58 protein-coding genes (2 of these 58 cut by a window edge) are annotated in these 57,671 nt (G+C 34.7%); 37 read left to right on the top strand and 21 right to left on the bottom strand.

Features of this window, described 5'->3' with window-relative positions; all coding sequences use genetic code 11:
* Positions 1 to 108, bottom strand: partial view of an NAD-dependent epimerase/dehydratase family protein gene (locus EZ428_RS06915; RefSeq protein WP_131552356.1) — the start only. Its footprint begins 837 nt before the window's first position; the window shows 108 of its 945 coding nt (coding positions 1-108); its start codon is at positions 106 to 108; its stop codon lies beyond the left edge, outside the window.
* 248 nt (positions 109 to 356) lie between these two features.
* Between EZ428_RS06915 and EZ428_RS06910 the strand changes: the two genes are divergently transcribed.
* From EZ428_RS06910 to EZ428_RS06870, 9 genes are all read left to right on the top strand, one after another.
* The gene (locus tag EZ428_RS06910; RefSeq protein ID WP_131552355.1) at positions 357 to 1,025 is read left to right on the top strand and encodes a gluconate 2-dehydrogenase subunit 3 family protein; all 669 of its coding nucleotides are present in this window, start codon (positions 357 to 359) and stop codon (positions 1,023 to 1,025) included.
* 18 nt (positions 1,026 to 1,043) lie between these two features.
* A complete protein-coding gene (locus EZ428_RS06905; RefSeq protein ID WP_205945622.1) occupies positions 1,044 to 2,744 on the top strand; it encodes a GMC oxidoreductase in 1,701 nt (566 codons plus the stop codon).
* A gap of 74 nt (positions 2,745 to 2,818) precedes the next feature.
* Positions 2,819 to 3,973, top strand: a complete 1,155-nt coding sequence (locus EZ428_RS06900) for a Gfo/Idh/MocA family protein (RefSeq protein WP_205945620.1) — start codon at positions 2,819 to 2,821, stop codon at positions 3,971 to 3,973.
* A 3-nt stretch (positions 3,974 to 3,976) separates the two neighbouring features.
* Complete coding sequence (locus EZ428_RS06895; protein WP_131552352.1) at positions 3,977 to 5,029, top strand: sugar phosphate isomerase/epimerase family protein; 1,053 nt, start codon at positions 3,977 to 3,979, stop codon at positions 5,027 to 5,029.
* 18 nt (positions 5,030 to 5,047) lie between these two features.
* A complete protein-coding gene (locus EZ428_RS06890) occupies positions 5,048 to 5,434 on the top strand; it encodes a c-type cytochrome (RefSeq protein ID WP_131552351.1) in 387 nt (128 codons plus the stop codon).
* A 24-nt stretch (positions 5,435 to 5,458) separates the two neighbouring features.
* Positions 5,459 to 6,919 carry a Gfo/Idh/MocA family protein gene (locus EZ428_RS06885; protein ID WP_131552350.1) on the top strand — a complete coding sequence of 487 codons (1,461 nt, stop codon included), beginning with the start codon at positions 5,459 to 5,461 and terminating at the stop codon, positions 6,917 to 6,919.
* Between the two features lie 20 nt (positions 6,920 to 6,939).
* Positions 6,940 to 7,629 carry a 3-keto-disaccharide hydrolase gene (locus EZ428_RS06880; RefSeq protein ID WP_131552349.1) on the top strand — a complete coding sequence of 230 codons (690 nt, stop codon included), beginning with the start codon at positions 6,940 to 6,942 and terminating at the stop codon, positions 7,627 to 7,629.
* A 78-nt stretch (positions 7,630 to 7,707) separates the two neighbouring features.
* Positions 7,708 to 8,940: a nucleoside permease gene (locus tag EZ428_RS06875; RefSeq protein WP_131552348.1), complete on the top strand. Its 1,233-nt coding sequence runs from the start codon at positions 7,708 to 7,710 to the stop codon at positions 8,938 to 8,940.
* Positions 8,941 to 8,960: 20 nt separating this feature from the next.
* Positions 8,961 to 9,836, top strand: a complete 876-nt coding sequence (locus EZ428_RS06870) for a TIM barrel protein (RefSeq protein ID WP_131552347.1) — start codon at positions 8,961 to 8,963, stop codon at positions 9,834 to 9,836.
* 252 nt (positions 9,837 to 10,088) lie between these two features.
* On the opposite strand, the gene EZ428_RS06865 is transcribed toward EZ428_RS06870, so the two are convergent.
* Both EZ428_RS06865 and EZ428_RS06860 read right to left on the bottom strand, forming a co-directional pair.
* A complete protein-coding gene (locus tag EZ428_RS06865; protein ID WP_131552346.1) occupies positions 10,089 to 10,454 on the bottom strand; it encodes a YtxH domain-containing protein in 366 nt (121 codons plus the stop codon).
* Between the two features lie 52 nt (positions 10,455 to 10,506).
* Entirely contained in the window at positions 10,507 to 12,306 is a 1,800-nt protein-coding gene (locus EZ428_RS06860; RefSeq protein ID WP_131552345.1) for a FlgD immunoglobulin-like domain containing protein, read from the bottom strand.
* 49 nt (positions 12,307 to 12,355) lie between these two features.
* Here EZ428_RS06860 and EZ428_RS06855 point away from each other — a divergent pair, with 49 nt between their 5' ends.
* From EZ428_RS06855 to EZ428_RS06815, 9 genes are all read left to right on the top strand, one after another.
* A complete protein-coding gene (locus EZ428_RS06855) occupies positions 12,356 to 13,348 on the top strand; it encodes an aspartate-semialdehyde dehydrogenase (RefSeq protein ID WP_131552344.1) in 993 nt (330 codons plus the stop codon).
* Between the two features lie 112 nt (positions 13,349 to 13,460).
* Positions 13,461 to 14,867 carry a D-alanyl-D-alanine carboxypeptidase/D-alanyl-D-alanine endopeptidase gene (dacB, locus tag EZ428_RS06850; protein WP_131552343.1) on the top strand — a complete coding sequence of 469 codons (1,407 nt, stop codon included), beginning with the start codon at positions 13,461 to 13,463 and terminating at the stop codon, positions 14,865 to 14,867.
* 89 nt (positions 14,868 to 14,956) lie between these two features.
* Positions 14,957 to 15,466 (top strand): GNAT family N-acetyltransferase, encoded by a 510-nt coding sequence (locus EZ428_RS06845; protein ID WP_131552342.1) that lies wholly within the window; start codon positions 14,957 to 14,959, stop codon positions 15,464 to 15,466.
* Between the two features lie 36 nt (positions 15,467 to 15,502).
* A complete protein-coding gene (locus tag EZ428_RS06840; protein WP_131552341.1) occupies positions 15,503 to 15,847 on the top strand; it encodes a DoxX-like family protein in 345 nt (114 codons plus the stop codon).
* A 35-nt stretch (positions 15,848 to 15,882) separates the two neighbouring features.
* Complete coding sequence (locus tag EZ428_RS06835; protein WP_131552340.1) at positions 15,883 to 16,335, top strand: hypothetical protein; 453 nt, start codon at positions 15,883 to 15,885, stop codon at positions 16,333 to 16,335.
* 50 nt (positions 16,336 to 16,385) lie between these two features.
* A complete protein-coding gene (locus EZ428_RS06830) occupies positions 16,386 to 18,344 on the top strand; it encodes a beta-N-acetylhexosaminidase (RefSeq protein ID WP_131552339.1) in 1,959 nt (652 codons plus the stop codon).
* Position 18,345: 1 nt separating this feature from the next.
* Positions 18,346 to 19,023 carry a DUF6498-containing protein gene (locus tag EZ428_RS06825; RefSeq protein WP_131552338.1) on the top strand — a complete coding sequence of 226 codons (678 nt, stop codon included), beginning with the start codon at positions 18,346 to 18,348 and terminating at the stop codon, positions 19,021 to 19,023.
* Complete coding sequence (locus EZ428_RS06820; RefSeq protein ID WP_131552337.1) at positions 19,023 to 20,540, top strand: glycosyltransferase family 39 protein; 1,518 nt, start codon at positions 19,023 to 19,025, stop codon at positions 20,538 to 20,540. Before EZ428_RS06825 ends, EZ428_RS06820 begins: the two co-directional genes overlap by 1 nt.
* Positions 20,541 to 20,629: 89 nt before the next feature.
* Positions 20,630 to 21,073, top strand: coding sequence for a DoxX family protein (locus tag EZ428_RS06815; protein WP_131552336.1), 444 nt, complete (start codon positions 20,630 to 20,632; stop codon positions 21,071 to 21,073).
* Positions 21,074 to 21,140: 67 nt separating this feature from the next.
* Here EZ428_RS06815 and EZ428_RS06810 read toward each other — a convergent pair whose 3' ends face one another.
* On the bottom strand, positions 21,141 to 23,720 hold the full coding sequence (locus tag EZ428_RS06810) for an AsmA-like C-terminal region-containing protein (protein WP_131552335.1): 2,580 nt from the start codon (positions 23,718 to 23,720) through the stop codon (positions 21,141 to 21,143).
* Between the two features lie 142 nt (positions 23,721 to 23,862).
* Here EZ428_RS06810 and EZ428_RS06805 point away from each other — a divergent pair, with 142 nt between their 5' ends.
* Positions 23,863 to 25,566, top strand: coding sequence for a M28 family peptidase (locus tag EZ428_RS06805; RefSeq protein ID WP_131552334.1), 1,704 nt, complete (start codon positions 23,863 to 23,865; stop codon positions 25,564 to 25,566).
* A gap of 181 nt (positions 25,567 to 25,747) precedes the next feature.
* Positions 25,748 to 26,146, top strand: a complete 399-nt coding sequence (locus EZ428_RS06800) for an acyl-CoA thioesterase (protein WP_131552333.1) — start codon at positions 25,748 to 25,750, stop codon at positions 26,144 to 26,146.
* Between the two features lie 58 nt (positions 26,147 to 26,204).
* On the opposite strand, the gene EZ428_RS06795 is transcribed toward EZ428_RS06800, so the two are convergent.
* The 4 genes from EZ428_RS06795 to EZ428_RS06780 form a co-directional block, all read right to left on the bottom strand.
* On the bottom strand, positions 26,205 to 26,699 hold the full coding sequence (locus tag EZ428_RS06795) for a shikimate kinase (protein ID WP_131552332.1): 495 nt from the start codon (positions 26,697 to 26,699) through the stop codon (positions 26,205 to 26,207).
* An 86-nt stretch (positions 26,700 to 26,785) separates the two neighbouring features.
* The gene (locus EZ428_RS06790) at positions 26,786 to 27,841 is read right to left on the bottom strand and encodes an ABC transporter permease (protein ID WP_131552331.1); all 1,056 of its coding nucleotides are present in this window, start codon (positions 27,839 to 27,841) and stop codon (positions 26,786 to 26,788) included.
* Entirely contained in the window at positions 27,842 to 28,996 is a 1,155-nt protein-coding gene (locus tag EZ428_RS06785) for a BT_3928 family protein (protein WP_165501723.1), read from the bottom strand. It abuts the gene before it with no gap.
* 48 nt (positions 28,997 to 29,044) lie between these two features.
* Positions 29,045 to 29,587, bottom strand: coding sequence for a DUF1599 domain-containing protein (locus EZ428_RS06780; protein WP_131552330.1), 543 nt, complete (start codon positions 29,585 to 29,587; stop codon positions 29,045 to 29,047).
* 55 nt (positions 29,588 to 29,642) lie between these two features.
* Here EZ428_RS06780 and folP point away from each other — a divergent pair, with 55 nt between their 5' ends.
* Positions 29,643 to 30,500, top strand: coding sequence for a dihydropteroate synthase (gene folP / locus EZ428_RS06775; RefSeq protein WP_131552481.1), 858 nt, complete (start codon positions 29,643 to 29,645; stop codon positions 30,498 to 30,500).
* 112 nt (positions 30,501 to 30,612) lie between these two features.
* Positions 30,613 to 31,404, top strand: coding sequence for a diadenylate cyclase CdaA (cdaA, locus tag EZ428_RS06770; RefSeq protein WP_131552329.1), 792 nt, complete (start codon positions 30,613 to 30,615; stop codon positions 31,402 to 31,404).
* Between the two features lie 464 nt (positions 31,405 to 31,868).
* Here cdaA and EZ428_RS06765 read toward each other — a convergent pair whose 3' ends face one another.
* From EZ428_RS06765 to EZ428_RS06745, 5 genes are all read right to left on the bottom strand, one after another.
* The gene (locus tag EZ428_RS06765) at positions 31,869 to 32,279 is read right to left on the bottom strand and encodes a BrxA/BrxB family bacilliredoxin (RefSeq protein ID WP_131552328.1); all 411 of its coding nucleotides are present in this window, start codon (positions 32,277 to 32,279) and stop codon (positions 31,869 to 31,871) included.
* A 150-nt stretch (positions 32,280 to 32,429) separates the two neighbouring features.
* Positions 32,430 to 32,861 (bottom strand): CCC motif membrane protein, encoded by a 432-nt coding sequence (locus tag EZ428_RS24070; RefSeq protein WP_205945618.1) that lies wholly within the window; start codon positions 32,859 to 32,861, stop codon positions 32,430 to 32,432.
* 4 nt (positions 32,862 to 32,865) lie between these two features.
* Positions 32,866 to 33,126 (bottom strand): DUF2752 domain-containing protein, encoded by a 261-nt coding sequence (locus EZ428_RS06755; RefSeq protein WP_165501722.1) that lies wholly within the window; start codon positions 33,124 to 33,126, stop codon positions 32,866 to 32,868.
* A gap of 130 nt (positions 33,127 to 33,256) precedes the next feature.
* The gene (locus tag EZ428_RS06750) at positions 33,257 to 33,910 is read right to left on the bottom strand and encodes a 1-acyl-sn-glycerol-3-phosphate acyltransferase (protein WP_131552326.1); all 654 of its coding nucleotides are present in this window, start codon (positions 33,908 to 33,910) and stop codon (positions 33,257 to 33,259) included.
* The gene (locus EZ428_RS06745) at positions 33,900 to 34,742 is read right to left on the bottom strand and encodes an alpha/beta fold hydrolase (protein ID WP_131552325.1); all 843 of its coding nucleotides are present in this window, start codon (positions 34,740 to 34,742) and stop codon (positions 33,900 to 33,902) included. The genes EZ428_RS06750 and EZ428_RS06745 overlap by 11 nt, the downstream gene beginning before the upstream one ends.
* 139 nt (positions 34,743 to 34,881) lie before the next feature.
* On the opposite strand from EZ428_RS06745, the gene ahcY reads away from it, so the two are divergent.
* Complete coding sequence (gene ahcY / locus EZ428_RS06740) at positions 34,882 to 36,198, top strand: adenosylhomocysteinase (protein ID WP_131552324.1); 1,317 nt, start codon at positions 34,882 to 34,884, stop codon at positions 36,196 to 36,198.
* Positions 36,199 to 36,725: 527 nt separating this feature from the next.
* On the opposite strand, the gene EZ428_RS06735 is transcribed toward ahcY, so the two are convergent.
* Complete coding sequence (locus EZ428_RS06735; protein ID WP_131552323.1) at positions 36,726 to 37,382, bottom strand: hypothetical protein; 657 nt, start codon at positions 37,380 to 37,382, stop codon at positions 36,726 to 36,728.
* A 104-nt stretch (positions 37,383 to 37,486) separates the two neighbouring features.
* Between EZ428_RS06735 and EZ428_RS06730 the strand changes: the two genes are divergently transcribed.
* Positions 37,487 to 38,371, top strand: a complete 885-nt coding sequence (locus EZ428_RS06730) for a hypothetical protein (protein ID WP_131552322.1) — start codon at positions 37,487 to 37,489, stop codon at positions 38,369 to 38,371.
* 67 nt (positions 38,372 to 38,438) lie between these two features.
* Positions 38,439 to 38,792: a DUF6370 family protein gene (locus EZ428_RS06725; protein WP_131552321.1), complete on the top strand. Its 354-nt coding sequence runs from the start codon at positions 38,439 to 38,441 to the stop codon at positions 38,790 to 38,792.
* Between the two features lie 65 nt (positions 38,793 to 38,857).
* Here the strand turns inward: EZ428_RS06725 and EZ428_RS06720 are convergent, their stop codons facing one another.
* Positions 38,858 to 39,826 (bottom strand): polysaccharide deacetylase family protein, encoded by a 969-nt coding sequence (locus EZ428_RS06720; RefSeq protein ID WP_225871009.1) that lies wholly within the window; start codon positions 39,824 to 39,826, stop codon positions 38,858 to 38,860.
* A gap of 111 nt (positions 39,827 to 39,937) precedes the next feature.
* Here EZ428_RS06720 and EZ428_RS06715 point away from each other — a divergent pair, with 111 nt between their 5' ends.
* From EZ428_RS06715 to EZ428_RS06705, 3 genes are all read left to right on the top strand, one after another.
* Positions 39,938 to 40,657 carry a pyridoxine 5'-phosphate synthase gene (locus EZ428_RS06715; protein WP_131552319.1) on the top strand — a complete coding sequence of 240 codons (720 nt, stop codon included), beginning with the start codon at positions 39,938 to 39,940 and terminating at the stop codon, positions 40,655 to 40,657.
* A 71-nt stretch (positions 40,658 to 40,728) separates the two neighbouring features.
* Positions 40,729 to 41,640 carry an EamA family transporter gene (locus EZ428_RS06710; protein WP_131552318.1) on the top strand — a complete coding sequence of 304 codons (912 nt, stop codon included), beginning with the start codon at positions 40,729 to 40,731 and terminating at the stop codon, positions 41,638 to 41,640.
* Complete coding sequence (locus EZ428_RS06705; RefSeq protein ID WP_131552317.1) at positions 41,637 to 42,200, top strand: hypothetical protein; 564 nt, start codon at positions 41,637 to 41,639, stop codon at positions 42,198 to 42,200. The genes EZ428_RS06710 and EZ428_RS06705 overlap by 4 nt, the downstream gene beginning before the upstream one ends.
* Before the next feature lie 103 nt (positions 42,201 to 42,303).
* Here EZ428_RS06705 and EZ428_RS06700 read toward each other — a convergent pair whose 3' ends face one another.
* Positions 42,304 to 43,002, bottom strand: a complete 699-nt coding sequence (locus EZ428_RS06700) for a hypothetical protein (protein WP_131552316.1) — start codon at positions 43,000 to 43,002, stop codon at positions 42,304 to 42,306.
* A gap of 159 nt (positions 43,003 to 43,161) precedes the next feature.
* Between EZ428_RS06700 and gcvP the strand changes: the two genes are divergently transcribed.
* The 4 genes from gcvP (at position 43,162) to EZ428_RS06680 (ending at position 48,841) form a co-directional block, all read left to right on the top strand.
* Positions 43,162 to 46,041 (top strand): aminomethyl-transferring glycine dehydrogenase, encoded by a 2,880-nt coding sequence (gene gcvP, locus EZ428_RS06695; RefSeq protein ID WP_131552315.1) that lies wholly within the window; start codon positions 43,162 to 43,164, stop codon positions 46,039 to 46,041.
* 785 nt (positions 46,042 to 46,826) lie between these two features.
* Complete coding sequence (locus EZ428_RS24065) at positions 46,827 to 47,363, top strand: carboxylesterase family protein (protein WP_205945616.1); 537 nt, start codon at positions 46,827 to 46,829, stop codon at positions 47,361 to 47,363.
* A 344-nt stretch (positions 47,364 to 47,707) separates the two neighbouring features.
* On the top strand, positions 47,708 to 48,301 hold the full coding sequence (locus tag EZ428_RS06685; RefSeq protein ID WP_131552313.1) for a YceI family protein: 594 nt from the start codon (positions 47,708 to 47,710) through the stop codon (positions 48,299 to 48,301).
* Between the two features lie 138 nt (positions 48,302 to 48,439).
* Positions 48,440 to 48,841 carry a response regulator gene (locus tag EZ428_RS06680; protein WP_131552312.1) on the top strand — a complete coding sequence of 134 codons (402 nt, stop codon included), beginning with the start codon at positions 48,440 to 48,442 and terminating at the stop codon, positions 48,839 to 48,841.
* A gap of 9 nt (positions 48,842 to 48,850) precedes the next feature.
* On the opposite strand, the gene EZ428_RS06675 is transcribed toward EZ428_RS06680, so the two are convergent.
* A complete protein-coding gene (locus EZ428_RS06675; RefSeq protein ID WP_131552480.1) occupies positions 48,851 to 49,615 on the bottom strand; it encodes an MBL fold metallo-hydrolase in 765 nt (254 codons plus the stop codon).
* 128 nt (positions 49,616 to 49,743) lie between these two features.
* Between EZ428_RS06675 and recJ the strand changes: the two genes are divergently transcribed.
* The 5 genes from recJ to EZ428_RS06650 all read left to right on the top strand — a co-directional run bounded on the left by recJ (position 49,744) and on the right by EZ428_RS06650 (position 54,702).
* Positions 49,744 to 51,444 carry a single-stranded-DNA-specific exonuclease RecJ gene (gene recJ / locus EZ428_RS06670; protein ID WP_131552311.1) on the top strand — a complete coding sequence of 567 codons (1,701 nt, stop codon included), beginning with the start codon at positions 49,744 to 49,746 and terminating at the stop codon, positions 51,442 to 51,444.
* 67 nt (positions 51,445 to 51,511) lie between these two features.
* Positions 51,512 to 52,246: an LPS export ABC transporter ATP-binding protein gene (lptB, locus tag EZ428_RS06665; RefSeq protein ID WP_131552310.1), complete on the top strand. Its 735-nt coding sequence runs from the start codon at positions 51,512 to 51,514 to the stop codon at positions 52,244 to 52,246.
* A gap of 7 nt (positions 52,247 to 52,253) precedes the next feature.
* Complete coding sequence (locus tag EZ428_RS06660; protein WP_131552309.1) at positions 52,254 to 53,762, top strand: GH3 auxin-responsive promoter family protein; 1,509 nt, start codon at positions 52,254 to 52,256, stop codon at positions 53,760 to 53,762.
* A 40-nt stretch (positions 53,763 to 53,802) separates the two neighbouring features.
* Entirely contained in the window at positions 53,803 to 54,210 is a 408-nt protein-coding gene (locus EZ428_RS06655) for a YkvA family protein (protein ID WP_165501721.1), read from the top strand.
* Positions 54,211 to 54,273: 63 nt separating this feature from the next.
* Complete coding sequence (locus tag EZ428_RS06650) at positions 54,274 to 54,702, top strand: CBS domain-containing protein (RefSeq protein WP_131552307.1); 429 nt, start codon at positions 54,274 to 54,276, stop codon at positions 54,700 to 54,702.
* 51 nt (positions 54,703 to 54,753) lie between these two features.
* Here the strand turns inward: EZ428_RS06650 and EZ428_RS06645 are convergent, their stop codons facing one another.
* The 4 genes from EZ428_RS06645 to EZ428_RS06630 form a co-directional block, all read right to left on the bottom strand.
* On the bottom strand, positions 54,754 to 55,152 hold the full coding sequence (locus tag EZ428_RS06645) for a bactofilin family protein (RefSeq protein WP_131552306.1): 399 nt from the start codon (positions 55,150 to 55,152) through the stop codon (positions 54,754 to 54,756).
* 1 nt (position 55,153) lies between these two features.
* Complete coding sequence (locus tag EZ428_RS06640) at positions 55,154 to 55,993, bottom strand: M23 family metallopeptidase (RefSeq protein WP_131552305.1); 840 nt, start codon at positions 55,991 to 55,993, stop codon at positions 55,154 to 55,156.
* Between the two features lie 152 nt (positions 55,994 to 56,145).
* Positions 56,146 to 57,600, bottom strand: coding sequence for a M28 family peptidase (locus EZ428_RS06635; protein ID WP_225871008.1), 1,455 nt, complete (start codon positions 57,598 to 57,600; stop codon positions 56,146 to 56,148).
* 61 nt (positions 57,601 to 57,661) lie between these two features.
* A protein-coding gene (locus EZ428_RS06630) for a TerC family protein (protein WP_131552304.1) crosses the window boundary here: on the bottom strand, positions 57,662 to 57,671 show its 3' end. The gene runs 1,064 nt beyond the window's last position; 10 of the gene's 1,074 nt are visible here — the last part of the coding sequence; the start codon falls outside the window, past its right edge; it ends in the stop codon at positions 57,662 to 57,664.

Here is a 57,671-nt window from a genome sequence, read left to right as displayed (position 1 = left end):
GATATCACAAGCTACAACGTTATCATTACCATAAGCTTTTCGCAAAGCTGTTACTAACTCAGTTCCTATTTGTCCATTAGAACCTAACACTAATATTTTTTCGTTCATACAATATGGGTAAGCAGCAAAGGTAAAAAAATCTATAAACCTGCTTATAGGTAAAACGTTTTATTAATGTAAACTAATTTTTACAAAAGACTTTATTAAGCTTTAAAATGGCTAGAAAGTGTAATTTGTACACTCAATTTAATACCGTTTCTATAAATTACTTTTTTAGTTTCGTTATGTTGGGATATTTTGTCTAATTTAATTGCTCCAAAGGAGTTCCTTTGGATTACCAAAAATAACCAAATCCCATGGACAGAAGAGAAGCCGTAAAAAGTGTTGCTTTTTTGATTGGCGGAGCATTATCGGCCACCACAATTGCTACATTATTTGATAGCTGTAACACACCTGGAAAAAACAGTAGTAATTTATTTACTGCAGACCAAGAGAAATTAGTTACAGAAATTGCAGACATCATTATTCCTACAACCAGTAAATCTCCAGGTGCTAAAGCAGCAAATGTAGGGCCTTTTATTACAATGATGATAAAAGATTGTTATCCTGAGGAAGCTCAAAATGCATTCGTAAAAGGTCTTGAAGATATTGAAGAAAGGTCTAAAAAAGACTTTGGAAAATCATTCTTAGAAATTTCAGTAAAAGAGCGTCAAGAATTAATCACTAAAGTTCGTGATGAAACTATAGCTGCTCAAAAGACTGAAAAAGATAAAATTGATCAAGCTGCCAAATTAGAACAAGATACTAAAGGTGCTAAATCTGAAAAAGAGCAGCCTGGCAATCCAATGGCTGTTAAAGATAAACCAAAAACAACCCCTCAATTTTTTGCAATAGCCAGAGATTTAACGATGCTTGGTTTCTTTACCTCAGAAATTGGAGCAACTCAAGCCTATGAATATATAGCAATACCAGGCAGATATGATGGCGATGTTAAAATGAAACCTGGTCAAAAAGTTTACGCATAAATCTTATCTCATTTTATAATGAATTTAAATACAAAAGCAACTGCACAAAACACTTATGATGCTATTGTTGTAGGATCAGGAATTAGTGGTGGATGGGCAGCAAAAGAATTAACCGAAAAGGGATTAAAGGTTCTATTACTTGAACGTGGTAGAAACATCGAACATATTAAGGATTATACTACGGCCATGAAAAAGCCTTGGGAATTTGAGCATCGTGGTAAGTTAACTGAAGAACAGAAAAAAACTCACCCTGTGCAAAAAAGAGATTATCCTTATTCTGAATTTAACGAAAGTTTTTGGGTTAATGACGAGGAATGTCCTTACACAGAAATTAAAAGATTCGATTGGTATCGTGGTTTTCACGTTGGTGGAAAATCTTTGATGTGGGGCCGCCAAAGTTATCGCTTAGGCGATTTGAATTTTGAAGAAAACGCAAAAGATGGACATGGCGCAGATTGGCCAATTCGCTATAAAGATATAGCTCCATGGTATGATTATGTAGAAAAATTTGCAGGCATTAGTGGAGAGGCTGAAAACTTCCCTCATTTCATGGACGGTCAATATTTACCTCCAATGCAAATGAACATCGTAGAAAAAACTGTTAAAAAACGAGTTGAAGAGCATTATAAAAGGTCAAGAATAATTACAATGGGCCGTGTAGCTAATTTAACTGTTGAGCATGGGGGAAGAGGTAGTTGCCAGTATAGAAATTTATGTAGCAGAGGGTGTCCTTTTGGCGCTTACTTTAGTACGCAATCTTCTACAATGCCCGCAGCTGTTGCAACTGGCAATTTAACTTTACGTCCTTATTCTTTGGTAAATGAGATTATTTATGATAAAGAATCACAAAAAGCTAAAGGTGTGAGGATCATAGATTCTGAAACAATGGAGCATCATGAATACTTCGCGAAAATTGTATTCGTAAATGGCTCTACATTGGGCTCTACCTTCTTATTATTAAACTCGACTTCTGCGGAACATCCAAACGGATTAGGAAATGGAAGTGGGGAGCTTGGTCATAATTTAATGGACCACCATTTCCGCTGTGGCGCTAATGGAAAAGCTGAAGGTTTTGAAGATAAATACACTTACGGAAAAAGAGCAAATGGAATTTACATTCCTCGTTACAGAAATATTGGCAATGATAAAAGAGATTACGTTCGTGGTTTTGGTTTCCAAGGTTCGGCAAGTAGAGGTAATTGGCACGATGAGATTGCCGAACTAGCTTTTGGCGGCGATTTTAAAGATTTAATCAGTACTCCTGGTAATTGGACCATGGGTTTAGGTGGATTTGGTGAAACTTTACCATTTCATAAAAACCATGTTTATATCGATAAATCTAAAAAAGATAAATGGGGTCAGCCGGTATTGGCAATTGATTGTGAATTCGGAGAAAACGAAGCAAAAATGCGAGTTGACATGATGAATGATGCTGCCGAAATGTTAGAGGCTGCTGGTTTAAAAGATGTTAAAACATTTGATAATGGCTCTGAACCAGGCATGGCAATTCACGAAATGGGCACAGCTAGAATGGGGCTTGACCCTAAAACCTCAGTTCTAAATAAATGGAACCAAATGCATGAGGTTAAAAATGTATTTGTAACTGATGGTTCATGCATGCCTTCTGCAGCTTGCCAAAACCCTTCATTAACTTATATGGCATTAACTGCTAGAGCTGCTGATTTTGCAGTTAGCGAATTAAAAAAAGGAAACTTATAAATGGTAAAGGTAGAAGGTGTAAGGTAAAAGGTGCAAACCCTAAGCCTTAAACCTTCTACCCTCAACCTTATATTATGAAAGAAAAAATAAGAATGGGTATGGTTGGTGGTGGTAAACAGGCCTTTATTGGTGCTGTTCATCGCATGGCTGCTAACCTAGATGGTTTAATTGAACTTTGCTGTGGAGCATTTAGTTCAAACGCAGAAAATTCGATTGCATCTGGTAAAGATTTATTCCTTCCCGAAGATAGAGTTTACACCAGTTTTACTGAGATGATTTTAACAGAAAGCAAACTTCCAGCAACGGAAAGAATGCATTTTGTAAGTATTGTAACTCCAAATCATTTGCACTTTGAACCTGCAATGTTGGCGCTTGAAAATGGCTTTCACGTATTAATAGACAAGCCAATCACTTTTAGTTTAGAAGAAGCTAAAGCCCTAAAACAAAAAGCAGAAGAAACTGGATTAATGATTTGCTTAACGCACACTTACTCTGGTTATCCAATGGTAAAGCAGGCTAAACAAATGGTTGCTAGTGGCGATTTAGGTAAAATAAGAAAAGTAGTTGTAGAATATCCGCAGGGATGGTTAAGCAATCCTGCACCAAGTGATAATAAACAAGCTGCTTGGCGAGCAGACCCGGCAAAAAGTGGAATTAGTGGTTGCATGGCTGATGTTGGAACTCACGCCGCTCATCTGGCTGAATATATTTCTGGCCTACAGATTACCAAAATTTGTGCAGATTTAAATATTCTAGTTGAAGGTAGATTATTAGATGACGATGGTAATGTGTTACTTAAATTTAATAATGGTGCCAATGGGGTTTTATTTGCATCGCAAATTGCTGCTGGAGAGGAAAATGCAATAAAGATTTATGTTTATGGCGAAAAGGGTGGCTTAGAATGGCATCAAATGGAACCAAATACATTAACTGTAAAATGGTTAGACCAACCTATGCAAGTTTACAGAACTGGCAATGGTTATAATTCTGATATTGCCAAATATAATACAAGAACACCTTCTGGTCATCCAGAGGGATACTTAGAAGCTTTTGCAAATATTTATAAAAACTTTGCACAAACCATATCAGCCCTACAAAGTGAAGAAAAACCAAGCCCAGAAATGTTAGATTTTCCTGGTGCTGAAGATGGTGTAAGAGGAATGGCATTTATAGAAAATGTAGTTGCTTCGAGCAAATCAGATCAAAAATGGTTCGATTTTAAAATTTAACAAATGACAACAATACAAGGACCAGCCGTATTTTTAGCCCAATTTATTGGAGACGAAGCTCCATTTAATTCTCTAGATGGAATTTGTAAATGGGCAGCGAGTTTAGGATTTAAAGGCATACAAATGCCAACTTTGGATAAAAGGTTTATAGACCTAAAACTAGTTGCTGAAAGTAAAACCTATGCTGATGAATTAACTGCAAAAGTAGCGTCTTATGGCTTGGTAATTACCGAACTTTCTACGCATTTGCAAGGTCAATTAGTTGCAGTAAATCCAGCTTACGACTCTTTATTTGATGCTTTTGCAGCAGATGAGGTAAAAAACAATCCTAAAGCCCGAACAGAATGGGCTGTTCAACAAATGAAATATGCGGCTAAAGCTTCTCAAAATTTGGGTTTAAAGGCACATGCAACTTTCAGTGGCTCTTTATTATGGCATACTTTTCATCCCTGGCCGCAAAGACCAGATGGATTGGTTGACGAAGGATTTACTGAGTTGGCAAAACGTTGGACTCCGATTTTAAATGAATTTGATAATTGCGGTGTTGATGTTTGTTACGAGATTCACCCGGGGGAAGATTTATTTGACGGTGAAACTTATGAAATGTTCTTAGACAAAGTAAATCATCATCCAAGAGCTTGTTTGCTTTATGACCCATCTCACTTTGTGTTACAACAATTAGATTATATTCAGTACATCGATTTTTATCATGAGCGTATTAAAGCCTTCCACGTAAAGGATGCAGAATTTAATCCAACCGGTAAACAAGGAACTTTTGGAGGTTATCAAAGTTGGGCAAACCGAGCTGGCAGATACCGTTCTCCAGGGGATGGACAAGTAGATTTTAAACGAATTTTTAGTAAACTCACTCAATATGATTATAAAGGTTGGGCTGTAATGGAATGGGAATGCTGTATTAAAGATTCAGAGACTGGTGCCAGGGAAGGTGCCGAATTCATTAAAAATCATATTATCCCAGTTACTACAAAAGCATTTGATGATTTTGCATCAGCTGGAGGAGATTCAAATTTTAACAAAACTATTTTAGGCATATAACACACAAATAATAACTAAATGAAAAAAACACTTTTATTTTTAAGCGGGCTTGCATTATTCTTAGCTGCCTGTGGCGGTTCTTCTGATTCTTCAGATACAAGTACAGCTAGTACTTCACCCCCAGCGGCATCATCGTCTTCATCTGCTATGGAACCTGGCGAATTATTGATTGTAAAATCAGACTGCGTTGGTTGTCACCATAAAGAAAACAAACTCATAGGACCAGCCTATCAAGAAATTGCAGCAAAATATCCAGCAACTGATGAAAACATTGCGCTTTTAGCAAGCAAGATTGTTAAAGGAGGAAAAGGTGTTTGGGGAGCAGTGCCAATGACACCTCATACCAAAATAACTGAAGATGAAGCGAAAACGATGGTTAAATACATCCTATCATTAAAAAAATAACATTAAACCCTAAAATCTAACCAAATGGATAATGTAAAAAAAGAAACGGAAGCTAATAAAGGTCGCCGTAATTTTATTAAAACTACCGCAGTTGCATCAGCTGGATTTATGATTGTTCCACGCCATGTTTTAGGCGGAACAGGATTTATAGCCCCAAGTGACAGACTAATTATTGCAAGTGTTGGTGTGGGCGGTAAAGGTAAAAGTGATGTTGCCATGTTTGATAAAAGCGGTAAAGCAGACATTGGATACCTTTGTGATGTGGATACACGTAGAGCTGCGGACAGTGTAAAAGCTTTTCCGAAAGCTAAATTTTATAAAGATTGGCGTGAAATGTATGAAAAGGAAAGCAAAAATTTTGATGCTGTTTCTGTTTCAACACCAGATCATAACCACGCAGTACAAGCCATGGCTGCAATGCAATTAGGCAAACACGTATATGTTCAAAAACCTTTAGCCCATGATATTTTCGAAGCAAGAGCATTAACTGCAGCTGCTAAGAAATATAATGTAGTAACACAAATGGGAAATCAAGGGGCTTCTAACAATGGCCCTCGTCAAATGAAAGAATGGTATGACGCAGGTTTAATTGGCGATGTGCATACCGTTTACGCATTTACTGATAGACCTGTTTGGCCACAAGGTATTCCATGGTCGGCAAATAAAGCAGACATTCCTAAAGAACTAGATTGGGATTTATGGTTAGGAACCGCTCCTTATAAGGAATTTGTAGATAAATTGGTGCCCTTTAACTGGCGTGGGTGGTGGGATTACGGAACAGGTGCACTGGGAGATATGGGCTGCCATTTATTAGAAGCTCCATTTAGTGTTTTAGGCCTAAAATACGCAACCGAAGTACAAGCAAGTGTAGGCTCTGTTTATGTCGACGAATTTAAACGAGGATATTTCCCAGACAGTTGTCCTCCTTCTAGCCACGTAACCTTAAAATTCCCTAAAACTGCAAAAACAAAAGGTGATGTAACCGTACACTGGATGGATGGTGGAGTACAGCCTGCAAGACCAGAAGAATTGGGTGCAAATGAAACATTTGGAGATGGTGGAAATGCTACATTATTTATTGGTACAAAAGGAAAAATGATGGCTGGCACTTATGGATTAAACCCTCGTTTATTGCCAACTTCTAAAACTGCAGAGATTAAAGTAAAAGAGAAATTTGCTCGTGTTAAAGATGAAGCAAATGGGCATTATGCACAATGGGTAGAAGCTTGTATCGCTGGCCCTGGCAAAAAAGAGTTAAGTTCTCCTTTTGAAATTGCTGGTCCGTTGACAGAATGTTTACTAATGGCTAACTTAGCTATTCGTGGAGCTGATATTCAACGTAAAGATGCGGCTGGAAAAATCACTTACCCTGGAAGGTACTCTAAATTACTTTGGGATAATGATCAAATGAAGGTTACCAATTTCGATGATGTAAATCAATTTGTAAAAAGAGAATACCGTAAAGGTTGGACATTAGGATCATAATATTAATTTAAAAGAGAACAATGAAACAATACATATTTGCAGTAATAGCAATAGTTGCAATGGGCTGTGGCTCTACTGCTCAAACCAAAAAGAAGGGCTTTGTAAAATTATTTGACGGTAAAACCACAACCGGCTGGCATACCTATAATAAAACTGGAGTTGGCTCAGCCTGGGAAATTGCTGATGGCGCATTACATATGAACCCAGCTAAAAAAGGTAAAGACGGTGGCGGCGATTTAGTATCCGATAAGGAATATTCAAATTTTCATTTGAAATATGACTGGAAAGTTGCCCCAGGAGCAAATAGTGGGTTAATCTTCTATGTGCATGAAGATAAAAAATACAGTCAAACTTACCTTACCGGACCAGAAATGCAAGTAATTGATAATGATGGCCATAAGGATGGAAAAATCATTAAGCATAGAGCTGGTGACTTGTACGACATATTAAAAAGTTCATCTGAGCCAGTTAAAGCACTTGGACAATGGAATAAAGCCGAAATTTTATCTGAAAATGGTAAATTGACCTTCCTGTTAAATGGAGTTACAATTGTAGAAACTACGATGTGGGATGACAATTGGAAAGCCTTAATTGCTGCAAGTAAATTTAAAACTTGGGAAGGTTTTGGCACTTACAAAACCGGCAAAATTGCTTTGCAAGATCACGGCGATGAAGTTTGGTACAAAAATATTAGCATTAAAGAACTATAAACAAGACTAGCTTAAAGCAAAAAGACTAAAATTTTGGTCTTTTTGCTTTTGTTTTTCAACTTATAAACCAAATATAAAATGAACTCAACTATCCGCATTAAACTCTCACTCATGATGTTCCTAGAATTTTTTATCTGGGGCGCTTGGTTTGTAACACTAGGTACATATCTAGGAGTTACTTTAAAAGCTTCAGGTTCAGATACTGGGGCTGTATTTTCTACTCAATCTTGGGGTGCCATTATTGCTCCGTTTATTGTGGGAATTATAGCTGATCGTTACTTTAATGCTGAAAAAATTCTAGCCATTATACATCTGGCAGGGGCTATTCTATTATATCAAGCTTACAAAGCTGCTAATGTGGATGTACTTTATCCTTATATTTTAGGGTATATGATTCTATATATGCCTACTCTTGCTTTAGTAAATTCCATTTCTTTCAATCAAATGAACGATCCTGAAAAGGAATTTGGAAAAATCAGGATGTGGGGAACAATTGGTTGGATCGTAGCTGGAGCATTGATTAGTTATGTTTTTGCTTGGGATTCTGAAAAAAGTATTGCGGAAGGATTACTTAAAAACACATTCTTAATGGCAAGTATCGCTTCGTTGGTGTTGGGATTATTGAGTTTTACATTACCAAAAACTCCACCAAAAGTAGATAGAAATGAGAAAATAAAAATTGGTGAACTATTAGGTTTTGATGCTTTAAAACTATTGAAAGACAAAAATTTTGCGGTTTTCTTCGTTTCAGCAATCTTAATTTGTATTCCTTTGGCATTCTATTATCAAGTTGCTCATCCTTACTTAGAAAACTCAGGAATCGCAAATCCAACTGTTAAAATGACTATTGGCCAGATTTCAGAAGCTTTATTCCTCTTGTTAATCCCTGTCTTCTTTAAAAAATATGGCTTCAAAAAAACTATATTAGTTGGAATGTTAGCATGGTCTGTACGTTATTTATTATTTGCTTTTGGAAATGGTAATGAACTTGCTTTTATGTTATATATCGGAATTGCGTTACATGGAATTTGTTATGACTTCTTCTTTGTTTCTGGACAAATTTATACCAATTCAAAAGCTGGAGAAAGATATAAAAGCTCAGCTCAAGGCTTAATTACATTAGCTACTTATGGAGTTGGAATGTTAATTGGGTTTAAAGTAGCAGGGATGATTTATGATGCTTATAAATTGGCGGATGGTTCAGTAGATTATAAAATGGTCTGGATAATTCCAGCTGGCATCGCTTTTGTAGTATTCTTAATATTCGCATTGTTATTTAATGACAAGACAAAACCTGAACCAGAAGTATAATTAATTTTTAATCCCTTACAATGAACTCTAGAAGAACATTTTTAAAACAAACCGGTTTATTAGCCGCAGGTATAGCAGTTGCTCCATCTTTTGCTTGTACTTTACCAAAAAAACATCCAATTGGTTTACAATTATATAGCTTAAGAGATGTTATCAAAAATGATATAAAGGGTATTATTTCTAAAGTAGCTGCCATTGGATATAAAGAAGTTGAAACTTATGGATATTCGGTAAAAGATGGTTTCTGGGGATTAAATGCAAAAGCTTTTAATTCTTTATTGAAAGAAAATAGCATAAAAGCACCAAGTGGTCATTATGACCTGGATAATTTTATGTCTGGTAAAGGCAGTGATAGTTTAAAATCATACATAGAAGCGGCTAACATTATTGGAAGCGAGTATATTACTGTTCCTTATTTAGGAGATGGCATAAGAAAAACTGTGGACGACTACAAAAAACTATCTGAAAAACTTAACGAAGGTGCAAGACTTTGTAAGGCTTCTGGTTTAAAATTTGCCTATCATAACCATGATTTCGAGTTTAGCAAGTTTGGTGATACTACAGCTTATGAGATAATGTTAAATAACACAGATAAAAACTTGGTAGATTTTGAATTAGATTTATATTGGGCTGTAAGATCAAATGCAGATCCTTTAGCATTGTTTAAAGCTCATCCAGGCCGTTTTAAAATGTTTCACATTAAGGACATAGACAAGACTAACAAAAATGTTAATACCGAAGTTGGGCAAGGAGCAGTAGATTTTAAAGCAATCTTTACTGGTGCTAAAACAGCTGGAGTTAAACATTATTTTGTAGAACATGAATTTAATTACAAACCTGATGAATTAGGTTCTATAAAAACAAGTTTCAATTACGTTAACAATGAGCTTTTATAATTAAGCTCTAAACCTGTCAAATCTAAGCCTATCCATTCTTTAAAAAGTAATTCCCAGTTGCTAAATGAACTAGCGCTGGGAATTAAATAATCTGACAAATCATAATTCGCTTTCCCAACATAATTCGTTGGATAATAGAGGCTTCCTTGCCAAATTATTTCGAAAAAGCAAGCTTAGCCCTTGAAATATGCCAAGTACTGGTTACAATTAATACCTTGCATTATCCTATAAAATTAGGATTTTAAATTGCTTTTAGATAGGTTGCTCATTATGATGTTCTCCATTGTGGAATTCATTTATCAATTCCTTAATGTCTGACTTTTTTCTTTTCTGAGTAGTGTGAACAAAATGAGGAACTTCAGGAGCAACAGCTGGCTCTACTACTTCATCGACACCAAAAACTCTATCTTTTAAAGAACTATAAGAGTCTTTTATGCCATTACCTAAACCTTTTGCTTTATCGCCAATCGCTCTTCTAGTATCAGCCCCACTTTCTGGAGCAAATAAAATGCTAATTACTGCACCTGCTGCCAATCCAGCAACTAAAGCTACAGCAACCATTCCGTTGTTGTTATCTCTTCTATTTAAGATTTTCGATATTATTTTTCCGTATTTCATAAGACAAGATTTTTAAAAACAACAAAGTATTTTTTATATTGTTTAAAAAAATCTAAAGTTTAGCAGCTAAAACACAAGTTTGCTTAAAGCTTTCAGTTTTTCCATTTAAAGCAAAGGCATCAAATTTAATTATATAAATGCCAATTTTACTCTGCTGACCAGCATCATTTAAACCATCCCATACAAAACTTCCAGCAGTTGCTATTGAGGTATTTCTTTCTAATTTTCGAACTAAAATTCCTTTATCCGTATAAATATTTACTGTAGCTAAATTACTATTATTTGTAAAGCTATAATCTATCTGCATCAAGTCTTCAAATCCATCGCCATCTGGCGAAAAGGTCTTACTAACTAAACTTACTTTGCTTTTAGAAAGATTAAGATTTTCTTCTTGCGAATTTTTATAAGTAGGTGTTGCAAAGCCTGAAGATTTTGCGGCCGATTTAAAATTTCCCAAATCATTTGCTTCTTTTAAAAAGGACGTTCTCTCGAATGAAACTCCATCACCATCTTGCAATAATGCGATATGCATACTTTCACCGTAATCAAATTGCTCCAATAAACCTATTGTTCCCAATAAAACAACCGACCCCTTATCGTTGTTATAAGATGGAAAACTACTCATTTGTACAAATTGGTTTGAGAATTTTGCATTATAATGTTGTTTAACAACTGTTGGATTTATTGTTAATACCCAATAAGTTTTTGCTGGCATATAAACCGAAGTATTGGTTACATTCTTAATATTTGCTGGAAGTCCAGTTGCATCAAAATTTGCCAATTGTAGCTCTTTTAAATCTAAAATTTGATTGGTATTATTATAAATCTCTACAAAATCTACTCCGCCAGTTCTAGGATTAGACAACACCTCGCTAATTAAAACATCGCCTTTTTTAAGCGCATAAGGTTTAACGTAGAAAAAAGAAGCTGTATTATTTGCTTCAATTTGGTTTCCTTTTAAATCCTTTACTCCAGTAACCGTTAACTTATAATCGCCCGATGGTAAAGCAGAAGCAAAAGTTAATTTGTAAACATTTGCCAAGGAAGTGGCAGTTATACTTGTTGGTGCACTCAGGTTAGCTACAGTATAATTATTCGCCATCAAGGCGGATGATGGTTGTAATCGTTCAGAAAAAACAGCTTCGACATTAAATTCATCTAACACTTTAGCGCTTGCTAAGGTTGGCGGAGTAATATCTGGCGTTAATTCTGAAACTGTAAAATCATCAAACATGAATCCCGTAGAACGCGTGGCTGTATATTCACATCTTACACCAAACCAATCAGTATTTGTATGTATTAAATCCGTAACACTTCCTTCTAAGATATAGTTTGTTCCACCGGTTATGTCGGTAAACAATTCCCACTTTCCAACATCATTTCTAGTCACTTTAATTCGAGCTAAAAGTGTATTTACATCAAGTCGGGTTTTTGCTGGACCATCTATAATTTTGGCAACAGTTGTACCAGTTTGCCTATACAAATCGTAACTATCTGCACTCCCGCTCTCTCCTATTTGGATAAAATATCCATTTAAAGCCGCATTTAAATCCTGATTATCAGCAATTAAATAAATTTTTGACTGATTACTTGTGGAGGGGTCAAAATTCATTTGTACAAAAAATTCGTACTTAGCATTTAAAGCGAAAAGATTTGATGTAACCAAGCTAACTGATTGAGCAGTAGAACCTAAAGAAGTTTGCAATTGTTTGGATGAATTAACATTAAACAACGAATTACTCCCAACCCAAATAGGATTAGAGGTAAAATTTCCGTCAGAAAAATCGTCAACAACTTGTGCAGATGTAAGTTTAACGCTTAAAAGCATTAAAAAAAGTAAAGTTTTTCTCATATTTGGTAGATATTAAGAATTAACTAAATATAATCAAAAAACAGAAAAAATGAAAGTTGCAGTAGTAGGTGCCACAGGTTTAGTAGGTACTGTAATGTTAAAAGTATTGGAAGAAAGAAATTTCCCGTTAACTGAGTTAATCCCAGTTGCATCTGAAAAGAGCGTTGGTAAGTTAATTACGTTTAAGGGTAAACAGTTTCCAATCGTTAGCATGGACACTGCGATTGGAATGCGCCCAGATATTGCCTTATTTTCTGCTGGTGGAGGTACTTCATTAGAACATGCCCCTCGTTTTAAAGAAGCCGGAACTACAGTTATTGATAATTCTTCTGCTTGGAGAATGGACCCAGCAATTCCTTTGGTTGTACCTGAGGTAAATGCTCACATTTTATCATTAGACAATAAAATAATCGCTAATCCAAATTGCTCTACCATACAAATGGTGGTTGCTTTAAAACCATTACATGATAAATATCGCATTAAACGTGTAGTAGTTTCTACTTATCAATCGGTTACTGGTACAGGCGTTAAAGCGGTTGACCAGATGATGAACGAGCGTAAAGGTATTTATGATGGTGAAATGGCTTATCCTTATCAAATTGATTTAAATGTAATTCCTCAAATTGATGTATTTACAGAAAATGGATACACTAAAGAGGAAATGAAAATGATTAATGAAACCCGTAAAATTATGGGAGATGACAATATTCGTTTAACAGCTACAACTGTTCGTATTCCGGTAATGGGTGGTCACTCAGAATCGGTAAACATTGAGTTTGAGAACGATTTTGATTTAGCTGAAGTAACTTCATTACTAGAGCAAACTGAAGGAATAATTGTGGTAGATGACATAGCGAACTTAAAATACCCAATGCCAAAAGATGCACATGAAAAAGACGAAGTTTTTGTAGGACGTATCCGTAGAGATGAATCGATGCCAAACACTTTAAATATGTGGATCGTTGCCGATAATTTACGTAAAGGTGCTGCTACAAATGCTGTTCAAATTGCTGAGTATTTGGTAAGAAAAGAGTTAGTTTAGATAAGTTAAACGTTGTAAGTTATACGTTTTAAGTTTATATAATTTTAAAAAGTGATGTATTTATGCATCACTTTTTTAATTTAACTTAGTTTTAAGATTATAAATTATCCAAATGAAAATATTCAAGCTTCAGTTACTATTATTAGTTTTTGCCACACAATGTTACGCTCAATTTCCTATTGCTAAAATAGAACAAGCTTATCAAAGTTTAGTTAATGATGAACAGGCAAAATATGCCATTACATCACTTTGTGTATTAGATGCGCAAAGCGGAAAAGTAATTTTTGCCAAAAATGAAAATATCGGACTAGCAACTGCCTCTACTTTAAAAACCATCACTTCGGCTACTGCTTTTAGTGTGTTAGGAAAAGATTTTAAATATCAAACAACTTTAGCGTACAGTGGTAAAATTACAGCTGATGGAACGTTGCAAGGCGATTTAATCATTATTGGTGGAGGCGATCCGACTTTAGGCTCATGGCGTTATGAGCAAACCAAAGAGAATGTAATTTTAAATCAATGGGTTAGTGCCATTAAAAATGCTGGTATTAAAAAAATTGAAGGTGCAGTAATTGGCGATGATAGTTTGTGGGGAACACAAACTATGCCCGAAGGTTGGATTTGGCAAGATATGGGAAATTATTATGGCGCAGGAAATTCATCTTTGGCTTGGAGAGAAAACCAATTTGACATTCATTTAAAGCCAGGTGGTAGTGTTGGTGCGGATGTTAGCATTCAAAAAACAGTTCCAGCCATGCCCTATTTAAAAGTTATTAATGAATTAAAAACAGGTTCATCTGGCTCAGGCGATAATGCTTATGCTTATTTACCACCATTTGGCAATTTAGCCTATTTACGCGGTACGTGGGGAATTGGAATTAGTAAAACAGGAATTTCTTTGGCATTGCCAGACCCAGCTTTTGATGCGGCCTATCGTTTACAAGATACATTATCAAGATTGAACATTACAAGCACTGCAGCAACAACGGCTAGAAGATTAGGTTTAGATGGAAAAACATTACCAACCATTACGCAAACAATAGCCACAGTAAATTCACCTGCCTTAAGTGAAATTGTTTATTGGTTTAACAAAAAAAGTGTAAACCTTTATGGCGAGCAATTATTAAGAACCATTGCTTGGAAACTAGGTAAAGCCCCTAGTACTAGAAACGGAACATCATCAGTTATTAATTTTTGGTCAACTAAAGGAATTGACAAAAATACTTTGAATATTTTAGACGGCAGTGGGCTCTCTCCAGGAACAAGAGTAACTACTTTAGCAATGGCCTCTATTTTATTTCAGGCCCAAAAAGAAGATTGGTTTGCCGCTTATTATAATTCCTTCCCAGACAACAACGGAATGAAATTAAAAAGCGGTAGTATTAATGATGTTTCAGCTTATGCCGGGTATTATACAGATACACAAGGGAACAGGTACATTGCAGTTATCAACATTAATAATTACAATGGCTCTGGCATTAGTAAAAAATTATTTAAAGTGTTGGATGCTTTGAAATAATGTTTTCATTCTGAGCAAAGCGAAGAATCTATTATGTAAATTCATCTCGTTAGATTCCTCCAAAGTCGGAATGACAAAACTAGATAACTATGAATTTCGAACTTCGCCCCTTTCAATTAAGTGATTTACAAAGCTTGGTTAAACACGCCAATAATTATAATATCGCCAAAAACTTAAGTAATAAATTCCCCTTTCCCTACACTCAAAATGATGGCATTGCTTTTATCAATTTAGCATTATCGGCTACACCTCAAGAGATATTTGCCATAGTAGTTAATGGCGAAGTTACAGGCTCTATTGGAGTGCACCCACAAGCAGATTTTTATTGTAAAAATGCAGAGATGGGTTATTGGATTGCAGAAGAATACTGGGGCAACGGAATTGTTCCAGAAGCTATAAAATTGATGGTTAATTATGGTTTCAAAACCTTTAACATTACTAGAATTTTCGCCAGAACATTTGACACGAATATTAAATCGCAGAGAGTTTTAGAAAAGACAGGTTTTACCTTAGAAGCCGAATTAAAAGAAACTTTTTACAAAAACGGAACGGTTTACGATGAAATGATTTATGGCATTAGAAAACCAATGAATCTTTAATTGAAAAAGTCTTTCTCATATTTCATCACATTATTTATGGCATTAGTATGGCTTGTTAATGGTTTATTTTGCAAAATTTTAAATTTTGTCCCAAGGCATCAAGAAATTGTAGTAAGGATTCTAGGGAATAAGATTGCCCCTAGTTTAACATTGATTATAGGTTTATTAGAAGTTGGAATGTTTGTTTGGATTTTAACTAGAATAAAAGCTAGAATTTGTTCGACATTGCAAATTCTTATCATTGGTACCATGAATGTATTAGAATTCTTTTTAGCTCCAGATTTATTGCTATTCGGAAAACTAAATATCGTTTTTGCTGCAATATTCATGGTAATGATTTTCAGTAATGAGTTTTATTTAAGAGATAGAAAATATTTTTAAAATACTTATCTTCAATACCTTAAAAAGGATTAGCGATGAACTCAAAACTAATTGTCAAGGCAGGTTTAATAGCAGGAGCTTTAGATATCATTGCTGCATTTTTAAATTTCTACTTTAAAACAGGAAAAAATCCAACCATAGTTTTAAAATATATTGCAAGTGCTATTTTTGGTAAAGAAGCAATGACAGGGGGTATTGAAATGATATTTACCGGACTGTTATTACATTTTATCATCGCTTTTATCTTTACCCTTTTCTTCTCTCTCATTTACAAAAAGCTGTGGTCTTGGTTTCAGAATACAACCTTAATTGCAGTTTTATATGGCTTTTTTGTTTGGTTGGTTATGAATTTAGCTATTGTTCCATTATCTAGGGCATTAGAAATTCCATTTTCTTGGTCGGGTGCAATTACCAACTGCATTATTTTAATTACGTGCATCGGCTTACCACTTTCCTATCTATTCCGTAAAAACAATAAAGCTATTTAGGTTAAAATTAATAAATTGCGATTTCAAATTTAATCGGCACTATTCCTATTATGAAATTTATTGCTTCATTCATTTTTCTATTATTCATCAATTTTACTGTTTTCGCTCAAGCTATAGAAGGTAATTCAGAAACTACAACAGATTTAGAAAGTTATGCAAATAGCGAAATTGCGATAATACCCGCACCTGCAAACTTAACTAAGCTTGCAGGACACTTCGTTTTGCCTAATAACATCACTATTCAAGTTGGTAAGTCGCCAGAATTAAAACAAACCATTGCCTTCCTACAAGAACGCCTATCAATACCTACAGGATATCATGTAAATGTTATCAATCCACCAGTAGCTAATCCGACTATTAAATTAATTATAAATGATACAGAAGATGCAAGTATAGGCACTGAAGGATACCATCTTTCTGTTGGTGTAAGACAAGTAGTAATAAGAGCTAACAAACCTGCAGGTTTATTCTATGGCGTTCAATCGCTGATACAATTATTGCCAAAAGAAATAGAAAGTAAAGAAGAAGTTAAAGGTATTAAATGGGTAATGCCTTGTGTAGAGGTTACTGATTATCCGCGTTTGGGATGGAGAGGATTAATGTTCGATGTAGCAAGACACTTTTTCACCAAACAAGAAGTAAAACAATATATAGATGCAATGGTGCGCTATAAATACAATATTTTGCATTTGCATTTAGCTGATGATGAAGGTTGGAGAATTGAAATTAAAGGTTTACCAAAATTGACTGAAGTTGGCGCTTGGAACGTAAAACGCATAGGCACATTTGGAGATTTTATTCCGCCAACCGCTGACGAACCAAGAAATTATGGCGGTTTTTATACTCAAGAAGATATAAAAGAATTGGTAGAATACGCCAAAGCTCGTTTTGTAAACATAATGCCAGAGATTGATGTGCCTGGTCATAGTTTAGCAGCTATTGCTTCTTACCCAGAATTATCTTGTACACCAGAGGCGATAAATTATAAAGTACGCAGTGGAGAAAAAATTATGGACTGGAGTCGTGGCGCTCCACCTTTAGGCTTGGTAGACAATACGCTTTGTCCCGCAAATGAAAAGGTATATGTGTTTTTAGACACTGTATTTTCTCAAATTGCTAAACTCTTCCCTTTTGAATATATCCACGTTGGCGGTGATGAGGTTGCTCGTAATTTTTGGGAGAAGAATGATCAAATTAAGGAGTTGATGAAACGTGAAGGATTAAAAACAATCCCAGAAGTGCAGGCCTATTTTGAGCGAAGGGTAGAAACCATCATTCAATCCAAGGGCAAAAAATTCATGGCTTGGGATGAAGTTTTAGAAGGAGGTGTTTCTCCTACCGCAGCCGTTATGAGCTGGCGTAACATGCAACATGGCATTGATGCAGCAAAAGCTGGTCACGAAGTAGTAATGAGCCCAACCCAGTTTGCCTACATAGATTATATGCAAGCTGATGCGATTACAGAACCAAGAGTTTATGCCAGTTTGCGTTTAAGTAAATCTTACGAATTTGACCCTGTTCCTGCAGGTGTAGATCCTAAATTTATCAAAGGTGGTCAAGCCAATTTATGGACGGAGCAGGTTTATAACATCCGTCAGGCAGAGTATATGACTTGGCCACGTGGTTTTGCCATTGCAGAATCTGTTTGGTCGCCAAAAGAGAAAAAAAACTGGACTAACTTTTTTGCTCGCACGGAAGAGCACTTTAAACGTTTAGACATCGCTGAAACTAAATATGCACCAAGTGTTTACGACCCTATTTTTACGGTTAGAAGAAGTGCTGATAGGAATTTATTAATCACTTTAACTACTGAGGTTGAAGGTTTGGATATCTATTATAGTTTCGACAATTCTTTCCCTGATAGATTTTATCCAAAATATACTACTCCCTTAGTTCCTCCTGTTGATGCGAAGGTGTTGAAAGTTATTACTTACAGAGGTAAAAATCCGATTGGCAGAATGATGAATATGCCAATTGAGGAATTAGAAAAACGAGCTGGCAAAAGATAAAATGAATAAAGCGCAACGAAATATCAATATTATAATGATGCTTTTGTTTAGCGCTTACGCTATTTATAGTATAGTTTATGATAATGCAAATTTGTTTTTTATCATCTATCTATTTTGGTTTGATGAGTTAATTCGAAACATTTCTTTGCTCATTCAAGTTAAAATGCACAGAGAAGATCCTAAAAATATTAGGGAATTTACCAAGCGAAAAGCCATCAGCAATATTAAAACTAGATTTTTCTTTCTTTTTATCTATTCTGTTTTTATTGTTTTAGTATTCGGCTTGTTCTTCCATTTAGCCCAAGACGAAAAAGATGCACTAGTTAAAAACGTACAAATTTTTATGTTTCATGACATTGCATTTAACGTTTGTTTAATGATAGCAATTGTGAGGGAGGTGCTCCAAATCAGATCAACATCATTAAATAGACAAGAACCAATTCCAACATTTGGGGCAATGAGTGGGCACTTGATAACCCTACATTTATCTATCATTTTTGGAGCTTTTTTATGGGCATTTACCAGTGGAAAATTCATAAACTTTAGTTTTAGCTTAGGCTCACTTAATAAGTATGCCATTATCTTACCATTTTTTATGATTAAGTTTCTGGTAGATTTATATGCTATTAATCATAACGAAAAAGATAAAACATTATTAGATACCTTACAAAATCACTAATGAAAAAAGGAACCATTTTTCTCTTGCTATTTATATTAATAAAAATGGTTTTGCAATATGTAGTCATCAACCCTGTTTATGAGTTGCAACGTGACGAATATTTGCATTTAGACCAAGCCAAACATTTAGCATGGGGTTTTCATTCAGTCCCTCCTGTAACTTCTTGGATTTCTTGGATAATTTTAAAATTGGGTAATTCAGTTTTTTGGATTAAATTTTTCCCAGCATTATTTGGTGCATTAACCATACTCGTAGTTTGGAAAACAATAGAAAGTTTAAAGGGAGGTCTATTTGCTTGCACATTAGCCGCTACAGGTTTGCTTTGTTCGGTTTTGTTAAGGATAAACATCCTCTATCAACCCAACTCCTTAGATATTTTATGTTGGACGTTAATTTACTTTACGTTAATTCGTTACATCCAAACTAATAATTACAAATGGTTATACTTTCTAGCCATCAGCTTTGCTATTGGATTTTTAAATAAATACAACATTGTTTTTTGTATTTTGGGATTATTACCTGCGCTGTTATTAACTAAACACAGGACATTATTCTTAAAAGCACAGTTTTATTATGCTATTCTTTTAGCATTGGCATTAATAAGTCCAAACCTGATTTGGCAATTTCAAAATGATTTTCCTGTATTAAAACACATGAAAGAATTGGCAGATACACAGTTAGTCCATGTAAATAGAACAGATTTTGTAAAAGAACAGGTTTTCTTTTTTATTGGTTCCATCTTTATTCTTATCGTAGCTTTTATTTCTTTCTTCAGCTATGCTCCATTTAAACCCTATCGTTTTTTGGCAGCCGTTTATATTTTTACGATAGCGTTATTTATTTACTTCAAAGCGAAAGATTACTATGCCATTGGCTTATATCCTATTTTCTTCGCCTTTGGTGCTGTTTATTTAAGTTTATTATTGACAAAAGGTTGGAAATTTTATCTACGTTATTTGGCTTTTGCGATTATCTTATTTTTCTTTTACGCTTTGTTAAAAACATCTATGCCGATATACACGCCAGAAACATATGTAAAGAATGCTGAGCTACATAAACCTTTTAGCGAACATACTTGGGAAGATGGCAAAAAACATCCAATCTCTCAAGATTTTGCAGATATGTTAGGTTGGAAAGAATTAGCCGCCAAAACAGATTCTATCTATAACAGCATTCCTGATAAAAAAAGCATTTTTATACTTTGTGACAATTATGGTCAAACAGGGGCGATAAATTATTATTCGAAGATTAAAGGTTTACAAGCTAATTCATTTACTGACGATTACATCAACTGGTTAGATTTAGACAAGGAAATTAAAACAGTTATTAGGATAAAAACCGTAGATAATTTAGGTTCTACTAGAGATTTGGCTCTATTTGAAACAATAAAACACGTTGGTACAATTGAGAATAAATTTGCTAGGGAAAAGGGAACTCAAATCATATTATTAAGTAATCCTAAGGTTGATCTTGCCAAATTGTTAAAGAAGGAAAGAGCCGCAGGAAATTTAGAATAACTAGCTGAGATATACTCATTAATAGCTAATTAATTTGCAAACCTCAATATTTTTTGTAACTTCATCTAGCTTAAAAAAGGAGGTTTATCATGAACGTTATCCAAAAAGTTGAGCATTGGGGCGATGCCCATCACGCAAAATGGTTAGATGTTGTTCGCATCGTATTAGGCTTAATAATTTTTACTAAAGGCATTTCGCTAATTAGCGATACAGGCCCACAACAAGAACTTTTGTTAAAAAACAGTGTTTTTGGCTTCTCAGAAATGATGTCTAGCGTTGCCATTCATTTGGTGGCTTTTGCACATTTGGTTGGCGGTATTTTAATCACCATTGGTTTAGTTACTCGATTTGCCGTAGTAATTCAAATCCCTATTTTAATTTGTGCCATTCTATTTGTTAATATTTCAAATGGTTTCTCGGGCTTAAATTCAGAATTGTGGCTTTCTGTTATTGTTTTATTTCTTTTGGTTTTATTTTGGGTTGTAGGCTCAGGACCATTTTCTGTTGACCAGCAAATGAGAAGAAAACGTTGATGGAGAATTAAATCACATAGACTCATAGAAAAGAATAATCCTATGTGTCTATGTGGTAAATTTATAATTAATTCTCTTTTTTCTTTCCAAACAAACCCTTTAGTTTATTACCAATCTCAGTAGTTGCTTTCTCTACAGCCTTCTTTTTTAAGGTATCTACTTTTTCTTGAGCTTTGGCTTGCAGCTCAGCTTTCTTTTCAGCAACAACCGCATTAACTGCCGATTTTGCCGTTCCATCTCCAGCACCATATTTTAATTTGATAGTAGGTTTTAAGAATGTTCCACCCAAAACTGCATTAACCTTAACCATTTCTCCCATAGAAACATTTGTACCAGCCTTGCTATTTAAGCCAGCAATAATTGCATTTGCAGCATTATTGGCACTTGCTCCAAGCATCGTTCTTGGCACATTCAAAGCTAAATTATAATCCATAGTTTGGTCTATACCATTTGAGCCTGCTACATTCATGACAATGCCTTTCGCCTTAATGTCAAAAGGAGAAACATTTAAGCGACCATTGGCAATCTTGAATTTAGTTAAAACATTATTCAATTCTATTTTCTTCATCTCGCTTGAACCTAAAGCAGCAGCAAGTTTATTTATAGGCTCAAAACCTTCTAATAAAGCCTGGATAATGTTGGTTAAACCCTCTGCATTAATCGAAGAATAAATAGGCATCATGTTTTGGTCAAGGTCTGAATCAAACTTTAAGTTTGTAGAAAAAGTACCTTTTGTAAACTTAGCAACTGGAGCTAATAATTTAATGGTATTAAAAGTATTAAATGCTTGCTGGATGTCCATCTTTTCAATACCAAAATCTATATCCACTTTTGGTTTTTTTGGGTCTATAGTTGCATAAGAGCCATTCATTTTTACAGTTCCAGCTAACATATTCAAAGCCATATCTTTAAAATAAACCGTTTTGTCTTTTACCTGTAAAGCTCCCTTTGCATTGCTGATGTCATATTTATCGTAATTAACCTTAGCTGCTTTTACACCTAGATTAAAGTCGATATTTGCAGGAACTTCGAAAACAGTCATTTTTGCCTCTGCTGCTTTTGTTTCTGCAGTTGCTTTTGGTGGACCCATTAACTCGTTTACATCTATTAAATTAGAGGTGAGATTAAAACTTCCTTTTAACAATTGGTTTTTCTTAAATACGTAACTTAAGTAATTATTGATCGTACCATTTGCTGCAAAATCACTTCTACCCACTTTGGCAACCAAATTACTTAATGTGATATTTTGCGGGCTAAAACTCATCTTCGCTGATGGCACACTAACTGGCATTGGTACATTTTTCCCAGTGTAAACGAAGTTACTAGCCTGCATTTGCCCGCTTGCTTTAAAATCTTGATATTGACCTTTATCAATTGAAGATTTGCGACCTGCTGCTTGCACATCTGCATTTAAAAGACCCGTTAAAGTCATATCCTTCATTGGGAAAATGGCCGTTAGTTGTTTCAAGTCTAAATTCCCTTTTAAAGCCATGTCAACAAATGGGTCGCTCATTGGGTTTTTAACCAGCAAACGACCATCAATTGGTGCTGCACCAAACTCTAAATGAAATGCTGGAATGTTTATAACAGTATTGTCCAAAACTCCATCTGGGTTAGAAATAGTAGATTTAACTTGGATATTGTTTATCGCCGAGGGCAAAGAAGGATATTTTATTTTACCATTTTCAATTGCCAGATTTACATTAAAGGCAGGAATCGATTTATCGTTATACGTGCCTTTCGCAGTTCCATTCATTGCAAATTTCCCTGTGGCTTCTAAATCCTTAAAATTAGCTGAATAAATAGCTGGAATTAAAGAAAGAAAGTTCTTCAAATCAGATTTTTGAGCATCAAACTTAAAGTCCATTGCCATATCATTCTCGTTAGGCATAGCCAAATAACCAACAGCCGAAAGCAGCAGTTCATTTAGCTTAATCTTGTTTTCACCAAAAGTGAATTTCATTTGTTTCATGTCAATATCCAAAGGCAACTCGGCATCCAATTTCACTTTGTTTAAATAAGGAATACCTCCATATTTAACTGTTAGTTTTTCGATATCAGATTGAGTGTTTAAGGTAAAAATATCTTGAGTAAAATCGCCCTTACCCTTATGATTTAAATTCTCAGCTTCCATAAAGAACCCTAAGGAAGCATCATCGTAAGTAATCTTCCCATTTTCAATGGTATATTGTTGCAGGGCAGCTTTGAAGGTTGTTTTAGCCGTATCAACTTTTGTAGTTGAGTTATCGGGTTTCATGATATCCCAGTTTGCTTTGCCACTTTTTAAGACCTTGGCATAAATGGTTGGTTCATCCAAATTAACCGAGTTAATTTCATAGGTCTCTCCTTTAATTACACTCATTAAATTTAAGTTCAACTTTAACTGTTTAATGTTTGCCAAGGTATCCTTCGCAAAACTATCTGTTCCAACGACACTCAAATTGTTCAATTCTATGCCCAAATTGGGGAAAGAACTGATAAGGCTTAAATCAAATTCTGCAAAATCTACTTTAGCATTTACCTTATCATTTATTGATGATTTTACTTTAGCAACTATCTCCTTTTTAAAGATTAATGGAATACAAGCCGCAGCGGCAAACAAAACGACTAATATAATGACGAGCGTGATGATGGTTTTTTTTAACATGGTATTTCTATATTGTATTTTTTAGTTATTAAACGCAATTAATGCGCCAAGCGTTTAAGTAAGATAACTTTTACAGAGTTAAGCATTTTCATAATTATTTTTCAGGAATAAACTTATTACCTTTCGGCTTTAGAAACAACCCATGAAAAGAATTCTTTTTTTTGCTTTAATCTTAACGTCCCTTAGTGCATTTGCCCAAACTCAAACTGCTAATTATTTTAACCTCACACGTAATGGTTTCAACGAAAAAAACGCATATGAAACTACTGCTTTTGTAGAAAAATATTTCAGAATACCAGGCAACACTGGATTTAATGCAAGTATCCACCATGTGGAAGAGATATTAAAAAAAGCTGGTTATGTTGAGCAAAAAACTAATGAGTTTGAGTCTCCAATGACTTATCGTATTGAAAAACGCCCAATGAACAGAAATACTTGGGAACCAGTAAATGCAAGTGTTACCATTGTTGGCGAGTCATTACCACTAATTGCCTATCAAACTAATCGGAATATGATTCCAATCAATTGCCCATCAACAGCTGTTGGTGGAATTACAGCAGAAGTAATTTTTGTAGGTAAGGGAGCTGCTGCAGACTTGGAAGGCAAAGATTTAAAAGGAAAAATTGTATTTGCTGATGCAGCTGCAGGAAGGTTAATCTCAATAGCCACAAAAGCTGGTGCGATTGGCGTTATGGGTTATTCGGTTCCAAAATATAACCAACCAGAAAAACACCAAACTTCTATTTCTTTTGGAAGTATGCCAGCAAATGCAGCAATTTGGTCGCTATTTTTATCTTATGGAGTAAAAGAAAAATTGAAAGCTGCTTGTTTAAAAGGAAAAGTAGAATTGAAAGTAAATATCGAAACTAAGATTTACCAAGCTGAAGAATTAACCATTGTTGCTAATGTAAAAGGAAGCGTAAAACCTGATGAACGTTTTGTTTATAGCGCTCACGTACAAGAACCAGGGGCAAATGATAATGCAACAGGAGTTGGCGCTTTGGCAGAAATGGCAAGGGTAACTGCTACATTAATTAAATCTGGCAAATTAAAACCTCAACGTACTTTAACATTTTTATGGGGCGATGAAATTGTATCTACCAGAAGATATATTACTGAAGATACCACAAGAGCAAAAGGAATTTTATGGGGGATGAGTTTAGATATGGTTGGCGAAGACACCGAAAAAACTGGCGGCACTTTTTTATTGGAGAAAATGCCAGACCCTTCAGCAATTTGGACTCGTGGAACAGATAAACACAGTGAGTGGGGTGCTGGTGATGTGAAAGAGAAAGACCTTTTCCCTCATTACTACAATGATTTCATTTTTGACATTTGCAAAGCACAAGGCAAATTTGCCAATTGGGTAGTTAACTACAATCCTTTTGAAGGTGGAAGTGACCACACGCCTTTTTTACAGAATAAAATTCCGGGTTTGTTGATGTGGCATTTTACAGATGTATTTTACCATACCGATAATGATAGGATAGGTGCAGTTTCAAGCCAGACAATGAAAAATGTGGGTATTTGTGCATTAACCGCTGCTTATACTTTAGTTACTGCTGATGAAAATACCGCCTCGGCTACTGTTGCTCAAGTAAAAAATGATGCATTAGTTCGCTTAAAAACAGAGTTTGAATTAAGCAAAAAAGCTATCGCCGATGGCAAATCAGTTACTGATGAAAAACATATCATTGAGGTTTGGGGTAAATACTATACCGACGCATTAGCAACTATTGGAACCATGGCTGTTGCTCCAAAAACCACTAGAATAGGTTCTACAATTAAAGTTGCTGTTTTAGCAGTTGAAAAACAGACGCAGGTTTATTTGAGTGAGTTGAAGTAGTCTTGATTAGGATTTTTTGGATGGGATGATTTTAGGATTTACCTAAGTATATCGTCTTTGCGAGGCTCTGTTTTTTCACAGGCCGAAGCAATCTCATTGCAGTTTTTTTAATAATGGATATGACGCTTTATATACGAATGTGCTTATCCAATTTCTTATCTTAGCTTAAATCTCAAAGCTTATGAATTTTCACACACGGAAATGGATCAAACCCGAAGACTTAAACCCTAACGGAGGATTATTTGGTGGCAGCCTTTTAAAATGGATTGATGAAGAAGCCGCAATTTATGCAATTGTGCAATTAGAAAATCCGAAGGTAGTAACTAAATATATGTCTGAAATTAACTTTGTAAGTTCCGGAAAACTTGGAGACATTATTGAGTTGGGAATAACAGCTACATCATTCGGTACAACTTCTATCACTATGTGTTGCGAAGTAAGAAACAAAATTACCCGTAAGAGTATTTTAACAATCGATAAAATTGTCTTTGTAAACATTAACGATTACGGTGAACCAACTCCACACGGCAAAACAAAGATTAAATATATTGAAGAGCAGTTTGATGATATGACTAAGTAGTATTGAGTCGAGAGGCCGCAGTTCAAGCTAACAATTGAGCAATAAAACAATCCAACAATTATTCCAACCGTTCTTCCAAAGTTTCCGCATCCAAATCAAAGGCGTTGATAATTAATTGCGCCTTAGTATAAAATGGGTCTCTTTCTGCAAGTTTCTTTTCAATAAAAGCTAAAAGTTGCTCATCATCAAAATCCTTTATCAATGGCCTTTTTTGGCGATTATGCAAACGTGAAACCAACATGGAAGGTTCCATGTGCAAATAAACAGTTTTGCCATTTTCGTTCATCCATTCCATGTTATCAAAAAAGCAAGGTAAACCTCCGCCAGTTGCCACAACACATATATCTGGATATGGATAAGTTTTTAAAGTTCTACTCTCCAATTCCCTGAATGAAGCTTCTCCGTAAGCCTCAAAATATTCGGCAATGGTTTTCTCTTCTTGCGCTACAATTACGGCGTCTAAATCAATTACTGGACATTCTAATCTCGCAGCTAACTGTTTTGCCTTGGTACTTTTCCCGCAGCCCATGAATCCGATGAGGAAGACTTTCATTTTATTGTTTAATTGGTTAACTGTTTAATTGGTTAATTGCATTTCGATTAACCGTTTAAACAATTTATACGGTTAACCTCTCTAATTTAGCTTAGCTTCACCCTCGGGTCTACCCAGGCATATAATAAATCCACTAATATATTTACAACTACAAACACAAAGGCGATGAATAATATAGAACCCATTACCACCGGGAAATCAGACATTTCTAAAGCAGTAACTGTTGTTCGGCCTAGGCCATTATAACCAAAAATATATTCCACAAAAAACGAACCCGCCAACAAAGAAGCGAACCAACCAGAAATTGCCGTAATAACTGGATTTAAGGCATTCCTCAAAGCGTGTTTGTAAATTATAGCATATCTGCCTAATCCTTTTGCCCTAGCAGTGCGGATGTAATCTTGAGCCAATACATCTAGCATCGCGCTGCGTGTTAATTGAACTATGATGGCTAACGGCCTTAAACCCAGAGTAATCATTGGCAACCATAAGTTTTTCCAAGTGATAATTTGCCCTTTAAATGGGTCGTAGCTATATAAACTACCACTCATATTTAAACCTGTATAATCTGCCAATAGAAACCCAAATAACCAAGCGATAATAATCCCTGCAAAAAAGGATGGAGCTGAAATACCCAAAATTGCAAACGCATTTGCTGCATTATCAATCCAAGTTCCCTGATGTACTGCCGAAACAACACCCAATAGAACACCTATCAAAGTGGCAAAAATCATCGCAGTAAGCGCTAGTACAAACGTATTTGGTACCGTTTCTGAAAGGATAGTCGTCACATCTCTTTTGGTTTGATAAGATCTTCTCAAATAAGGCACTTTAATTACAATAGCATCATTTCCTACTCTAAAAAGCTTCTGGTAATGATATTTCTCCTGATTTTCAGCTGTAAGGGGATGAATACTTATTGGAGATAAATCATTGATATAAAGAAAAAACTGTACAGGCTTAGAACGGTCTAAACCAAATTCTTTCCTCACTGCATCTAGAGATTGTACATCAGAACGCTGACCCATTGTCATTCTTGCTGGATCACCAGGTAAAATATTAAATAGCACAAACACCACTAAAATTACACCTCCCATTACTGCGAAGCCATAAAGTAATTTTCTTAGTGCATATGCTCCCATTTATTTAGTGAAGTATTTTTCTGATAATTTATCGAATGAAGGTAAAGTATGGAAATGCCATTTATTAACGATTACCCCATTTTTCAACAATAAAACACCAGGATTTGCCCTTACCATGCTTTTCAGCGGAACAGCATCAGCGTAGAATACTTCAGCAAAAAGTTTGTTCTTTTTACTAAAGGCATCAGCATCTTGTGCAGAATTTGAGGTTAACAAAACTGTTCTAATGTTAAATTGGTCTGTTGCATTTAAAGCTAAAGCATTAATTTCTTGAACTGCCTTTTCATTGGCATCCTTTAAATTATAAGCTACAACCACCAAATTGTAGTAAGGATTTTCAACAATTTCTTTGGTGTAATCTGTTCCCGATGCATCCGTAATTAGCAAATCCTTTATTTTGATATCGTAGCCTTTTTTAATTAGTTTCCTGTCAGGAGTACCAACCACTTCCCAGTTTTCATCCTTCCAAATTTCTTGAGCCATGTAATCTTTATCGCTCATTGTTTTGGTTTCGTTAGTTTTCTTGTTTTTAAGTTGGTACATGATCAAGTACTCATCTTGTGCCGCACCTGGCGGAAGTTTCATAGATTCGGGAATGCTTGAACCAACTTTATAAGGCAGAAAATCTATTATAGGAAGAAAATTATAGGTAAAACCTCCAAATAACAATGAGGCAGCAAAGACTCCTATAGCCAATCCTTTTTGCAATTTTGCATTAGTGGTTATTGGATTTATTTTTTCTCTGTTGATAAATAGGTAAACAATCAATACTAAAAGGATTAAATCTTTAGTAAATGATTGCCAAGGTGTTAGTGGAATAGCATCTCCAAAGCAACCACAAGAGGTTACCACTTTAAATGCGGCAGATACAAATGTCAGGAAAGTAAAAAAGATAATTAACCCAAGCAGACCCTTTGTAACTTGATTTCTCCAAAAGCCAAACAGCAACAATGCACCTAAAACAATTTCTAAAACACATAAAATGATGGCAATACCCGTTGCCCAATTGTTTAAGAAATCTATATGAAAAACTTCAAAGTATTCTTGTAGTTTATAGCCAAAGCCAAGTGGGTCATTAGCCTTGATTAGACCAGAAAAGGTGAATAAAATTCCGACAAACCACCTAGAGAAATTTAAAGCTATTTTTTGCAACATATTGGTTAATTGATTAATCGTTGAAATCGGTTAACTGTAAGCTTAGAACTATTTAACGCCGAGTTTAATCAAGGCGAAAACTGCATAGTTTAACATATCCTGGTAATTAGCTTTTACACCTTCAGAAACTACAGTTTGACCTGAGTTATCCTCTATTTGTTTAACTCTCAATATCTTCATTAATATTAGATCTGTTAATGAACTAATTCTCATATCCCTCCAAGCCTCGCCGTAATCATGGTTTTTAGCAAACATCAATTCTTTGGTTTCATTAACTCTTTTATCAAAAAGATTTTCAACCAATTCAACTTCCATTTCATTCGGGTCACTCTCAGTTAAATCTAATTGAAGCATTGCAATTACACAGTAATTTACAATCCCAATATATTCAGAAGTAATGTCCTCTCCTACTTTAGAAACTTTCTTTTCTTCGAGCGTGCGAATGCGTTGCGCTTTGATAAAAATTTGGTCGGTTATAGACGAAGGTCTAAGAATGCGCCAGGCTGTCCCATAATCTTTTGTCTTCTTTAAAAAAAGCGATTTACATACCGCTATTACGCTATCGTACTCGTGTGATGTGTTTACTGCCAAAACAATTAAAATATTTAGTTTAAAGCTATTTTAATACCTATTTTTGTATCAAATGATGGCTAAAGATACATTTTTAAACCGAAAAGTAACACTAAATAGCAAAGGGAAACTGATAGATTTAAGTGCTCCAGCAGTAATGGCGATCTTAAATATTACCCCTGATTCATTTTATGGCAACAGCCGAATAAGCAACGTTGATGAGGCTTTAAAAAGGACTGAAAAATTCATACACGAAGGTGCAAAATTTATAGACATTGGTGCTTACTCTTCTCGTCCAGGTGCAGCGGATGTTAGTGAAGATGAAGAATTGCAAAGGTTAATTCCTATAGTTGAGGCAATTGTCAAAGAATTTCCTGAAACATTAATTTCGATAGATACATTTAGAGCTAAAGCTGCAAAAGACAGCATCAATGCGGGTGCCCATCTAATTAATGATATTTCTGCTGGCAATTTAGATAGCGTCATGTTTGAAACAGTTGCCAAATTACAAGTCCCTTATGTAATGATGCACATGAAAGGAACTCCGCAAAACATGCAGCAAGATCCAACTTATGAAAATGTAACATTGGAGGTTTTGAATTATTTCTCTGAAAAAATCTCTACGTTAAAAAAATTGGGGGTAAAGGACATCATTATCGACCCGGGTTTTGGCTTTGCAAAAACAATAACCCACAACTATGAAGTTTTACAACAGCTGCAAAGTTTTTCAATTTTTGAGTTACCAATTTTAGTAGGCTTTTCTAGAAAATCGATGATAACTAAGGTATTGAATAATAAATCAACCGATGCTTTGAACGGAACAAGCATATTAAATACCGCAGCTTTGCTAAAAGGAGCTTCAATTTTGAGAGTTCATGATGTAAAAGAGGCCATTGAGTGCATAAAATTGACAGAAAGAATTAAAAACCCTTAATCAGTTGCTCATATTTTCATTTCGACAAACATTTTAAGAGCAAATTTCATTTTTACCGAATAATACCGTTTTTTAATTGATTAAAACCCTTTAATTGATTAACTTAGGCACAATGAAAGGCCTTGATTTTGATTTTCTGAAATTTACGTGGATTAGTGCAATTGATATCATCGTTGTAGCCATATTAATCTATTACATTTACAGCTTAATCAAAAACACGCTTGCAGTAAATCTACTGCTCGGATTGCTCATCATATTCTTGTTTTACCATTTGGTGAAAAGCCTTCATATGGATTTGTTGTCTGCCATTATCAACAAGTTTATGGCAGTTGGCATCATGGCATTGGTTATTATTTTCCAACCAGAGATTAGGAGGTTTTTATTACATATTGGAAAAAGCACATCCTTACAAAAAAATAAGGCTTGGTGGGGTTATTTATTTGGCAGCAAAGATTTAGAACGTGATAACCTGATTAGAATTAAGCCAATTATAGATGCTTGCAAGAGTATGAAAAAAACACGTACGGGGGCTTTAATTGTTTTCGTTAAGTTTTATGATGATGAGCTTTTTAATAACAGTTGTGAAATCATCGATTCAAAAATTTCAAAAAGACTTTTGGAAAGTATATTCCAAAAATATAGTCCGTTACATGATGGCGCTGTAGTTATAGCTGAGAATAAAATTAAGAGCGCCAGTTGTATTTTACCATTAACGGATAACGATAAATTACCAACCCATTTTGGCCTAAGGCACAGAGCAGGAATTGGGGTTTCTGAAACTACAGATGCTGTTGCTGTTATTATTTCTGAAGAAACTGGCGAAATTGCCTATGCCAAACAAGGCAGGGTAAGAATGAACGTCTCTTTCGGGGAGCTAGAGAAGTTGTTGAATAAAGATTTTTAAAGAAATTAAGCATAAAAAGCGTCTGGGGAGAATTATACGCCTAGTTTCTTCTCCATACAAAGGCATTAGAGCTCAGTGCCAATTTCACCCATTTCCTCTTACCTAATAAGCTAAGGCATTTGGATGTTAACAAGCCCAGCCCTTCGCCAAGACTCCTCCTCACAAGCCAGGAATCAATAACCATAGACTGAACAACCAATCATTAAATTCCCGCAGGTATCTTGTGTTGTTAAAGGAGGACAATCTATTAGTTTAGCTATAGTGGTAATAGTACCATCTTACGTCCATCCTTCGTTCATCTTACGTTCATCCTTCGTTTAAATAGGCTTTGTGAATTAGCCTTATCGGCTTTAAGCCAAGAGTTTGTTAGCGAAAAACCCATCTTGCACAACAAGATGGGTTTTTTATTATCTGTGAAATCACCTCAATCCCTGCCTACCGGCAGGCGAGGGTGTAATCAATCTTTAACAATATTGCTCAAAAGCACCAATTAAGCTGTCAGCTATCATTTGTGCTGGGCGACCTTCAATTTGATGACGCTCAATCATATGAACCAATTTACCATCTTTAAATAATGCCATAGAAGGAGATGATGGAGGGAAAGGCATCATGTAACCTCTTGCTTTATCAACAGCTTCTTTTTCCATACCAGCAAAAACTGTTACCAATTTATCTGGGTGTTTAGCGTTTGCCGCAGCAATTTTAGCTGCTGGGCGAGCATTTGCTGCTGCGCAACCACATACAGAGTTTACTACAACAAACACAGTTCCTTCGCCTTTAATTGCACTATCAACTGCTTCTGCAGATTTCAATTCTTCAAAACCTACGTTTGTTAACTCAGCACGCATAGGTTCTACTAAATATTCTGGATACATCTTTTTCTCTTTTATTAATTAATACGCAAAGATAATAAAGATTATGCGCTAAAATTTATTGCATCATAAAATAACAATCTGCTGACTTACAGGTAAAAGAAAAGGGATGCCAATATGCTTGCCATCCCTCATTATTTAATAGTTAAATAATTATTTCATGTTTTCTATTAACTCTTTAGCAAAGTTAGGGTCTTGTATAAATGCAAAACCATAAATAGCAATAATTAGGATTATAATTAATAAATATAAACTACCTAACACGGTCCCTATTATACCACAAACCTTACCTGCTTTAGCATTTTTTAATGAGGATTCTGTATAAGCATTTGGATTTAAGTGGAATTTCTTTATCTCACCAGCACCTAAAACCCAAGCTACAATACCCAATATTAAACCTAAAATACCATAACAGCAACAACCCGGAATAGAAAGGATTCCTAAAATCAATGCAATAGTTGCATTTGGTAAATTTTGCTGCATACCATTAAATCCTCCGCTGTGTGGAAATGGATTGTTTTGTGGTGGAACTGGCGGTTGAATTGGTTTTGGCGTTTCTTGTGGTTCTAGTTGCTCTTCAGACATAGCGTTAAATTAATTGATGTGTAAATATTTTATAAATATAATTGATTAGGATAATGATAGCTACAAATCCGACTGCTATTTTTATAATTTGTGCACCAGACCTAAAATCAGCTTTTAAATGAACTAAAGTAAAACCAATCAAAAATAAAAAAGGAATTGTGGCAGGGTAAAGCTTAAAAGAACTTATCAAATCTCCGTGCATTAATGCAATAATGGAGCGTTGTAAACCGCAGCCTGGGCAATCTATGCCAAATGTTTGTTTCATTGGACAAGTCAGCAAATGATTTTGCAACCAATGTATAAAACCATTGTCCTCAGTAACCATCATTAAACAAATAATAAAACTGGTGTCACCATTCAATACGAAATAATACTTTAAGCTTGCTTAAAATGTGTTAAACTCTATTTTTAAATCTAAACTGTTTTTTAATTGAGGCTTGGTGATGTTGATTAATATCGTTTGTTAATTTTTCGAGATTAAAATCGTGGTTAGTTCCGCAATTTAAGCCATAAAAGGTAACGGATGGCTTTAAGCTCTCAAAATATTCTATCATATTCGAGCTCCAAATCAACTGACAGTTGCCCTTTACTCTTTTCAAAATCTCGGCAATACCTGGTTTAACATTAATATAATCTACATGACAAGATTCTAAATCGCCCTGCGGAAACAATACAAAAATATGTCCGGGTTCATTTAAAATTTCTGCTGCATAATCTAAGCTCTCACTTACCGATTTTGTACCTGGAGCAATAGAAAAACACCCAATTCGTCTAAGCCACATATGTTTTTTCATCTGGGCTTCTAAAGACATCATGTAAAATCCTTTTAAATTAGGCTCTAACTTATAAATAGATTTTAAGCAAAAGTAACAAGCAAAAAAACCATCCCAAAACCCAAAATGGTTACACATATAAATATACGAATGACCTTTCAGCACTTCTGCATCATAAATTTTTAGCTTATTAAATTTCCAGCCCATGAACCAGTTTAAAATTCTACCTAAAAAAAGTATGGTTTTCGGACTAAATGGTTTTGCCTTAATTATCATAAATTAAACTGTAAATTTTTGAGGGTAGGTTTTTATTAACCATATCATGGTCTTCATCTAAAGTAGTTTTGCTTCCAAAATTTAACTGTGGTATTATTTCATCAGCTAGGTGCTGTGGGTACATTTTATCTCGTTCGCCAAATACAAAGTAACACTTCACATGATTAAGGTTTAGTGCTTTAATTAAATCACTTGGTTTAGTTTCTAAATGACGGAGGTAAGTAACATTTGCATAAAATGCATAACGCAATTCGGCAGTTGCCATTTCCTTTTGTAAAATATGATAACTTTTCAAATCAAAAATCCTGATTTTTCTGAATAAATTTAGTGCAATGCTAATACCATGCTCACTTAAAAAAAGTTTCCTGAAAAATAAGTTTGCAAGCTTGTTTTTAGCGAAAATCTTAATAATAGTTAAGGTTTTTAAAAACGCAGGTGCTAATATAAATAGGTTATCTATTCTTTTCGCTTCAAACTCTGCAAGCACGCTAGCATAATAAGTACCTAATGAATAACTCATTACACAAAACCTATCAATTTGATGAGCATCGCAAAAATCCATAATCAGCCTACAAAACTCAACTTTCGAAATTCCTTTTTTCAAATGCTCAATAGACTGATTTTGCAGCTCAGTTTCTTTATGAAAAAAAAGGTCGAAACCATAAAAAGTATATTCGGCCCCAAACTTCTCTTCTAGAATAGAGAACTGCTTGCCGTGCATACCAAAACCATGAAAACACAGCATCGCCTTTGGCCCATTGCCAAATTTATAATAATGTAAATTAACAAGCGAATGGTTGAAAAAATGGTCGGTCATTGAAAAATTAGCCATTATACCGTAAAAGTAAAGGAAATATTTTATTGTTTATTTTATTGTCAGTTTAAAATAAGGTTTAATCTTCTAACAGCTACTTTTTTGTTATTGATAAGGGAATGGTTTACCTTTGCATCATATTTAAAAACGAATAATTATGTCATCAGTAGAGACAACTTACGTTCCTTACAAAGTTAAGGACATTTCACTGGCAGAATGGGGCCGTAAAGAAATCGGATTAGCAGAGGCAGAAATGCCAGGCTTGATGAGTTTACGTAAAGAATTCGGACCATCTAAACCTTTAGCAGGCGCTCGTATTGCGGGCTGTTTGCACATGACCATTCAAACTGCAGTTTTAATTGAAACCTTGGTAGAATTAGGGGCAGAAGTTACTTGGTCCTCATGTAACATTTTCTCAACTCAAGACCACGCTGCTGCTGCAATTGCTGCTGCTGGCATTCAAGTTTATGCTTGGAAAGGCTTAAACGAAGTTGATTTTGATTGGTGTATTGAACAAACTTTACATTTCGGTCCAGATCGCAAACCATTAAATATGATTTTAGATGATGGTGGCGATTTAACAAATATGGTATTCGATAAATATCCTGAGCTTATTGCAGCTATTAAAGGTTTATCTGAAGAAACTACAACTGGTGTACACCGTTTATACGAAAGAATGAAAAACGGAACATTGCACTTACCAGCAATTAACGTTAACGATTCTGTAACTAAATCTAAATTCGATAACAAATACGGATGTCGCGAATCATTAGTAGACGCAATTCGTCGTGCTACAGATGTAATGATGGCTGGTAAAGTAGCTGTTGTTTGCGGTTATGGCGATGTAGGTAAAGGTTCTGCAGAATCTTTAAGCTCACAAGGTGTACGCGTAATTGTTACTGAAATTGACCCAATTTGTGCTTTACAAGCTGCAATGGAAGGTTATGAAGTTAAACGTTTAGACACTGCAATTAAAGAAGCAGATATCGTTGTAACTACAACTGGTAACTGCGATATCGTTCGTGAAAAACACTTCAGGGCATTAAAAGACAAAGCTATCGTTTGTAACATCGGTCACTTCGATAACGAAATTGACATGGCTTGGTTAAATGGTGCTTATGGCGATACTAAAGTTGAAATTAAACCACAAGTTGACAAATATACTATCGATGGTAAAGACGTAATCGTTTTGGCTGAAGGTCGTTTGGTTAACTTAGGTTGCGCAACTGGTCACCCAAGTTTTGTAATGAGTAACTCATTTACTAACCAAACTTTGGCTCAATTAGAACTTTGGACTAACCCAGGTAAATACGAAAACAAAGTTTATGTGTTACCTAAACATTTAGACGAAAAAGTTGCTCGCTTACACTTAGAAAAAATCGGTGTAGAATTAGACGTTTTGGATCAACACCAAGCAGATTATATCGGTGTTGCAGTAGAAGGTCCTTTCAAACCAGACACTTATAGATACTAAACCCCAAACCCCCAAAGGGGCTTACGAGTTACATAAAGAGACGTGCATTTTGCATGTCTCTTTTTTATTTTTAACCATATAAGAAATATAAGGCCATGTAAGCATACCTGCCTGCCGCAGTTGGTATTTACTTAAATGCCTTTTATGGTAAGTTTTTATTAGAAAAAGTTTGTCAGTAGCTCTTCGGTTAGTTTAGCCCTTCTGTCCGCTTTACTTCATTTCATTTCGTGCCCGCTACCATAAGGTTTATTTAACAAAGCAAATCGTCCTTGGTACAGCTCATAGTCGCAATAACTATACGGATAAACCCTCCTTTTCCTTCAGCTAAAGCAGATGGCAAAGAGTAGCAATAAATTGGCAACGATAAAATTTCATTGCCGTTGGCTTCAGCCAACGGATAAAAACAGAATACAATTCGGCTTTAGCCACATTATTTTACAAAACTTTAATTTTTCTGAAACTAAAAAACCCGCATTTGCCTCATTTAACTAATCAACTCAAAATTTCACTAATTGCATAGCTCAATTTCAATTAATAGGAAAATCGTTTGTAGTTTGAACTATTTTTTGATATGTAGTTGTATCCAATAATCCAATAGAAACATTTTCTATAATTTTCCTATATCTTCCAATTTTAGGATCCCAAACAATGAGGTGAACATCATTTTTCACATTAGGGTAAACCTTAAAATTTAAGATGACATCGTTAGAAGTTCCTTTGAGAAAATATGAAGTTTTCCATGAATGAACGGAGATTTCTCCAATCGGATTACTTAAAATTTTTAAATCTAATTTTAGGTTACTTAACTCTATAGCAGATAAAATCACTGAATTTTTAACACCAGGATTTAATTTAACCGAATTTTTTCTTTCATAGTTTTTATCATAATAAGATATTTCGACATCATAACCAATATAATTACCATCAGATACAAAGGACATATTGAAGTCTCCTTTTAAATCAGTTTTAGCACCTATCACAGAGTCTGCACATAGCCTACTACCATTCATGCTATTTATTCTACAGCCATAAATAACTACAGAGGCGTTGGCCAATCGCTTATTTTTAGCACTATCTATAGCAAAGCCCGAAACTGAGGTTGCAATTCCCGGCTTGACTTTTTTACAGGTAACAAGAACTATTGAAGAGACTAAAACAATAATAGACAGCGCAATAACTTTCATTTATCTAATATATCAATTATTCATAATTAACACTTCATTTTATAAATAATTGGGGTCCTTTGAACCTTAAAACCTATATTTGCTTCATTCTGATTCATAAAACAATGAAGAATTTTATATTTTTTATAGCTTTTGTCTTAACAAACTCAATAGCATTTTCACAGTTACCACCAAAAGTTGAGAATGATAAAATGTTCGGCAAAGGTTGCTATTATTTTAAGCAGATTCCTAAAGGTGGTAGTTTCAATAATGTTTTGGTACTTATCCCAGGTTTAGGGGAACACCCCTATTCAGTTAGCGCACAAACAACAATTCTTCAAGAAGCAGAAAAAAATGGCATTGCCATAGTAATTGTAAATCTAAGCCCGAATAATGAAAGCTTAGCAATAGACGATAATTCTATTGCTAAACTTGAAAAAATGATTAATCATTTTTATGAGCAAGAAAAAATTTCTTCAACAGTTCGACTATTTATAGGAGGCTTTTCTATTGGTGGCACTACAGCATTAAAATTTTACACTCAAAAGCATAGCAAATTTAAAATTTATAAAATATTTGCAATTGACCCACCACTAGATATGGTCAGGCTACGAAAATCGCTTACCAAGGGCAGAGAGAAAAGTGTGATTATGAAATTGGATTCTATCAACACCGATAAACAATTACCTGAAAACGGTTTAAAAAGACTATCAGTGTATAATCCAGATTTTACCATCACAGCATCATTACCAGATTATAACTTAACCGCATTAAGGATTTATTGCGAACCTGATATTTTATGGTGGATAAAAAATAGAAATATGGATCTATCAGATATGAATGTAACTGATTGCGCTGGCTATATTAACAAGTTACTCCTGAAAAATCAAAATCAAAAAGTTGAATTAATATTAACACAAAATAAAGGTGTAAGAAATGGCAATCAAGTTCATCCTCATTCTTGGAGCATTGCCGAGCCAATTGACCTAATAAAATGGTTACTTAATTAAAATCCATTGCCTCTCTTGAACCTTAAAAGCTTACATTTGTCTTAATCAAACTTAATATCTAAAAAATATGAAAGCCTTAATATTTGCATTATTACTAACATCATTCGGTTTTGTAGCAAATGCTCAAACTAAAACTCAAAAAACAACTAAACAACAAGCATCTCAACAACTAAACTCAAAAACTGTAGAAATTGCCTGTGGTGAGTGTAAATTTAACATGAAAGGTAAAAGTTGTGACTTAGCCATCCGTATTGATGGAAAATCATACTTTGTAGATGGGAAAAGTGTAGATGATTTTGGAGATGCCCACGATGAGAAACACGGCTTTTGTAATGTAATCAGCAAAGCAACCGTAACAGGAGAAATTGTGAATAATCGTTTTAAAGCAAAAACAATTACTTTATTGCCAGAGAAGAAATAGTCTAACGCCAAAGCTTCCCAAGTTTTCTTGGCATCTTTGTGTCTTAGTGGCAAATTCATTTTACATTATTTTTCTAATTCTTTCTCCAATCCTTGTCTTAAATCGAACATTAGCCATTGTTTGTTTTTCACGTCAATTTGTTTGGTTTTTAGCAGCTGGATAAAATCTTTTACACCAAATTCTTCATTTCCATTACCGTGAATTAAAACAATACTACCAGCGTTTGGTGTTTGGCCTTTTGCCAACCAGGCATCACTTCCAATAGGTATTAAACCATAAGCTATGGTCTTTTCTACCACTTGTTGGTCAGAAACTAAACCAGGGAAGCGAAAAAATAAAGAAGGAATTAATCCATTCTTTAGCATCAGTTTCTCATTCTCTAAAACTTCGATAGCTAAATCTGTGTTTTTTGCCAATAGAAAATTTTCAGCCAATGGCAAACTATTTACTTCGTGATTGTACGAATGGTTTATCCACGTAATATCCAGTTCCTTTTGTGAAACCATTTTTTTTAGCCATTTCAAATCCTCTTGATGTTTTAACACCCATTTACCAGAAGCAGAAACTGCCAATGGTACAGGTTGCTCAATCTTCTTAAATTCATTAATCAACGACTGAAAAATAATTCTATCTAGATTTTTATGCGAAGGGCATAAATCAATGGTTAAAGTAATCCCCTTTTCTCTTGGAATGGCATGGTCTATACCTGCATTTTGCATTTGCCTATCGTTTTTCAATGCTATGTCCATCGCTTGTATATAAACTGATTTTTTGAATATCGCCTGTACATTTCCAAAATCTAAATTAGAAAGAGAATAATGACCCGCTAATTCCACCTTTGTATTTAGGTTATGTGGATCAACCAACAACAAATATTTCTGATTGTCATTTACAAAACTTCTTATGGCAATTAATCTTTCAGTTCCTTTTATAGCCAAAGCATAATTTACCTTATAGCGTTTAATGTTGCCAAAATTTTGAGCAAAAACATTAATCGAAAGAAATAAGAAAAACAGTAAAAACTTAGGTTTCATCATTCAAATATAAACACATCCTCCAATTATTACTTTGCGCTCTTCGCGTTCTTTGCGGTTAATACCTTCTATGGTGTTTAGTCTTTCAGCTTAAACCACTATCTTTGCACCATGACAAAATTATCAGTCAATATTAACAAAATTGCAACTTTGCGCAACAGCAGAGGTGGCAATAACCCTGATTTAGTTAAAGTAGCTTTAGACTGTGAGCGTTTTGGCGCACAAGGAATTACTGTACATCCTCGTCCAGACGAACGCCACATTCGTTACCAAGATACATTCGATTTAAAAGCCGTAATTGCAACAGAATTTAATATCGAAGGTAATTGCAAGGAACAAAAATTCATCGACCTTGTATTAGCCAATAAGCCAGCACAAGTAACTTTAGTGCCAGATGTGTTAGGTCAAATCACTTCAAACCATGGTTGGGATACTATTACAGAACATGTTTATTTGAAAGAAATGGTAACATTATTTCAAAATTCGGGCATTCGTGTTTCCATTTTTGTAGACCCAATTATTGAAATGGTTGAAGGAGCTTTGGCAACTGGAACAGATAGAATAGAATTATATACTGAAGCTTACGCAAGTGGGTTTCATCAAGATAAGGAAAGCGCTATTGCTCCTTATGTCGCCGCAGCAAAAAAAGCAAATGAATTAGGTTTAGGCATTAATGCTGGTCACGATTTAGATTTAGACAACCTCAAATATTTTGCTCAAAACATTCCAAATCTTTTAGAAGTGTCAATCGGCCATGCCTTAATAAGCGATGCCTTATACTTTGGATTAGAAAACACCATCCAACTTTATTTAAAGCAACTGAACCCCTAAATCCCCTAAAGGGGGCTTAAAATATGGACGAATTTATTAAACAAATTTCCCCTTTAGGGGATTAAGGGGTTATGCTCAAAGGTATAATCCTTGTTCTTTTTGGTGCCTGTAGTTTTGGCATCCTCTCTACATTTGTAAAACTAGCTTATGCAGATGGTTATTCGCTAAGCGATGTTACAGGAACCCAAGCTTTTTTGGGCGCTATTTTACTATGGTTGGGCTATTTAATCCAAACAAAAATAGGAAAGAAGGTTTACCCTAAATCTAAAACACATTGGTTTAAATTATTAGCTGCGGGTACATTTACTGGCTTGGTAAGTATGTTTTATTATCAATGCGTTAAGTTAGTGCCAGCTTCTTTAGCCATTATTTTATTAATGCAATTTGTGTGGATTAGTGTTTTATTAGAGCTTTTCATTTATAAAAAGAAGCCTAACAAAATGCAAATATTGGCTATAGTAGTTATACTCTTCGGAACTGTTTTAGCTAGTGGTTACCTAAAAACCAGTGCTAACCAAATTAATCTAGAAGGAATAATATTCGGAATGTTAGCTGCGCTTTGTTATGCCATATTTTTAATGTTAAATGGTAAACTCGGCAATGATTATCCACCGTTAAAAAAGAGTGCATTAATGATTACTGGTGCTTGTGTTTTAATATTCATCGCTTTGCCACCTACATTTTTAATTAATGGAGCCCTAACAGGCAGTTTATTAAAATGGGGAATTATTCTTGCTGTTTTTGGCACTTTCATTCCTCCACTTTGTTTTGCAGCAGGAATCCCAAAGGTTGGTTTAACCTTAAGTTCTATTTTAAGTTCTGTTGAGTTACCAGTTGCTGTCATGATGAGTAGTTTAATTTTACACGAGGAAGTAAACTTAATGAGATGGTTAGGTGTTGTGATCATATTAAGTGCACTAATTCTTCCAAATTTGGAAATGATAAAAAAGCCAAATATCTTTAAGAAAAAACCTTTGCTATGAAATATAGAGCTTTTGCTATTTTAACTTTATTCGTTATTGCTTTTAGCGGATGTAAAGATGTTGCCAAAATTAATGCCGATGAAGCTGGCGAAGTAATTACTGAATATTTAACCGCAAACCCAGAATATAAAACTGGTCGTTTTAATTTCGGAGAGTTGAAGTTTAACAGTCAAAAAGACATGCTGGAACTTGAGAAATATAAAACCTTGGCAAGTGATGGCTATGTTTCATTGGCTTTACAAGAATCAAAAAAGAAATTCCTTTCTAAAGATAGTAGCTTTGTTTATATCATTAAATTAACCGATAAAGCAAGTGATTTAGTATTGAAACAAGATGAAGATAAAGCAACCGTTAAAGTGGTTACTTATGAATTGGCCAGTGAAAAACCTGTTAATTTTAACCGGGTGAATGATAATAATGCAAAAGTAACCGTATCATTAAAAAAAGTAAATACCCCTTTTTCATCTTTCCAAAAAAATGCTGATGACAATAGCAATTTCATAACCAAAACCTATCGCTTAAAGCTACATAAAGAAGAAGGCTGGAAAGTAGTGAAATAAGGTAGAAGGTTGATGGTTTAGATACAAAAACAAACAACTAACTCTTTTTATGGTTCATTCCCTAAAATTCATTAAAAAAGAAGGTTCAAAACAGCTGATTTTTTTAATTTTTGAACAACTCTTTTATAACATTTCTTTCAACTGGTTTTTCAGGACTTTCCCTATCATATAATGCAGCAAAATAGAAATCATTACCATTTTTATAAATAGCTATTTGCAAGGAGAATTTCTTAGTAAGAAAACTTCTTTTATTGATTGCAAACTCGACTTGTTTGGCATCAGCAAAAGCAGCCAAACCACTTACATTAGATAAATTAAAGATTAAAATATTTTTTTCATCTAACCTCTCACTCAAAACGTCTCCAGAATAGTTAATTTTTAATTGCTTTAAAGGTTTTATGTCATTTTGGGCAACTGAAAATCTAAACGAACTAGTTTTATAAGAAGCATCGTAAATCACATCCTGTGTTAAATCATAATCATCTGATTTCATTAAAGTAAAAACCTCAGAGATGGATTTTGTTTTTTCGGGCTTCAGGTTTTTAATTTTATAAACCACTAAATCATAATTTTTACCAACTACATAACCTCCAACAACATCCCTTTTTGCGTTACCATAAAAAGTAAAAGTATTAGAAAAGCGATCTGGGTTTAGAAACAAATCTGCGTAAGCAAAATCTCTAGTAGGCATTTTACTCGCTACAACATTTTTTGACAATTTTTTAACCGAAAAAATATTAGAAATGACAACATATCCTAATACAATAATAGCAATGGCAAATAGTACTCTTCTTAAATTCATTCACAAATCTAATTATAATACTTTGAACCAATCTTAAACAAACGTTTGTGTAAAAAAACTACTAAACAAATAGGCTTTAATGGCTAAAAAACAACACAATTCGTAACAATAATAGTTACCAATTTCTTACCTTTGCGGCAACTTATTTTTATCAACTGCATGAGTTTAAATATCCATTACCAAGAAGACTTTCAAGACCGTCATATTGCCCCAAACGCGGAAGATACAGCGGCTATGCTACAAACTGTTGGCGTAAAATCTATTGATGAATTGATTGAACAAACCGTTCCTCAAAAGATAAGGTTAAAACAACCTTTAAATTTACCAAAAGCAAAGTCTGAAATAGAATATTTAACAAGCTTAAAACAAACAGCTTCGTTAAACAAGGTTTTCAAATCTTACATTGGTCAAGGTTATTACGATACCTTAACCCCTGGCGTAATTTTACGTAACGTAATGGAAAACCCAGGGTGGTATACACAATACACTCCTTATCAAGCAGAAATTGCACAAGGTCGTTTACAAGCTTTGTTAAATTTCCAAACCATGGTTATCGATTTAACCGGAATGGAAATTGCCAATGCATCTTTATTAGATGAAGGTACAGCAGCTGCAGAAGCTATGTTTATGCAATACAGCTTGCGTAAAGACCAAAAAGCCACTAAATATTTTGTGTCTGACCTAGTTTTTGCTCAAACCATTGATATTTTAAAAACTCGTGCTAATCCATTCGGTATAGAATTGGTAATTGGTAACCACCAAGAATTTACTGCAACCGACGAGTTTTTCGGTGCAATTGTACAATACCCAGCAGGTAACGGCGAAGTATATGATTATACAACTTTCGCTGCCAACCTACACGCAAAAAACATCAAATTAACTGTTATTGCAGATTTATTGAGCTTAACCTTATTAACTCCTCCAGGAGAATGGGGAGCAGATGTTGTTGTGGGTACTACGCAACGTTTTGGTGTTCCAATGGGATTTGGTGGTCCACACGCTGCATATTTTTCAACTAAAGACGAGTACAAACGTTCCATTCCTGGCCGTATTATCGGTGTAACTATCGATAGCAATAACAACTACGCTTTACGTATGGCTTTGCAAACTCGCGAGCAACATATCCGTAGAGACAAAGCGACTTCAAATATCTGTACTGCCCAAGCTTTATTGGCAATCATGGCTGGGTTTTATGCAGTTTATCACGGTCCAAAAGGATTAAAATTAATTGCTGAACGTACCCACGGGTTAACCGTTACTTTAGCACAATCACTTTCGGCAATTGGATATAACGTTTTAAGTAAATCTTATTTCGACACCATTCAATTAGATTTAGGTGATTTAACAGGTTCTATCCACAAAGAATGTTTAGATAATAATATCAACCTAAATTATAACGGAAACTTAGTAAGCATCGCTTTAGATGAAACTGTTTCTTATGAAGATGTAAAATTATTAGTTCGCATTTTCTCTAAAGTAAAGGCTATTTCATCTGATAATTTAACAATTGCAGAGAACGTTGAAACTACAATTCCTGCAAACTTGCGACGTGCTTCTGCTTATTTAACGCATCCAATTTTCACATCTCATCATTCAGAACATGAAATGTTGCGTTACATTAAATCATTAGAAACTAAAGACCTTTCACTTTGTCACTCTATGATTGCCTTAGGTTCATGTACAATGAAATTAAATGCAACCAGCGAAATGATTCCGGTTACTTGGCCAGAGTTTGGCAAAGTGCATCCATTTGCACCAGCCGACCAGGTTTTAGGTTATTACACTGTATTTGATGAATTAGACAAATGGTTAAGTGAAATCACTGGTTTTGCGGCAATGAGCTTACAACCAAATGCTGGTGCTCAAGGTGAGTATGCTGGTTTGATGGTGATCAGAGCTTATCACCAAGATAGAGGCGACCATCACCGTAACATCGCTTTAATTCCTGCATCTGCTCACGGTACAAATCCCGCTTCTGCTGCTATGGCAGGAATGAAGATTATTGTAGTTAAATCTTTAGAAAATGGAAACATTGATGTTGAAGATTTAAAAGCAAAAGCTGCTGAACACGCAGAAAACCTTTCTTGTTTGATGGTAACTTATCCATCTACTCACGGTGTGTTCGAAGAAAGTATCATTGATATTTGTGAAACTATTCACCAACACGGTGGACAGGTTTACATGGATGGCGCTAACATGAATGCACAAGTTGGTTTAACAAGCCCTGCAAATATTGGCGCAGACGTTTGCCACTTAAACTTGCACAAAACATTCTGTATTCCACATGGTGGAGGTGGTCCTGGAATGGGTCCAATCGGCGTAGCTGCTCACTTAGTGAAATATTTACCTGGTCACGCAGTTGTTGATATTAACAATGAAAAGTCTATCCCAGCTGTTTCTTCAGCTCCTTGGGGTTCTGCTTCAATTTTAATTATCTCTCACGCCTACATCGCCATGATGGGTGGCGAAGGCTTAACTGATGCTACTAAATACGCAATCCTAAACGCTAACTATATGAAAGCTCGTTTAGAAGCGCATTATCCTGTTTTATATTCTGGTGCTCAAGGTCGTTGTGCACACGAAATGATTTTAGATTGTAGAGGTTTCAAAAACTTCGGCATCGAAGTGGTTGATATTGCCAAACGTTTAATGGATTATGGTTTCCATGCTCCAACAGTTTCTTTCCCAGTAGCAGGAACGTTAATGGTTGAACCAACAGAAAGCGAGCCTAAACATGAGTTAGATCGTTTCTGCGATGCATTAATTGCCATTAGAAATGAGATTTCTGCCATAGAAAACGGAAACTTAGATAAAGTAGATAATCCACTTAAAAATGCACCTCACACTTCTGCAGTGGTAACTGCAAATGATTGGGAACATAGCTACAGCCGTCAAACTGCAGCATTCCCATTGCCTTATGTTGCTGCTTATAAATTCTGGCCATCTGTTGGCAGAGTAAATGACAGCCATGGAGATAGGTCGTTAATTTGTGCTTGTCCTCCTTTAGAAAGTTACATGGAAGAAGAAGCGATGGCATAGGGATTTACGATCGTAGATTTTTGATTTACGATTGCCCCTAAAGTTTGTCACCCTGACTTGTGCCGATTTTACATCGGTAGCTTGTCGAAGGACTTGCAAAAAACAAATACCAATAGCTCGAACACAATGTTCGGGCTATTTTTTTGCAATTCATCCCTTATTTTTTGTCATTCTGAGCATCGCGAAGAATCTATAAAGTGAGATGGTTAAATCACTTCCCTTGGTTGGTGGCTCACCAACTCAAATAAATATAAATAGCTCAGATAAAAGTTCGAGGTATTTTTTGAAAAGCAGTTTCAGCATTTCATTTCAATGTTAGTCCTGCTGTTCGCTTTACTTCGGAGTAACCGCAAGGATTATCCCTACGTGCTCGCTACCATCAGAGTTAACAAACAAAGAGCTGCATTTTTAACAATAACTACTTAAAAAAATAAGCGAGAAATATTAGCATTTGAATTATCTTCGGGCACATCTTATAAAATTCCATGCAAAACACATTTAAGCCCATTACATTATTCTTGTTATTTCTTATTGCTACCCTTTCTTGTTTTGCTCAAACTCAAAATTACAACCACACCAAAGTTGATAGTTTAACTTTTATTGAAACAAGAAAAACTTTAAATAACCTACCTACAACAAAATTTGAAAAGCGAAATTTTAAACAAGGGAAAAAACAGCTACCCTATCGCCTGTTATTACCAAAAAATTATACGGGCACTGGGAAATACCCATTGGTTATAACCTTTCATAATTCCACGAGAATTGGCAATGACAACGAAAACCAATTGGAACCTTTATCCCGTATTTGGCTTAGAGAAGAAATTTATGCTAAATATAAATGTTTTGTCTTAGCGCCACAATTTGACAAACGTTCATCAAATTATTCAGAAAATGAAGATGGCGTTTTAATTTCAAAGCCTTCTGAAGATGTCGCTATGGTTTTGGAACTCATAAAAACTTTAGAAAAAGAATACCCCAACATTGATAAAAGCAGAATTTATTTAATCGGCTATTCAATGGGTGCGTCAACTGCTCAAAATATTTTAAATAGAGAACCAAAAATATTCGCAGGAATGGTATCTATTGCAGCAGTTCCAGATTACTCGAACCTAAAGGGAATAAAAAATAAAAACATATGGCTTATTCACGGACAAAAAGATATTGAAAACTCATATAAAGGAAGTGTTGAATTATTCAAAAGACTTAAAAAATCTAAAAAAACAATCTTTACCACATTTTTAGAACTAGACCATAACAATATAAATATTCCATTTCTGTTAAATGAGGAAATTCCTCAATGGTTATTTCAGCACAGAAACTAAATTTGTGATTATAAAGGATACCTGAGTTTCATTTGAACCAACAATTGTGATTTAAACCCGTCGAGATTGCTATCGGGAGAAATGAAAAGCCTGCCTACCGTACAGGCAGGCGGGACTAACCTAAATAATAGTGCTGTTATTGCCCCAAAGGGATGCCTTTGGCACTTTTCAAACCATCGTAAAAAACAATTTACATCTTCCCTACAAATCATTAAACCTTTTTAAGCAAATTTACTCCAACAAAAACGCTGTTATATTTAAGGATCTAAAAATGAAATCTTAACATATGATAACTTTTACCTAAAACAATTTAAATACCTTTACAAAAATTAAAAAACTTTCAGATGAAATTAAAAATCACTTCAATCTTATTATTAGCTGTTGTAGCTAGTTTTGTTGCTTTTACTCCAAAAGCAGACGTTTATAAAATAGACCTTACTCAATCGAGCATTTCTTGGGAAGGTAAAAAATTTGCTGGCTCACACACTGGTACAGTTGACTTAACTTCAGGTAACTTAGACTTTAATGGCAAAAAATTAGCAGGTGGTGGCTTTGTTGCTAATATGACTACCATAAAAACTATGGATGGAGGAACTAAACCAAATGCAGGATTAGACAAACACTTAAAGGCTGATGACTTTTTTGGTGTTGAGAAATTTCCAGCTGCTAACTTTGTAGTTAAAAAAGTAACTGGTAACGGTGCTGCTGTTAACGTAACTGGAGATTTAACCATTAAAGGTATTACTCAATCAGTAACTTTCCCTGCTACTTTAGTTTGGAATGCTGATAAATCAGTTACAGCAACTGCAGAAAAAATCGTTATCGATAGAACTAAATTTGGTATCCAATTTAAATCTAAATCAGTTTTTGCTAACATCGGTGATAACTTTATTTATGATGAATTTACAATTTCAGTAAAATTAGTAGCTAAAAAATAAGCTCATCTTAACAAAATAGATTAAAAGACCTGATATTTATCAGGTCTTTTTTGTTTTAAATACATATTGTAAATACCACTTTCAATATCTAACTTTAAAACATTAAGAAAAGGTCTTCTTATTTACACAAAACGCTCAATGCTAGATAGTAAGATAAATTTATTGGTAATTGATGATGATGATATCAATATATTTATCATTAAGAAAATTGTCGAAAAAACCGGTTTCGAGATTAATATGGTAGCTAAGAGCAATGGAAAATTAGCCATAGATTACCTTGAAGAGGTAACCGCTCAAAATGCTGCATTTCCCCATTTAATTTTAATAGACATTAATATGCCGGTTATGAATGGCTGGGAGTTTATTGAAGCTTATGAGCAATTAGATTTTAAGAAAGATGCCGACCTTTATATTCTCTCTTCTTCTGTTTATGAAAACGACATAGAAAAAACAAAAAGTTATAAGTCTGTTAAAGGCTTTATCTCTAAACCTCTTTCTATGGAGCGTTTAACAGAATTGATTAAAGCAATTAAACCTTAGGCATTTAATTTAAACTATCTTATATCTATCTCCATCTTGTTCGATAAAAGCTTGGCTTTTAGATTTAGAATGGTAAAATAGGCACTTCCAATTTTCGGCTACCGCTTTTTGTCCAAATTCTTCTCTTAATTCCATAGCCTTACGCCCATCAAAATCGTATTTGGCAATAAATTTCCTAATCAATTCTTCTGGTTCTGGCAAAACATCGCCACCAAAAAAGACTTTATCCTCTCCATCATCAATTAAAAAAACTTGATGAAATGGACAATGGGCACCAGTTAACTCATAACTGATTTCATTTGTTAATTGACCCGAGCCTTCTATCAATTTAATTTGGGCATTACGCTGAATAAAATCAAATATCTCGGTATGGTATGATGATGAAGTACTTGAGAATGCAGTTTCCCACTCTCCTCTTTGCATAACATAAGTAGCATCCGGGAAACTCAGTTCCATTTTACCATTGTAGTCATGCACCATTCCGCCCGAGTGGTCGAAATGTAAATGCGACATTAAAACCATCGTTACATCATCTGGGTTAAAGCCTGCTTTTTTTATGTTTTCATGCAAGTACAATTTACCATCGGCATTGCTATAACCTAGTCCAGTATCTAATAAAATCAATTCATTTTTAAGCTTTACCAAAAATGGTTGCACATGAATAAACAAGGAAGCTGGCCTGTCTTTAGGATTATCTTTTGTTGGGTCAAACGGAACAAATTTCTTGGAAATATCTACTGAATAAGAACCTTCATGTAATGTGTAAACTTGCAAAGACATAGCTATTTTTTGGAAAGAAATTAAATGATATATTTACGAACGGTAGTGCAAATATAAAGAACAAGAATGAACATATAGCTATGTTGCACCTACCATGACGAACCAAAAACAATACAAATTAGATGGAAAAAAGATGGGCACTGGTAGAAAAAGGTGATGATATGAAAAGTGAAGTGCTTGCCAATGAGTTAAATATAGATAAATGTTTAGCTCAAATATTAGTACAAAGAGGTATCACCAGTTTTGAAGAAGCTCGTTACTTTTTTAGACCAACATTAACTCAACTGCATGACCCTTTTTTAATGAAAGACATGGAAAAGGCAATCGTAAGAATCACTTCTGCCCTACAAAACCAAGAAAGGATAATGGTTTATGGAGATTATGATGTTGATGGAACTACTTCAGTTGCTTTAACCTATAGCTTTTTTAGTCAGTTTACAAGCGAAATTGCTTATTACATTCCCGATAGACATAAAGAGGGTTATGGCATCTCTACCACTGGAATTGACTTTGCCAAAGCAAATGGATTCACTTTAATTATCGCTTTAGATTGTGGTATTCGCTCAGTTGATAAAATTGCTTATGCCAATTCATTAGACGTTGATTTTATTATTTGCGACCACCATTTACCAGGAGAAGAATTACCAAATGCAATTGCCGTTTTAGACCCGAAAAGAAAAGACTGCGAATATCCATTTAAAGAATTATCTGGCTGCGGAATTGGATTTAAATTAGCTCAGGCCTATTGCCAAGCTAATGATTTACCCGAAAAAATGTATAAGCAATACCTTGATTTATGTATGGTTAGTATTGCTGCAGATATTGTTCCTATAGTTGATGAGAATAGGATAATGGCCCATTTTGGATTGATAAAATTAAATGAGAATCCTTGTTGTGGCTTAAAGGCTTTAATGCAAATCTCTGGTAAAACAGAAACATATTCTATCATGGATGTGGTGTTTTTATTGGCGCCACGTATTAATGCCGCAGGGCGGATGGGTGATGCAAAAGATGCGGTAAAAGTTTTATTAAGCGATGAAGTTATATTAGCAGATGAGCAAAGTTTATTTATCAATTCACAAAATACAGATAGAAAGTCTTTCGACCAGAACATAACACTGGAAGCCTTGGCAATTATTGAGCAAAGTGAAGTTTTAATTAACCGAAAAACTACAGTTGTTTATCAGCAAGACTGGAATAAAGGCGTTATTGGAATTGTGGCATCAAGATTAACAGAAAAATATTATCGTCCTACTATTGTTTTAACTGAATCTAATGGTAATTATACAGGCTCGGCACGTTCTGTAGCTGGTTACGATTTGTATGAAGCCTTACTCTCTTGCAGTGATTTATTAGAACAATTTGGTGGTCATAAATACGCAGCTGGCTTAACCATAAAACCAGAAAATCTAATTCCTTTTTCTGATAAATTTGAAAGTGTAGTTTCATCTACTATTACCGATGACTTACTTACACCAGAGATAATTGTTGATTGCGAGATTGATTTGGTACAAATTGACGCGAAATTTTACCGCATTTTACTGCAAATGGCGCCATTCGGACCACAAAATATGGCGCCTGTTTTCATAACCAAGGGGGTTACTTTAGTTGGACAAACACAAATTGTTGGTACAAAACATTTAAAACTGAGTGTAAAACAACAAAATTCAGCTATTTTTGAAACCATTGGTTTCAACTTAGGGGAATTTGAAAATTTAATAAAACCAAACAAATCTTTTTCTATTTGTTATACCATAGAAGAAAATGTTTGGAGAGATAAAAAACGTTTACAACTAAATATAAAAGGTATTAAAGTAGATTAAGGTTATGATTTCTTATTGTCAGCGTGGTAAGAAATCGTAAATCGTAAATCGTAAATCAAAAATATAAATGATTTTAAAAGCCGAAAATCTGGTTAAAAAATATAAGCAACGTACTGTTGTAAATGATGTTTCTTTTGAAGTAAGCCAAGGAGAAATTGTAGGTTTACTCGGCCCAAATGGAGCTGGAAAAACAACATCATTTTACATGATTGTAGGTTTAATTAAGCCAAATCAAGGCAATATATTTTTAGATGGCGAAGACATTACCAAAGACCCTATGTACCGTAGGGCACAAAAAGGAATTGGTTATTTAGCACAAGAAGCAAGTGTTTTCAGGAAATTGACCGTTGAAGATAATATCATGGCCATTTTAGAGATGACCACGTTAACAAAGGAAGAAAGACACGAAAAACTAGAAGAATTAATTAACGAATTTAGCTTACATAAAGTGAGAAAAAATCGTGGAGATTTACTTTCTGGTGGTGAACGTAGAAGAACAGAAATTGCTAGAGCTTTGGCTGCAAATCCTAACTTCATTTTATTGGATGAACCATTTGCAGGTGTTGATCCAATTGCTGTCGAGGAAATTCAAACTATTGTTGCTAAACTAAAAAAGAAAAACATTGGCATTTTAATTACCGACCATAATGTACAAGAGACCCTATCAATTACTGATAGAGCGTACTTACTTTTTGAAGGTAAAATTCTAGAATCAGGTACACCTGAAGTATTGGCTGCCAACGAAATGGTACGTAAAGTATATTTAGGCTCGAACTTCGTACTACGTAGAAAAAATTTATAGATACTAAATGGCAATTGTAAATTCAATTTTTACTTGGTATATGAAAAAGCGCATTCATCAGATTGAGCTTTTCATGAAGTATCCTTTAGATGTTCAGGAAGAATGGTTGCACACCTTAATCTCTAGTGCAGAAAATACAGAATGGGGTAAATTATATGACTATAAGTCTATTTTGACTGTAAGTCAATTCAAAGAACGTGTTCCTATTCAAAATTATGATACTTTAAAGCCTTACATTGAGCGTATGCTCAAAGGTGAACAGAATATTTTATGGCCATCGGAAATTAAATGGTTTGCCAAATCATCAGGCACAACAAGCGATAGGAGTAAATTTATTCCAGTTTCTGAAGAAGCCTTAGAAGAATGCCATTTTAAGGGCGGCAAAGATATGATTTCTATCTATTGCAATAATCGCCCAGGCACTCAAATGTTTACTGGTAAGGGCCTGGTTTTAGGGGGTAGTCATCAAATTAATCAGCTTTGCGATGATATACATTATGGCGACCTTTCAGCTGTACTGATTAAAAACCTACCAATGTGGGCAGAATATTACAGAACACCAGATATTTCTATCGCCTTGATGGATAATTACGAAGAAAAGATGGATAAGATGGCAGAAGCTACCATTAAAGAAAACGTAACTAATATTTCTGGTGTACCAACGTGGACTATCGTTTTAGCAAAAAAGGTGCTGGAAATAACAGGTAAAAAAAACCTGATAGAGGTTTGGCCTAATCTTGAATTGTATTTCCATGGCGCTGTCAACTTTACGCCATATCGTGAGCAATTTAAAGAGTTAATTCCATCAGAGAATATGTATTATTTAGAAACTTATAATGCATCTGAAGGTTTTTTTGGCATACAAGACCAAGATAATTCTGAGGAACTATTGTTGATGTTGGATTACGGAATATTTTATGAATTTCTTCCGTTAGAGAACTTGGAAGATGAAAGCCCAAAGACTTTGTCATTAGAGCAGGTTGAGCTTCATAAAAACTACGCCATTATCATTTCTACAAATGCTGGCTTATGGCGATATTTAATTGGAGATACCGTGCAATTTACTTCTCTTTCTCCTTTTAGGATTAAAATTACAGGAAGAACTAAGCATTTTATTAATGCTTTTGGTGAAGAAGTCATCATTGATAATGCAGAAAATGCCTTAACAAAAGCTTGTGCTGTAACAGGGGCCAAAGTAAAAGATTATACTGCTTGCCCTATTTATTTTAAAGGGGAAAAAGCAGGAGGACATGAATGGATCATCGAATTTGAAACGCAACCTAGCGATTTTAATAAGTTTGTGGATGTGTTAGATGAGACCTTACGCGAAATCAACTCTGATTACGATGCAAAACGCTTTAAGGACATGGCTTTATGTCGCCCTAAAGTTCATAACGCACCAGTAGATACTTTTTATAAATGGCTAAAATCTAGAGGTAAACTTGGCGGGCAGCATAAAGTACCACGTTTAGCAAACGACCGACAATATGTTGATGAAATTTTAGAACTTTTGTAAGCTAGGTATGTTTATTGATAGTTACTTAGAAACTATGGATATGAATTTCAATAAACTAAAATCAAGCTTTGATACTTTTAGCAAAATTGCTAGCACTTTGTTAAAAGACAAAAATAAAACCCTAAATAAGGTTCAGGCAGGTTTCAAAAAAGCGACCGAAAACCAAGGTGCATTGTCTAATGTTTGGGACCAATTACAGCTCCTTTTCTCTCTGGTTAAGGATTATGCCAATGGTAATTATAAATCAATATCCAAAAGCTCAATTATAGCAGTTGCAGCAGCACTGTTGTATTTCATTTCGCCATTAGATGTCATCCCTGATTTTCTTGTGGGATTAGGTTTTGTTGACGATGCCTTTATTTTAAGTCTGGTTTACAAACAAGTTGTTAAAGAATTAGACAAGTATCAACTTTGGAAGGATGGGCAGAAAAGAATAATTCATATTTAAAATAGAGCGCTTGTTTTTGATATTTTTATTAGTTAAATTTAATTAGCTAATAAACAACCAGATATGAAAACAGTCCAACAAATTTTAAACACTAAACCTATTCAGGTTTTTAGTGTAACCCCTGCTACATCTGTTTTAGATGCATTACAAATAATGACTGATAAAAACATCAGTGCTTTATTGATTATGACTGAGGATAGTTTAGTTGGCATTTTTACTGAGCGAGATTATGCTAGAAAAATTGTTTTACAGGGTAAATCATCAAAAGACACAGCCATTAGCGATGTAATGACAGCATCACCAATTACGGTTACACCTTCAGATAGCATTGAACTTTGCATGCAAATTATGACTGATAAACACATTAGGCACTTACCAATTGCAGAGGGCGAAAAAGTTGCAGGTATGGTTTCCATTGGCGATGTGGTTAAATTTATCATTGCTGATCAAAAACAAACCATATCACAGTTAGAAAGCTATATTAATAGCTAGAATTTCTGAAATTTGTGCTCGAGGAAATTATCAAATACCAAATAAACTACATTAAGACTTGGGCAAAGTAATTTTATCCTCGGTTTTAATAAGATGTTTCATTTCTAATTTACCATTGTAATTTGCTCCAAGCTCAATTTCCAGCGTTTCGGTTTTAATATCTCCATTAACTTTGCCGGTTTTCTTTATTTCAAGCTGTTGTACTTTAACATTTCCGTTAACGGTTCCATATATAATGGCAGATTTAGTATCTATGTTGCCTTCTATAACACCCTGTTCTCCTAATACAATACCTTTATCAGTTTTAACATTTCCAAAAATTTTACCATCTACTCGAATTACCGAATTGCCGATAAGTTCACCTGTTATGGTAATGTCAATTCCAATCAATGTTGAGATTTCCTGTTGATTAATATCCAGATGTTCTGTTTGCTTATTTCTTTTAAACATATTATTCGAGGGTTAAAAAAGCTCTAGGACTTATAGGTTTACCATTTTTATGAATCTCATAGTGTAAGTGCGGGCCAGTTGACCGCCCTGTTGACCCAATTTTACCTATTTTTTGTCCCACTAAAATATCTTGTCCTACCTGAACCAGAATTTTAGAAAGATGTCCGTAATAAGTTTGAAAACCGTTATGGTGATCAATCACAACACAGTTTCCATAACCACCCCTTCTTCCTGCAAAGAGAACTCTCCCATTCGCTGTACTTTTAACCGAGTTTCCAGTAGCACCCTTAATATCAAGACCTTTATGTGTTTCCGTATTTTCTCCTGTAAACGGATTTTCACGAATTCCAAATCCCGATGTAATCTCTCCAATATGAGGGTAACCTATAGGTGTATAGGTAACGTTATACAAAATTTTAGTCAAGTAGCTATCGTAATAAGAACCAATCTCCTCTACCCCTATCAAATCATTGCTTTCTTCTCCACCTACATTATCCTTAAGAATAGGTTTGATACCTCTAGCTTTTAAAAATTTATTAATCGATAACAGTTTTTGGTCAATTGATCTATATCGCTTTTTCAAAGCAATGGTGTCTATTTCTGAAAGATCTTTCTTATGCCTGATCAAATCTTGTACAAGTTTATCTTTTGAAGATTGCAATAAATTTTTAGAATAGTTAAGATAACCAATGATAACAGCAAGCAAAACAAACAATGCAATTAAGCCCAAAAAATATTTTTTCCAATGCTCTACATATGTGCTTGGAATTTGAATGGGCTTTCCAGCACTTTGATTTTTATTAACAAAAATAACTGTCGTTTTAGCCTTTTCTCTGGCCATAATTTTCAATAAGGGATTTGCTTGGTTTTACAAATATATCATTTAACACAATATACAAGAGTAATTCATCAAACAATGTCCAATTTTGATGTAACGCATTTATTAATAAATTGTTAACTAACCTTCACATCAATGAAATCATCAACCAATAACTAGTCCTTCCACCTCCATTCGCCAGCAATTTTTAAAGGCTCTTTTAAATTTTGTGCTCTTAAAAACGCTTCTAAATCAACTTCGTTTTGTTTGCCTACCGGAATTTTTGGTGTATTAGCTAAAGCATAAGTCTGCATCGCAGAGAAACGAACAGTGTTTTTCATTCCTTGCTCATCAACTAACTTAAACGTATCTCCATCAGAATGATAATACGGACCAGAATTATTTGGCAATCTACCACCTGCACCACCGCCTGTTGTTATACCTTCTAACATAAATGGTTGGTGGTCGCTATGCAAACCAGCCCCAGACTGTATTAAGTTCTTATAAGCAGTATCAATCTTTGTAATTTGCTCGCCCCATCCTCTTAATAAAGGTTCCATTTCTTTTCTAGTGGTCGAAAATCCCTTTGGATCATTAGTCATGTCGTAATTTAACATGTAACTAATCTGGTCTATAGTTTTATCTTTTTTAGCTTGTGCTACGTAAGCTTTAGAACCTAATAAACCTTGCTCCTCGCCCATAAATAACACAAATTCAACTGTTCTTTTGGTGCTTAAGTTTAGCTTTTTAAAAGTACGAGCCATATCCAAAATCGAGAATGAACCTATTCCATTATCTATAGCCCCTGTTGCTAAGTCCCAGCTATCTAGATGACCGCCAACTACTATTTTCTCTTTCGGAAATTCAGTTCCTTTAAGCGTTGCGATTACGTTACGAGCTTTAATTAATCCAGAGAAATTAGTCATTGCAATTGAGGCAATTTGATCTCCTGCTTTTAATTTTTCTTTCAATGCCATTCCACTTTCTAAACCAATACATACTGCAGGAATTGGAATTAATTTACCCGTTACAGAAGCTGTTCCTGTTAACAAGACACCATTTTTAACAGTGTTGATGATAATGACACCAATAGCACCATGTGAAGTTGCTATTGCAGTTTTCTCAGAGCGATGTAATGAACCTGTACCTTTTGGGGAACCCGGTAAAACGCCTAAATAAATCAAAGCTATTTTCCCTTTTACCTTATCGCCCAATGGCAAATAATCTGCTTCTAATCCATTGCCAACATCAATTAAATCTGCAGTTACATTTGCAGCAACTGGGGAGTGTGCTAGGGTCACCGCTTTTACAGGAGCTAAATCACTAGCTGTGCTTCCAATTTTTACTGAAATAGTTTTTCTGTCCCAGCTCTCCACTTCAAATGGTTGGTATTTCACATCACAACCATAAGATTTTAATAAGTTATAGGCATATTCTTCAGCTTTTGCGCCATTTGTAGAACCAGTTAACCTATGGCCAATTGTTAATGATGCATCTTTTAAAGTGCTGTAAGCTTTTGAATTAGACTGAACTTCGGCATTTATTTTTGTAAAAACCGGACCGAAATTATCTTGTGCAGTTGCAGATAAACAAAAGCTAGTAAGCGCCAATAAAAAGAAATTCTTCATCATTATTATTTTTTGATGAAAGTAAGCTTTTTTGATTGGAAGACGAATAAAAGCGACGAAATTTTTACTTTAAA

The sequence above is a fragment of the Pedobacter frigiditerrae genome (genome assembly GCF_004331645.1).
Lineage (GTDB): Bacteria > Bacteroidota > Bacteroidia > Sphingobacteriales > Sphingobacteriaceae > Pedobacter > Pedobacter frigiditerrae.
This window is presented reverse-complemented; position numbering and strand designations above follow the sequence as displayed.

Coding starts and splice junctions, on each gene's coding strand:
- EZ428_RS06680 (WP_131552312.1), top strand. CDS start 48,440: ATGCTAGATAGTAAGATAAATTTATTGGTAATTGATGATGATGATATC.
- EZ428_RS06705 (WP_131552317.1), top strand. CDS start 41,637: ATGAAATATAGAGCTTTTGCTATTTTAACTTTATTCGTTATTGCTTTT.
- EZ428_RS06720 (WP_225871009.1), bottom strand. CDS start 39,826: ATGAAACCTAAGTTTTTACTGTTTTTCTTATTTCTTTCGATTAATGTT.
- EZ428_RS06685 (WP_131552313.1), top strand. CDS start 47,708: ATGAAATTAAAAATCACTTCAATCTTATTATTAGCTGTTGTAGCTAGT.
- EZ428_RS06645 (WP_131552306.1), bottom strand. CDS start 55,152: ATGTTTAAAAGAAATAAGCAAACAGAACATCTGGATATTAATCAACAG.
- EZ428_RS06745 (WP_131552325.1), bottom strand. CDS start 34,742: ATGGCTAATTTTTCAATGACCGACCATTTTTTCAACCATTCGCTTGTT.
- EZ428_RS06725 (WP_131552321.1), top strand. CDS start 38,439: ATGAAAGCCTTAATATTTGCATTATTACTAACATCATTCGGTTTTGTA.
- EZ428_RS06735 (WP_131552323.1), bottom strand. CDS start 37,382: ATGAAAGTTATTGCGCTGTCTATTATTGTTTTAGTCTCTTCAATAGTT.
- dacB (WP_131552343.1), top strand. CDS start 13,461: ATGAAAATATTCAAGCTTCAGTTACTATTATTAGTTTTTGCCACACAA.
- EZ428_RS06815 (WP_131552336.1), top strand. CDS start 20,630: ATGAACGTTATCCAAAAAGTTGAGCATTGGGGCGATGCCCATCACGCA.
- EZ428_RS06840 (WP_131552341.1), top strand. CDS start 15,503: ATGGCATTAGTATGGCTTGTTAATGGTTTATTTTGCAAAATTTTAAAT.
- cdaA (WP_131552329.1), top strand. CDS start 30,613: ATGAAAGGCCTTGATTTTGATTTTCTGAAATTTACGTGGATTAGTGCA.
- EZ428_RS06820 (WP_131552337.1), top strand. CDS start 19,023: ATGAAAAAAGGAACCATTTTTCTCTTGCTATTTATATTAATAAAAATG.
- gcvP (WP_131552315.1), top strand. CDS start 43,162: ATGAGTTTAAATATCCATTACCAAGAAGACTTTCAAGACCGTCATATT.
- EZ428_RS06635 (WP_225871008.1), bottom strand. CDS start 57,600: ATGATGAAGAATTTCTTTTTATTGGCGCTTACTAGCTTTTGTTTATCT.
- EZ428_RS06750 (WP_131552326.1), bottom strand. CDS start 33,910: ATGATAATTAAGGCAAAACCATTTAGTCCGAAAACCATACTTTTTTTA.
- EZ428_RS06810 (WP_131552335.1), bottom strand. CDS start 23,720: ATGTTAAAAAAAACCATCATCACGCTCGTCATTATATTAGTCGTTTTG.
- EZ428_RS06910 (WP_131552355.1), top strand. CDS start 357: ATGGACAGAAGAGAAGCCGTAAAAAGTGTTGCTTTTTTGATTGGCGGA.
- folP (WP_131552481.1), top strand. CDS start 29,643: ATGGCTAAAGATACATTTTTAAACCGAAAAGTAACACTAAATAGCAAA.
- EZ428_RS06640 (WP_131552305.1), bottom strand. CDS start 55,993: ATGGCCAGAGAAAAGGCTAAAACGACAGTTATTTTTGTTAATAAAAAT.
- EZ428_RS06660 (WP_131552309.1), top strand. CDS start 52,254: ATGGCAATTGTAAATTCAATTTTTACTTGGTATATGAAAAAGCGCATT.
- recJ (WP_131552311.1), top strand. CDS start 49,744: ATGGAAAAAAGATGGGCACTGGTAGAAAAAGGTGATGATATGAAAAGT.
- EZ428_RS06890 (WP_131552351.1), top strand. CDS start 5,048: ATGAAAAAAACACTTTTATTTTTAAGCGGGCTTGCATTATTCTTAGCT.
- EZ428_RS06715 (WP_131552319.1), top strand. CDS start 39,938: ATGACAAAATTATCAGTCAATATTAACAAAATTGCAACTTTGCGCAAC.
- ahcY (WP_131552324.1), top strand. CDS start 34,882: ATGTCATCAGTAGAGACAACTTACGTTCCTTACAAAGTTAAGGACATT.
- EZ428_RS06805 (WP_131552334.1), top strand. CDS start 23,863: ATGAAAAGAATTCTTTTTTTTGCTTTAATCTTAACGTCCCTTAGTGCA.
- EZ428_RS06765 (WP_131552328.1), bottom strand. CDS start 32,279: ATGTATCCAGAATATTTAGTAGAACCTATGCGTGCTGAGTTAACAAAC.
- EZ428_RS06785 (WP_165501723.1), bottom strand. CDS start 28,996: ATGTTGCAAAAAATAGCTTTAAATTTCTCTAGGTGGTTTGTCGGAATT.
- EZ428_RS06895 (WP_131552352.1), top strand. CDS start 3,977: ATGACAACAATACAAGGACCAGCCGTATTTTTAGCCCAATTTATTGGA.
- EZ428_RS06790 (WP_131552331.1), bottom strand. CDS start 27,841: ATGGGAGCATATGCACTAAGAAAATTACTTTATGGCTTCGCAGTAATG.
- EZ428_RS06855 (WP_131552344.1), top strand. CDS start 12,356: ATGAAAGTTGCAGTAGTAGGTGCCACAGGTTTAGTAGGTACTGTAATG.
- EZ428_RS24070 (WP_205945618.1), bottom strand. CDS start 32,861: ATGTCTGAAGAGCAACTAGAACCACAAGAAACGCCAAAACCAATTCAA.
- EZ428_RS06800 (WP_131552333.1), top strand. CDS start 25,748: ATGAATTTTCACACACGGAAATGGATCAAACCCGAAGACTTAAACCCT.
- EZ428_RS06880 (WP_131552349.1), top strand. CDS start 6,940: ATGAAACAATACATATTTGCAGTAATAGCAATAGTTGCAATGGGCTGT.
- EZ428_RS06835 (WP_131552340.1), top strand. CDS start 15,883: ATGAACTCAAAACTAATTGTCAAGGCAGGTTTAATAGCAGGAGCTTTA.
- EZ428_RS06900 (WP_205945620.1), top strand. CDS start 2,819: ATGAAAGAAAAAATAAGAATGGGTATGGTTGGTGGTGGTAAACAGGCC.
- lptB (WP_131552310.1), top strand. CDS start 51,512: ATGATTTTAAAAGCCGAAAATCTGGTTAAAAAATATAAGCAACGTACT.
- EZ428_RS06885 (WP_131552350.1), top strand. CDS start 5,459: ATGGATAATGTAAAAAAAGAAACGGAAGCTAATAAAGGTCGCCGTAAT.
- EZ428_RS06870 (WP_131552347.1), top strand. CDS start 8,961: ATGAACTCTAGAAGAACATTTTTAAAACAAACCGGTTTATTAGCCGCA.
- EZ428_RS06875 (WP_131552348.1), top strand. CDS start 7,708: ATGAACTCAACTATCCGCATTAAACTCTCACTCATGATGTTCCTAGAA.
- EZ428_RS06730 (WP_131552322.1), top strand. CDS start 37,487: ATGAAGAATTTTATATTTTTTATAGCTTTTGTCTTAACAAACTCAATA.
- EZ428_RS06795 (WP_131552332.1), bottom strand. CDS start 26,699: ATGAAAGTCTTCCTCATCGGATTCATGGGCTGCGGGAAAAGTACCAAG.
- EZ428_RS06830 (WP_131552339.1), top strand. CDS start 16,386: ATGAAATTTATTGCTTCATTCATTTTTCTATTATTCATCAATTTTACT.
- EZ428_RS06700 (WP_131552316.1), bottom strand. CDS start 43,002: ATGAATTTAAGAAGAGTACTATTTGCCATTGCTATTATTGTATTAGGA.
- EZ428_RS06860 (WP_131552345.1), bottom strand. CDS start 12,306: ATGAGAAAAACTTTACTTTTTTTAATGCTTTTAAGCGTTAAACTTACA.
- EZ428_RS06710 (WP_131552318.1), top strand. CDS start 40,729: ATGCTCAAAGGTATAATCCTTGTTCTTTTTGGTGCCTGTAGTTTTGGC.
- EZ428_RS06905 (WP_205945622.1), top strand. CDS start 1,044: ATGAATTTAAATACAAAAGCAACTGCACAAAACACTTATGATGCTATT.
- EZ428_RS06655 (WP_165501721.1), top strand. CDS start 53,803: ATGAATTTCAATAAACTAAAATCAAGCTTTGATACTTTTAGCAAAATT.
- EZ428_RS06865 (WP_131552346.1), bottom strand. CDS start 10,454: ATGAAATACGGAAAAATAATATCGAAAATCTTAAATAGAAGAGATAAC.
- EZ428_RS06845 (WP_131552342.1), top strand. CDS start 14,957: ATGAATTTCGAACTTCGCCCCTTTCAATTAAGTGATTTACAAAGCTTG.
- EZ428_RS06825 (WP_131552338.1), top strand. CDS start 18,346: ATGAATAAAGCGCAACGAAATATCAATATTATAATGATGCTTTTGTTT.
- EZ428_RS06650 (WP_131552307.1), top strand. CDS start 54,274: ATGAAAACAGTCCAACAAATTTTAAACACTAAACCTATTCAGGTTTTT.
- EZ428_RS06755 (WP_165501722.1), bottom strand. CDS start 33,126: ATGAAACAAACATTTGGCATAGATTGCCCAGGCTGCGGTTTACAACGC.